Annotated in this window: 54 protein-coding genes, 1 tRNA gene, 1 other RNA gene and 2 pseudogenes (1 of these 58 cut by a window edge); 16 read left to right on the plus strand and 42 right to left on the minus strand. The window is 63.7% G+C overall.

What is annotated here, in order from left to right:
- Positions 1-844, plus strand: the 3' portion of a protein-coding gene (locus tag ACVWWD_RS05920; RefSeq protein WP_023784262.1) for a peptidoglycan -binding protein. The gene continues 188 nt to the left of window position 1, outside the view; 844 of the gene's 1,032 nt are visible here — the last part of the coding sequence; its start codon lies beyond the left edge, outside the window; its stop codon occupies positions 842-844.
- A gap of 251 nt (positions 845-1,095) precedes the next feature.
- Complete coding sequence (locus ACVWWD_RS05925) at positions 1,096-1,521, plus strand: hypothetical protein (RefSeq protein ID WP_352551073.1); 426 nt, start codon at positions 1,096-1,098, stop codon at positions 1,519-1,521.
- Between the two features lie 103 nt (positions 1,522-1,624).
- Here the strand turns inward: ACVWWD_RS05925 and ACVWWD_RS05930 are convergent, their stop codons facing one another.
- Positions 1,625-1,978: a DUF1304 domain-containing protein gene (locus ACVWWD_RS05930; RefSeq protein ID WP_023771701.1), complete on the minus strand. Its 354-nt coding sequence runs from the start codon at positions 1,976-1,978 to the stop codon at positions 1,625-1,627.
- A gap of 140 nt (positions 1,979-2,118) precedes the next feature.
- On the opposite strand from ACVWWD_RS05930, the gene ACVWWD_RS05935 reads away from it, so the two are divergent.
- A complete protein-coding gene (locus ACVWWD_RS05935; protein WP_352551071.1) occupies positions 2,119-3,603 on the plus strand; it encodes a carboxypeptidase M32 in 1,485 nt (494 codons plus the stop codon).
- Between the two features lie 49 nt (positions 3,604-3,652).
- Here the strand turns inward: ACVWWD_RS05935 and ACVWWD_RS05940 are convergent, their stop codons facing one another.
- Positions 3,653-5,452: an ABC transporter transmembrane domain-containing protein gene (locus tag ACVWWD_RS05940; protein WP_352551069.1), complete on the minus strand. Its 1,800-nt coding sequence runs from the start codon at positions 5,450-5,452 to the stop codon at positions 3,653-3,655.
- Positions 5,453-5,657: 205 nt separating this feature from the next.
- On the opposite strand from ACVWWD_RS05940, the gene rpmE reads away from it, so the two are divergent.
- Positions 5,658-5,879: a 50S ribosomal protein L31 gene (rpmE, locus tag ACVWWD_RS05945; RefSeq protein ID WP_010912060.1), complete on the plus strand. Its 222-nt coding sequence runs from the start codon at positions 5,658-5,660 to the stop codon at positions 5,877-5,879.
- 83 nt (positions 5,880-5,962) lie between these two features.
- On the opposite strand, the gene ACVWWD_RS05950 is transcribed toward rpmE, so the two are convergent.
- On the minus strand, positions 5,963-6,592 hold the full coding sequence (locus ACVWWD_RS05950; protein WP_352551066.1) for a TetR/AcrR family transcriptional regulator: 630 nt from the start codon (positions 6,590-6,592) through the stop codon (positions 5,963-5,965).
- A gap of 145 nt (positions 6,593-6,737) precedes the next feature.
- Between ACVWWD_RS05950 and ACVWWD_RS05955 the strand changes: the two genes are divergently transcribed.
- Positions 6,738-7,214: an anthrone oxygenase family protein gene (locus ACVWWD_RS05955; protein WP_352551065.1), complete on the plus strand. Its 477-nt coding sequence runs from the start codon at positions 6,738-6,740 to the stop codon at positions 7,212-7,214.
- Positions 7,215-7,244: 30 nt separating this feature from the next.
- Here ACVWWD_RS05955 and ACVWWD_RS05960 read toward each other — a convergent pair whose 3' ends face one another.
- The 8 genes and pseudogenes from ACVWWD_RS05960 to ACVWWD_RS05995 form a co-directional block, all read right to left on the minus strand.
- Positions 7,245-7,568 carry a SelT/SelW/SelH family protein gene (locus ACVWWD_RS05960; RefSeq protein WP_352551063.1) on the minus strand — a complete coding sequence of 108 codons (324 nt, stop codon included), beginning with the start codon at positions 7,566-7,568 and terminating at the stop codon, positions 7,245-7,247.
- Positions 7,569-7,584: 16 nt separating this feature from the next.
- Positions 7,585-8,334 carry a YebC/PmpR family DNA-binding transcriptional regulator gene (locus ACVWWD_RS05965; protein WP_023771706.1) on the minus strand — a complete coding sequence of 250 codons (750 nt, stop codon included), beginning with the start codon at positions 8,332-8,334 and terminating at the stop codon, positions 7,585-7,587.
- Positions 8,335-8,587: 253 nt separating this feature from the next.
- Positions 8,588-8,746: pseudogene (locus ACVWWD_RS05970) on the minus strand (transcriptional regulator); the annotation flags it as partial.
- Between the two features lie 33 nt (positions 8,747-8,779).
- Positions 8,780-9,547, minus strand: a complete 768-nt coding sequence (locus tag ACVWWD_RS05975) for a TerC family protein (RefSeq protein ID WP_352551060.1) — start codon at positions 9,545-9,547, stop codon at positions 8,780-8,782.
- Between the two features lie 68 nt (positions 9,548-9,615).
- Positions 9,616-10,440, minus strand: coding sequence for a TIGR00282 family metallophosphoesterase (locus ACVWWD_RS05980; RefSeq protein ID WP_023771709.1), 825 nt, complete (start codon positions 10,438-10,440; stop codon positions 9,616-9,618).
- Positions 10,441-10,503: 63 nt separating this feature from the next.
- The gene (locus ACVWWD_RS05985; protein ID WP_352551101.1) at positions 10,504-11,091 is read right to left on the minus strand and encodes a 5-formyltetrahydrofolate cyclo-ligase; all 588 of its coding nucleotides are present in this window, start codon (positions 11,089-11,091) and stop codon (positions 10,504-10,506) included.
- 97 nt (positions 11,092-11,188) lie between these two features.
- Positions 11,189-11,344, minus strand: a non-coding RNA gene (gene ssrS / locus ACVWWD_RS05990) — 6S RNA.
- Between the two features lie 25 nt (positions 11,345-11,369).
- Positions 11,370-11,795 (minus strand): DUF4345 domain-containing protein, encoded by a 426-nt coding sequence (locus tag ACVWWD_RS05995; protein ID WP_352551058.1) that lies wholly within the window; start codon positions 11,793-11,795, stop codon positions 11,370-11,372.
- Between the two features lie 147 nt (positions 11,796-11,942).
- Here ACVWWD_RS05995 and ACVWWD_RS06000 point away from each other — a divergent pair, with 147 nt between their 5' ends.
- The 4 genes from ACVWWD_RS06000 to msrB all read left to right on the plus strand — a co-directional run bounded on the left by ACVWWD_RS06000 (position 11,943) and on the right by msrB (position 15,019).
- Complete coding sequence (locus tag ACVWWD_RS06000) at positions 11,943-12,779, plus strand: AAA family ATPase (RefSeq protein ID WP_352551056.1); 837 nt, start codon at positions 11,943-11,945, stop codon at positions 12,777-12,779.
- Between the two features lie 88 nt (positions 12,780-12,867).
- The gene (locus ACVWWD_RS06005; RefSeq protein WP_023771713.1) at positions 12,868-13,314 is read left to right on the plus strand and encodes a GNAT family N-acetyltransferase; all 447 of its coding nucleotides are present in this window, start codon (positions 12,868-12,870) and stop codon (positions 13,312-13,314) included.
- A gap of 6 nt (positions 13,315-13,320) precedes the next feature.
- Positions 13,321-14,511, plus strand: coding sequence for a vWA domain-containing protein (locus ACVWWD_RS06010; RefSeq protein WP_023784255.1), 1,191 nt, complete (start codon positions 13,321-13,323; stop codon positions 14,509-14,511).
- Positions 14,512-14,614: 103 nt separating this feature from the next.
- Positions 14,615-15,019 carry a peptide-methionine (R)-S-oxide reductase MsrB gene (gene msrB, locus ACVWWD_RS06015; protein ID WP_023771715.1) on the plus strand — a complete coding sequence of 135 codons (405 nt, stop codon included), beginning with the start codon at positions 14,615-14,617 and terminating at the stop codon, positions 15,017-15,019.
- Between the two features lie 65 nt (positions 15,020-15,084).
- Here msrB and ACVWWD_RS06020 read toward each other — a convergent pair whose 3' ends face one another.
- The 13 genes and pseudogenes from ACVWWD_RS06020 to ACVWWD_RS06080 all read right to left on the minus strand — a co-directional run bounded on the left by ACVWWD_RS06020 (position 15,085) and on the right by ACVWWD_RS06080 (position 29,993).
- Positions 15,085-15,384 (minus strand): hypothetical protein, encoded by a 300-nt coding sequence (locus ACVWWD_RS06020; protein ID WP_352551053.1) that lies wholly within the window; start codon positions 15,382-15,384, stop codon positions 15,085-15,087.
- On the minus strand, positions 15,381-15,818 hold the full coding sequence (locus ACVWWD_RS06025) for a hypothetical protein (RefSeq protein ID WP_352551051.1): 438 nt from the start codon (positions 15,816-15,818) through the stop codon (positions 15,381-15,383). The genes ACVWWD_RS06020 and ACVWWD_RS06025 overlap by 4 nt, the downstream gene beginning before the upstream one ends.
- Before the next feature lie 50 nt (positions 15,819-15,868).
- The gene (locus ACVWWD_RS06030; protein WP_015315223.1) at positions 15,869-16,129 is read right to left on the minus strand and encodes a DUF2312 domain-containing protein; all 261 of its coding nucleotides are present in this window, start codon (positions 16,127-16,129) and stop codon (positions 15,869-15,871) included.
- Positions 16,130-16,286: 157 nt separating this feature from the next.
- The gene (gene pyc / locus ACVWWD_RS06035; RefSeq protein WP_352551049.1) at positions 16,287-19,745 is read right to left on the minus strand and encodes a pyruvate carboxylase; all 3,459 of its coding nucleotides are present in this window, start codon (positions 19,743-19,745) and stop codon (positions 16,287-16,289) included.
- A 289-nt stretch (positions 19,746-20,034) separates the two neighbouring features.
- Positions 20,035-21,153: a branched-chain amino acid ABC transporter substrate-binding protein gene (locus ACVWWD_RS06040; RefSeq protein ID WP_023771718.1), complete on the minus strand. Its 1,119-nt coding sequence runs from the start codon at positions 21,151-21,153 to the stop codon at positions 20,035-20,037.
- A 137-nt stretch (positions 21,154-21,290) separates the two neighbouring features.
- On the minus strand, positions 21,291-21,638 hold the full coding sequence (locus ACVWWD_RS06045; RefSeq protein ID WP_023771719.1) for a DUF6867 family protein: 348 nt from the start codon (positions 21,636-21,638) through the stop codon (positions 21,291-21,293).
- 16 nt (positions 21,639-21,654) lie between these two features.
- Entirely contained in the window at positions 21,655-22,383 is a 729-nt protein-coding gene (locus tag ACVWWD_RS06050) for an ABC transporter ATP-binding protein (protein WP_015315220.1), read from the minus strand.
- Positions 22,383-23,864 (minus strand): ATP-binding cassette domain-containing protein, encoded by a 1,482-nt coding sequence (locus ACVWWD_RS06055; RefSeq protein ID WP_457102955.1) that lies wholly within the window; start codon positions 23,862-23,864, stop codon positions 22,383-22,385. Before ACVWWD_RS06055 ends, ACVWWD_RS06050 begins: the two co-directional genes overlap by 1 nt.
- Positions 23,864-25,369: pseudogene (livM, locus tag ACVWWD_RS06060) on the minus strand (high-affinity branched-chain amino acid ABC transporter permease LivM); the annotation flags it as partial. The gene ACVWWD_RS06055 and the pseudogene livM, both read right to left, overlap by 1 nt.
- Positions 25,370-25,463: 94 nt before the next feature.
- Complete coding sequence (locus ACVWWD_RS06065) at positions 25,464-26,366, minus strand: branched-chain amino acid ABC transporter permease (RefSeq protein WP_023784250.1); 903 nt, start codon at positions 26,364-26,366, stop codon at positions 25,464-25,466.
- A gap of 333 nt (positions 26,367-26,699) precedes the next feature.
- Positions 26,700-27,701: a 4-hydroxyproline epimerase gene (locus ACVWWD_RS06070; RefSeq protein ID WP_352553231.1), complete on the minus strand. Its 1,002-nt coding sequence runs from the start codon at positions 27,699-27,701 to the stop codon at positions 26,700-26,702.
- 14 nt (positions 27,702-27,715) lie between these two features.
- Positions 27,716-29,053: an NAD(P)/FAD-dependent oxidoreductase gene (locus tag ACVWWD_RS06075; protein ID WP_352553229.1), complete on the minus strand. Its 1,338-nt coding sequence runs from the start codon at positions 29,051-29,053 to the stop codon at positions 27,716-27,718.
- 46 nt (positions 29,054-29,099) lie between these two features.
- Complete coding sequence (locus ACVWWD_RS06080; protein ID WP_352553227.1) at positions 29,100-29,993, minus strand: dihydrodipicolinate synthase family protein; 894 nt, start codon at positions 29,991-29,993, stop codon at positions 29,100-29,102.
- Between the two features lie 69 nt (positions 29,994-30,062).
- Between ACVWWD_RS06080 and ACVWWD_RS06085 the strand changes: the two genes are divergently transcribed.
- Positions 30,063-30,755, plus strand: a complete 693-nt coding sequence (locus ACVWWD_RS06085; RefSeq protein WP_031241358.1) for a GntR family transcriptional regulator — start codon at positions 30,063-30,065, stop codon at positions 30,753-30,755.
- Positions 30,756-30,780: 25 nt separating this feature from the next.
- Here ACVWWD_RS06085 and ACVWWD_RS06090 read toward each other — a convergent pair whose 3' ends face one another.
- Together ACVWWD_RS06090 and ACVWWD_RS06095 are read right to left on the minus strand one after the other, a co-directional pair.
- Positions 30,781-31,086: a hypothetical protein gene (locus ACVWWD_RS06090; protein WP_023771727.1), complete on the minus strand. Its 306-nt coding sequence runs from the start codon at positions 31,084-31,086 to the stop codon at positions 30,781-30,783.
- Positions 31,087-31,321: 235 nt separating this feature from the next.
- Positions 31,322-32,818, minus strand: a complete 1,497-nt coding sequence (locus ACVWWD_RS06095) for a CoA-acylating methylmalonate-semialdehyde dehydrogenase (RefSeq protein WP_023771728.1) — start codon at positions 32,816-32,818, stop codon at positions 31,322-31,324.
- A 159-nt stretch (positions 32,819-32,977) separates the two neighbouring features.
- Here ACVWWD_RS06095 and ACVWWD_RS06100 point away from each other — a divergent pair, with 159 nt between their 5' ends.
- The 3 genes from ACVWWD_RS06100 to ACVWWD_RS06110 all read left to right on the plus strand — a co-directional run bounded on the left by ACVWWD_RS06100 (position 32,978) and on the right by ACVWWD_RS06110 (position 36,629).
- Complete coding sequence (locus ACVWWD_RS06100) at positions 32,978-33,859, plus strand: LysR family transcriptional regulator (RefSeq protein ID WP_023784246.1); 882 nt, start codon at positions 32,978-32,980, stop codon at positions 33,857-33,859.
- 188 nt (positions 33,860-34,047) lie between these two features.
- The gene (locus ACVWWD_RS06105) at positions 34,048-34,491 is read left to right on the plus strand and encodes a hypothetical protein (protein ID WP_352553221.1); all 444 of its coding nucleotides are present in this window, start codon (positions 34,048-34,050) and stop codon (positions 34,489-34,491) included.
- Complete coding sequence (locus tag ACVWWD_RS06110) at positions 34,488-36,629, plus strand: phospholipase D-like domain-containing protein (protein WP_457102956.1); 2,142 nt, start codon at positions 34,488-34,490, stop codon at positions 36,627-36,629. The genes ACVWWD_RS06105 and ACVWWD_RS06110 overlap by 4 nt, the downstream gene beginning before the upstream one ends.
- A gap of 48 nt (positions 36,630-36,677) precedes the next feature.
- Here the strand turns inward: ACVWWD_RS06110 and ACVWWD_RS06115 are convergent, their stop codons facing one another.
- From ACVWWD_RS06115 to rsfS, 8 genes are all read right to left on the minus strand, one after another.
- A complete protein-coding gene (locus tag ACVWWD_RS06115) occupies positions 36,678-37,934 on the minus strand; it encodes a D-amino acid dehydrogenase (RefSeq protein ID WP_457103616.1) in 1,257 nt (418 codons plus the stop codon).
- Between the two features lie 91 nt (positions 37,935-38,025).
- Positions 38,026-39,171, minus strand: coding sequence for an alanine racemase (gene alr, locus ACVWWD_RS06120; RefSeq protein ID WP_352553217.1), 1,146 nt, complete (start codon positions 39,169-39,171; stop codon positions 38,026-38,028).
- Positions 39,172-39,243: 72 nt separating this feature from the next.
- Positions 39,244-39,765: an RNA pyrophosphohydrolase gene (locus ACVWWD_RS06125; RefSeq protein ID WP_023784242.1), complete on the minus strand. Its 522-nt coding sequence runs from the start codon at positions 39,763-39,765 to the stop codon at positions 39,244-39,246.
- Between the two features lie 37 nt (positions 39,766-39,802).
- On the minus strand, positions 39,803-40,984 hold the full coding sequence (locus ACVWWD_RS06130; protein WP_457102957.1) for a divergent polysaccharide deacetylase family protein: 1,182 nt from the start codon (positions 40,982-40,984) through the stop codon (positions 39,803-39,805).
- A gap of 182 nt (positions 40,985-41,166) precedes the next feature.
- The gene (locus ACVWWD_RS06135; protein WP_015315201.1) at positions 41,167-42,498 is read right to left on the minus strand and encodes a S41 family peptidase; all 1,332 of its coding nucleotides are present in this window, start codon (positions 42,496-42,498) and stop codon (positions 41,167-41,169) included.
- 1 nt (position 42,499) lies between these two features.
- The gene (locus tag ACVWWD_RS06140; RefSeq protein ID WP_023794834.1) at positions 42,500-43,849 is read right to left on the minus strand and encodes a murein hydrolase activator EnvC family protein; all 1,350 of its coding nucleotides are present in this window, start codon (positions 43,847-43,849) and stop codon (positions 42,500-42,502) included.
- 157 nt (positions 43,850-44,006) lie between these two features.
- Entirely contained in the window at positions 44,007-44,489 is a 483-nt protein-coding gene (gene rlmH, locus ACVWWD_RS06145) for a 23S rRNA (pseudouridine(1915)-N(3))-methyltransferase RlmH (protein ID WP_023784239.1), read from the minus strand.
- Positions 44,490-44,571: 82 nt separating this feature from the next.
- Entirely contained in the window at positions 44,572-44,949 is a 378-nt protein-coding gene (gene rsfS, locus ACVWWD_RS06150; RefSeq protein WP_015315198.1) for a ribosome silencing factor, read from the minus strand.
- Between the two features lie 242 nt (positions 44,950-45,191).
- Here rsfS and ACVWWD_RS06155 point away from each other — a divergent pair, with 242 nt between their 5' ends.
- Positions 45,192-46,043, plus strand: a complete 852-nt coding sequence (locus tag ACVWWD_RS06155) for a mechanosensitive ion channel family protein (protein WP_352548873.1) — start codon at positions 45,192-45,194, stop codon at positions 46,041-46,043.
- Here ACVWWD_RS06155 and ACVWWD_RS06160 read toward each other — a convergent pair whose 3' ends face one another.
- From ACVWWD_RS06160 to obgE, 5 genes are all read right to left on the minus strand, one after another.
- Positions 46,044-47,342: an MFS transporter gene (locus tag ACVWWD_RS06160; RefSeq protein ID WP_352548872.1), complete on the minus strand. Its 1,299-nt coding sequence runs from the start codon at positions 47,340-47,342 to the stop codon at positions 46,044-46,046.
- 71 nt (positions 47,343-47,413) lie between these two features.
- Positions 47,414-48,001 carry a nicotinate-nucleotide adenylyltransferase gene (locus ACVWWD_RS06165; RefSeq protein ID WP_031241355.1) on the minus strand — a complete coding sequence of 196 codons (588 nt, stop codon included), beginning with the start codon at positions 47,999-48,001 and terminating at the stop codon, positions 47,414-47,416.
- A gap of 72 nt (positions 48,002-48,073) precedes the next feature.
- The gene (locus tag ACVWWD_RS06170; RefSeq protein ID WP_352548870.1) at positions 48,074-49,360 is read right to left on the minus strand and encodes a glutamate-5-semialdehyde dehydrogenase; all 1,287 of its coding nucleotides are present in this window, start codon (positions 49,358-49,360) and stop codon (positions 48,074-48,076) included.
- Positions 49,361-49,363: 3 nt separating this feature from the next.
- Positions 49,364-50,500 carry a glutamate 5-kinase gene (gene proB / locus ACVWWD_RS06175; RefSeq protein WP_457102958.1) on the minus strand — a complete coding sequence of 379 codons (1,137 nt, stop codon included), beginning with the start codon at positions 50,498-50,500 and terminating at the stop codon, positions 49,364-49,366.
- Positions 50,501-50,504: 4 nt separating this feature from the next.
- On the minus strand, positions 50,505-51,536 hold the full coding sequence (gene obgE / locus ACVWWD_RS06180) for a GTPase ObgE (RefSeq protein ID WP_023771742.1): 1,032 nt from the start codon (positions 51,534-51,536) through the stop codon (positions 50,505-50,507).
- A 132-nt stretch (positions 51,537-51,668) separates the two neighbouring features.
- On the opposite strand from obgE, the gene ACVWWD_RS06185 reads away from it, so the two are divergent.
- Positions 51,669-52,538 carry an endonuclease/exonuclease/phosphatase family protein gene (locus tag ACVWWD_RS06185; protein WP_352548867.1) on the plus strand — a complete coding sequence of 290 codons (870 nt, stop codon included), beginning with the start codon at positions 51,669-51,671 and terminating at the stop codon, positions 52,536-52,538.
- Between the two features lie 99 nt (positions 52,539-52,637).
- Here the strand turns inward: ACVWWD_RS06185 and ACVWWD_RS06190 are convergent, their stop codons facing one another.
- The 3 genes from ACVWWD_RS06190 to ACVWWD_RS06200 all read right to left on the minus strand — a co-directional run bounded on the left by ACVWWD_RS06190 (position 52,638) and on the right by ACVWWD_RS06200 (position 54,386).
- Complete coding sequence (locus ACVWWD_RS06190; RefSeq protein ID WP_023771744.1) at positions 52,638-53,225, minus strand: GNAT family N-acetyltransferase; 588 nt, start codon at positions 53,223-53,225, stop codon at positions 52,638-52,640.
- A 119-nt stretch (positions 53,226-53,344) separates the two neighbouring features.
- A complete protein-coding gene (gene rpmA / locus ACVWWD_RS06195) occupies positions 53,345-53,614 on the minus strand; it encodes a 50S ribosomal protein L27 (RefSeq protein ID WP_015315190.1) in 270 nt (89 codons plus the stop codon).
- A 100-nt stretch (positions 53,615-53,714) separates the two neighbouring features.
- The gene (locus ACVWWD_RS06200) at positions 53,715-54,386 is read right to left on the minus strand and encodes a 50S ribosomal protein L21 (protein ID WP_352548865.1); all 672 of its coding nucleotides are present in this window, start codon (positions 54,384-54,386) and stop codon (positions 53,715-53,717) included.
- A 400-nt stretch (positions 54,387-54,786) separates the two neighbouring features.
- Between ACVWWD_RS06200 and ACVWWD_RS06205 the strand changes: the two genes are divergently transcribed.
- Positions 54,787-54,876, plus strand: a tRNA-Ser gene (locus ACVWWD_RS06205).
- Positions 54,877-55,236 lie beyond the last annotated feature (360 nt).

Raw genomic sequence — 55,236 nt, forward strand, 5'->3', positions numbered from 1 at the left:
CGAACTGACGCAGCTTCTGGCGCTGGAGCGCTCGACGGCACAGGACAAGGAGGATTCGCTGGCCAATCTGCAGGCGTCGCTGTCGGCGGCGGAGGCGGAGAAGAGCCGGCTCGAACAGTTGCTGGCACAAGGTGCGGGTGCCGGCGACGCCGCCAACCAGCGAGCCGCGGCGCTGGGCGGCGAACTCGACAACCAGCGCCAGATCAGCCAGCAGGCGCTGAGCCAGGTCGAGATCCTCAACCAGCAGATCGCGGCATTGCGCAAGCAGATCGGCGCGCTCGAGGATGCCCTCAACGTCTCCGAAACGCGCGATCGCGATTCCAACACCAAGATCGCCGATCTCGGCCGTCGCCTGAACGTGGCGCTGGCGCAGCGTGTGCAGGAACTGAACCGCTACCGCTCCGATTTCTTCGGACGTCTGCGCGAAATCCTGGCCGATCGCGAGAACATCCGCATCGTCGGCGACCGCTTCGTGTTCCAGTCGGAAGTTCTGTTCCCGACCGGATCCGAAGTGATCAACGATGCCGGCAAGGTCGAGATGAAGAAGCTCGCCGACGCCATTATCGAACTGCAGAAAGAGATCCCGCCGGAGATCAACTGGGTGCTGCGCGTGGACGGCCACACCGACAACAAGCCGCTGTCCGGCACCGGCCGTTATCGCGACAATTGGGAACTGTCGACGGCGCGCTCGACCTCGGTGGTCAAGTTCCTGATCGAGAATGGCGTACCGGCCAACCGGCTCGTCGCCGCCGGCTTCGGGGAATTCCAGCCGCTCGATCCCGCCGACACGGAAGAGGCGCGCAACAAGAACCGCCGCATTGAACTTAAGCTCACCGAACGTTGATCCATCATCACGCGAACTCACGCGAAATTGTTCGCCGGCTCAACTCTAGGGCGCCGACATCGGCCGGCAAGGCCTGAAAAGATTATCTTTTTTTAATTACACTTCCCGCCGAAGCGCTCCTAGCTTGCCGCGCAGGGCCGAGAACCGCCGGCGATGCCTCCCATCGCGACGCGACGGGACTGGACGACCCAAAATGGTCGGAAGGCGAGGCGGCGCGGCCGCTCTCCCTTCCCAGCAGGAGGAAGCGCACCATGCGCTCATCAGCATCTCTCAAGACTGCAACACTTGCCGCAATTCTCATTGCCGTCCCGCTCGCCGGCGCCTATGCCGCGGGCCACCACAAGGGTGCTCTCGATGCAACCGCCCCCACCGACATGGCAGGCCCCCGTGTCGAGGCGCTCGTTGAGCAGGTCCGGGGTGTTCATCAGGGCATCGTCGACGCCAGGCAAGCCAACCACATCACCCCGGCAGTCGCGGAGCGCCTGGAAATGCGCACCGCCCGAATCAGTCAGGTCGCCGAGAGGATAGCCGCGTCGGATCACGGCAGGATCCCGGCCGCGCAGTACCATGACCTGCTGCGCCGGCTCGACAATGTGGATCAGCGTCTGATGGTCGACACCGGCAGCGGTTTCCTGATGGGTGATGGTGCCGACGGCGGAAACTATCCGAACGGCTGAGGCTATTCCGGCCTGGAAACGTCCTGGAGGAAGGGACCCATTGACGCCTTCGGGACCCCAATCCCGCTGGCGTCCTTTTTCTTTCCCTACCAGCCCATCTTGCCTACCAACCGAGCCAGACCGCGAGCAGGGCGACCACCGCCGGCACGGTCTGGATGTACAGGATCTTGCGGCCGACCGTCGCCGCGCCATAGAGACCGGCAATGGCCACGCACAACAGGAAGAAGACCTTGACCTGGAAACCGGCGGCGCCGAGGTAAAGCCCCCAGATCAGGCCGGCGGCGAGAAAGCCGTTATAGAGACCCTGATTGGCGGCGAGCACTTTGGAGGCGCCGGCGAATTCTGGCGTCAGGCGGAATGTCTTGTGCCCGCGCGGCGTGTCCCAAAGCACCATCTCGAGATAGACGATGTAGACATGGATCAAGGCCACCAGCCCAACCAGGATGTTGCCGATCATTCTGCTCCCCTTCATCCGTCGCCGACAGCATTTCATGCCGAACCTCGCTTGCGCAAGCTGCATCTGCCGGATGGTATCCGAGGGTTGCCAATGCTTTTGCGTTGGTGTCTTTTCGCCCGTCCTCAACCACGGAAGCCGCCATGTCCTTTCACAAACTCGACGATCTCGGCCACAAGCTCGAAGCGCTTGAGCATGCGCTGGCCATCCTCGGCGCCGATGAGGCGACCCACATGGCCGTCGGTGGTGGCGAGAAGCGCGCCGAGGCGATGGCAGCCCTTGCCGGCATGTATCACACCAGGGCGACCGCGCCGGAAATATCGGACTGGATCGCCGCGGCCGAAGGCGAGGCATTGGACCATGAGCAGCGGGCGGCTCTCGCCGAGTTGCGGCGGCAATACACCAACCTGACCTGCCTGCCGGTCCAATTCGTCGAGCGCCAGACGACGGCGCGCATGCGCTGCGAGCAATTGTGGCGCGCCCTGCGCGCCAAGAACGATTGGGCTGGCTTCCAGCCGGCTCTCGAAGGCGTGGTGGCGCTGGTGCGCGAAGAGGCGGCCCTGCGCTCCGATGTCCTCGGCCTAGCTCCCTATGACGCGCTGATGGAGCAATTCGACCCCGGCAACCGCACCGCCGACATCACCCCCGTCTTCGCCGACCTGAAGGCCTTCCTCAAGGGATTCGTGCCCGAGGCGGTGGCGATCCAGGAGGCGCGGCTGCGCAAGCATCCGCTGAAGCCGCTTTCGGGTACCTACGCGATCGACAAGCAGCGTGAACTCGGCCTTGCCATGATGGCTGCGGTCGGTTTCGACCTGACGCATGGCTCGCTGTCGGTATCGCACCATCCCTTCTGCGGCGGCGTGCCGAGCGACGTGCGCATCACCACACGTTACAAGACATCGGATTTCCTGTCGGCGCTGATGGGCGTGCTGCACGAGACCGGTCATGCGCTCTACGAACAAAACCTGCCCAAGACGTGGTCGCACTGGCCGCTGGGCAAGGCCCGCGGCATGGCCGTGCACGAAAGCCAGAGCCTGTTCGTCGAAAAGCAGATCGGCCGCAATCCTGCCTTCTGGCGCTGGGCGCTGCCGGTGGTGGAGAAGCATCTCGGCGAAGCCTGGTCGCTCGACGATATCCTGCCGCATGTGCATCGTGTCGAACGTGGCCTGATCCGCGTCGACGCCGACGAGGTGACCTATCCCTTGCATGTCATCCTGCGCTACGAACTGGAGCAGGAGCTTGTTTCGGGCAGCCTCGAAGTGGCTGATCTGCCCGAAGCCTGGGATGCCAAGATGCGCGACTATCTTGGTATCTCGACCATCGACAACCCCGCCGACGGGCCGATGCAGGACGTCCATTGGCCGGGTGCTGCCTTCGGCTACTTCCCGTCCTATACGCTGGGCGCGATGATGGCGGCGCAGCAATGGGCCGCGCTGACGCGCGAGCATCCTTCAGCCGACGAAGACCTTGCAAAGGGGAATTTCGAGGCGATCAACGGTTGGCGCCGCGAGAAGATCTGGTCGCAGGGATCGCGCTGGTCGACGCCGGACCTGCTTGAGCGCGCCACCGGCGAGAAGCTCAACGCCGTGTATTTCGTCAATCATCTGAAGCAGCGCTACGGCGGATGAGATGCCGCCTGGATGACAATTTTCGTTTCGCCGAGACGAACTGAACCTGCTACTCCGCCGCGCCCCTGAAGGCGCTGGCGCCGGTCTCGAACTGCAGCTTGGCGAGCCTGGCATAAATGCCACCCTTGGCGACCAGGCTCTGATGCGTGCCTTCCTCGACGATGCGGCCGCCATCCATGACCAGGATCCTGTCGGCCTTCAGCACAGTCGCCAGCCGGTGGGCGATGACGATGGTGGTGCGCCCCTGCATCAGCCGCTCGAGCGCGGTCTGCACCAATGTCTCGCTTTCGGCGTCGAGGGCCGAGGTCGCCTCGTCGAGCAGCAGGATCGGCGCGTCGCGCAGGATGGCACGTGCGATCGCCACACGCTGGCGCTGGCCGCCGGACAGCGTCACGCCGCGCTCGCCGACCTGGCTGTCATAGCCGTTCTCGAGCCTGAGGATAAACTCGTCCGCCAATGCGTCCTTGGCCGCCGCCTCGATCTCTGCCTCGCTGGCGCCTGGCCGGCCGAAGCCGATATTGTCGCGTGCGCTCGCGGCGAAGATGGTGACGTCCTGCGGCACGATGGCGATGCGCTGCCGGACCGCGACGGGATCGGCCTCGCGCACGTCGACGCCGTCAATCAGGATCTTGCCTGTCTCGGGATCGTAGAAGCGCAGGATCAGCGAGAACACCGTGCTCTTGCCGGCACCCGATGGGCCGACGATGGCCACCGTCTCGCCAGGCATGACTTGAAAACTCAGGCCGTGGACGGCGGCGCGATCGGGCCGCGCCGGATAGGAGAAGGAAACATTCTCGAAGACGATCGCGCCCTTGGCAACGGCCGGCAACGGTTTCGGAGTGCCGGGCGCCTGGATCGCCGGCGTCTCCGCCAGAATCTCGGTCAGCCGTTCGGCGGCACCGGCGGCTTGCGCGAGTTCGCCCCAGACTTCCGACAGCGCGCCGAGCGCACCGGCGGCGAACACCGAATAGAGGAGGAATTGGCCAAGCGTGCCAGGCGATATCGTGCCGGCGAGCACGTCGCGCGAGCCGAACCACAACACCGCCACGACCGAGGAGAAAATGGTGAAGATGGCGAAGAAGGTGAGGAAGGAGCGCGCGAAGATCGAGGCGCGCGCTGCCTCGAAGGCGGCTTCCACCGCGCCCGAGAATCGTCCGGTGACCAGTGTCTCATTGGTGAAGGCTTGCAGCGTGCGCACCGCGCCGATCTGCTCGCTCGCATAGGCCGTCGCGTCGGCAAGCGTGTCCTGGGCCTGCCTTGACTTGCGCCGCACCGAGCGGCCGAAGGCGACCAGCGGCAGCACGATCACGGGGATTGCCGCAATGACTAGGCCGGAGAGTTTCGGGCTGGTGATGACCATCATGCCCACCGCGCCGAGACCGAGGATGACGTTGCGCAGCGCCACGGATGCGGTAGCGCCTACCGCCGACTTGACCTGCGTGGTGTCGGCGGCGAGCCGTGACACGATTTCCCCCGACTGGGCGGTGTCGAAGAAGGCCGGCGACAGCGTCGTCACATGGGCAAAGACATCGCGCCTGATGTCGGCGACAACGCGCTCGCCGAGCGTGATGACGAAATAGTAGCGGCCGGCCGACGCCGCAGCCAGCACGGCGGCCATCGCCACGAGGGCGCCGAAATATTCGGCGATGAAGGTAGTGCTGGCCGACGAGAAACCGTGGTCGATCATGCGCCGGACGGCCAGCGGCAGTGCCAATGTCGTTGCCGCCGCGATGGCCAGTGAGATAAGGGCGCCGATGACCAGCGTGCGATATCCGGCGATATACGGAAACAGGCGCCTGAGCGGCTTGAGCGAGCGTCGGCGCTCGTCTGCGCTGCTTGATTGCGCCATGTCGGTGTTTCCTCTAGCCACTTCAGCTTATGCGCTTCAATATGCGCTTGCTGCGGCCTTGTGATTCAATTCCGGCTGATGTATAGGCACGCCGACCGTTTTAGAAGCCGTGGCTCCTCAATAGCTGCGGCTTCGAGTTTTAAAAAGAGGCGCATCGACGCAGGCTTATGCCCGTCCGCCGCGCCGGCAAGCCAGGAACAGAGCCATGAAGAGCGCAATCCATCCCGACTACCACACCATCAAGGTCGTCATGACCGACGGCACCGAATACACGACCCGTTCGACCTGGGGCAAGGAAGGCGATACGATGAACCTCGATATCGACCCGACCACCCACCCGGCATGGACCGGCGGCCAGCAGACCCTGCTCGACCGCGGCGGCCGCCTGTCGAAATTCAAGAAGCGCTTCGAAGGTTTCGGCCTCTAAGGCGAAGAGTTTTTTCGCGGATCAAGAGCCCGCCCTTGTGGCGGGTTTTTTGTTGCTTGGCCGAAGGCTGGGTTTTCGGCCCCTTATTCGGCCAGCAATTCCCTGAGTGCCATGCGCTTGTAGGCCGCGACCAGCCTGTCGCCCTCCTGCCGCTCGACCGAGATCGCCAGCCGCATGGCCGCCTCGCCCATCTGCCAGACCAAGAATGCTGTCGTGTCGAGCGCCACCGGATCGGCATCGGGCCGCAGGCGCTTGAGGACCGCGATCAGAAATTCCGCGTTCGCGCGGCTGTCGGCGAGTTCTAGCTGGCGCAGCGCCTTGTCGGCCTGTGTGCCCGACCAGATATCGCGCATCACCGGCTCGGCCAGGAACAGGCCGTAATAGATATCGACTAGCTCGGAAAAGGCCCGCTTCAGGCCTTCGGCGTCGCTGATATCCTTCAGTGCCGCCGAAATGCACGCCTGGCTCTCGGCCGTGTAGCGTTCGGCCAGCGCCCAGACGATCGCCCGCTTGTCCGGAAAGAACTGGTAGAGCGAGCCTATCGACACCCCAGCCCGCTCCGCCACTTCCCCCATGCGCATGGCATCGCTGCCTTGCTCGGCAATTAGCGCCGAGGCGGCCGCAAGCATGCGCTCGACTCGCTCGCGGCTGCGCCGCTGGCTCGGCGCCCGGCGCGGCGAAGCGATCTGCTCGTTGGCCGGCGTTGCCCCCATGACTGTCTCCAACAAACGCGTCCGGTAAAATCACCGGGAATGACTTGACTTACAAAATACGAGGGTTTATCACATTCTGCAAATGTGAGACATACTCACATTTGCAGAGAGCAAACCGCCGCAACCAGCGTCTGGAGCAACTGAAATGACGAAGCTTCTTCCAACCCTCACCTTCGTCGCCGCGATCGGCTCGGGCGTCGTTGGCGGCGTGTTCTTCGCCTTTTCCACGTTCGTCATGGCAGCCCTTGTCCGGCTGCCCGTTCCAACCGGCATCGCAGCGATGAATTCGATCAACATCACGGTGATCACCCCGACCTTCATGACCGCGCTTTTCGGCACCGGCCTCATCTGCCTCGTCCTCATTGCCGCCGCTCTCTTGGGCTGGAGCCATTCGCGCACCTACTGGTTGCTTGCCGGCGCGGTGCTCTATCTGGTCGGCAACCCTATCGTGACCATGGCCTTCAACGTGCCGCTCAACGATGCGCTCGCCGCCGTCGATCCGGCCAGCAGCAACGGCGCGGCCGTGTGGGCGAACCACCTGAGCCAATGGGTGATGTGGAACCACGTCCGTACCATCACGGCCATCGTGGCGATGGCCTGCTTTATCTTCGCATTGCTCTAAAGAGGCTCTGCGAAACGCAAGAGGCCTTGCTCACGCCGGATCTTGCGTGTCGCCCTTCGACCTATGGCCTTTGCGGTCGGCGTGACCGAGATCCCGATCCGGATCGATCACGTCGCGGACCAGCTGCTTGAGTTTCGCCGCGTCCGGAAAGCCGCCGTCGCGCTTGCGATCCCAGACCAGCACTTCATTGCAGGAGATGGTGAAGATGCCGCCGGTGCCCGGCACCAGCGTCACCTCGCCGAGATCGGTGCCGAAGGTGGAGAGCAGCTCCTGCCCCATCCAGCCGGCACGCAACAGCCACTGGCATTGCGTGCAGTAGGTGATGCGGATGGCCGGCAACTGAGCTTTACTCATGTCGGACGACCTTCGCTCACGCCGCGCTGAGCTTGGCCATCGTCTCGTCGTCGACTTCGAAGTTGGCGTACACGCTTTGCACGTCGTCATCGTCCTCGAGCGTCGCAACCAGCTTCATCAGCGACTGCGCCCGCTCTTCGTCGACCGGGACATTGTTCTGCGGCTTCCAGATCGCCTTGACAGATTCGGCCTCGCCGAGCGAGGTTTCAAGCGCCTTGGACACCTCGCCGAGAGTCTCGAAGGCGCAATAGATCGTGTGGCCTTCTTCGTCCGATTCGACATCGTCGGCGCCGGCTTCGATGGCCGCATCCATGATCTTGTCGGCGCTGCCAGCCGAGGCCGGATAGTAGATTTCGCCGGCACGGTCCCACATGAACGACACCGATCCTGTTTCACCGAGCGCGCCGCCGGCCTTGGTGAAGGCGGCGCGGACATTGGACGCCGAACGGTTGCGGTTGTCGGTCAGCGCCTCGACGATCACGGCCACGCCACCCGGCCCGTACCCTTCGTAGCGCACGGCTTCGTAGTTTTCGGCGTCGCCCATCGAGGCCTTGTTGATGGCGCGCTGGATGTTGTCCTTGGGCATCGACACCGCCTTGGCGTTCTGGATCGCCAGCCGCAAACGCGGGTTCATCGATGGATCCGGCGTTCCGCTCTTGGCGGCGACGGTGATTTCGCGCGCCAGCTTGGAAAACATTTTCGACCGCACCGCGTCCTGACGACCCTTGCGGTGCATGATGTTCTTGAACTGTGAATGGCCAGCCATGGCACCCCTGTCGTGTTCGGCTAGAGCGTCTTGCCGCGAGATGCGTCATCTCGCCTTTGCAAAAGGCTCGAATTTAATTTCAGAGCGTCCCGATGCGTCCGGGTGAACGTACGGCGCTCTGTGTCGGAATGGCCGGCTTATAGATAAATCGGCTCAATTCGTCCAGCCGCGCCGCGTTGCCAGGCACTCGGCATGCGGCGGCCCGGCAAGCAGGTTTCGCCCGGCCTTTGTCCTACCCTTCGAGATCGGAGGCCTACCCTTCCAGATCGGACTTCAGCCGGTCGATGATACTGAGCGCATGGCCGTCATACTGGCTGATCCAGCGGCCGTGAATCTGCTTGATCGGCAACGCATTGAGATGTTTCCAGAGCTCGCGTCCGTCGCGGCGCGCGACGTTCAGGTCCGCCTCCTCCGGGGCATTAGGCTCGCCCGGCGCCGATCGGTCTCAGTGCCGGTCGCCGGTTTTCGCTTTCTTGCGCCGCCGCGCCAGCATGTTGAGCCCCTCGACCAGCGCCGAAAAACCCATCGCCGCGTAGATGTAGCCCTTGGGCACATGATAGCCCATGCCGTCAGCGATCAGCGTCATGCCGATCATCAGCAGGAAGCCCAGCGCCAGCATGACGATGCTCGGGTTCTTGGCGATGAAGTCCGCCAGCGGTCCGGCCGCCAGCATCATCACGGTCACGGCCGCGATGACCGCGATATACATGATGGCGATCTCGTCGGTCATGCCGACGGCGGTGATGATGGAATCGATGGAGAAGACGAGGTCGAGCAGCAGGATCTGGAAGATCGCGCCGGCAAGCGAGATCTTAAGCGTTTCGCCCAGCATCGTGTCCTGATGATAGTCGGGATCGACCGTGTGGTGGATCTCCTTGGTCGCCTTCCACACCAGGAACAGACCGCCGGCGATCAGGATCAGGTCGCGCCAGGAGAAGCCGTGGCCGAACGCCGTGAAGACCGGCGTCGTCAGTTGGACGATGATGGAAATGGTGGCGAGCAGCACCAGGCGCATGACCAGCGCCGCCGAGATGCCAAGACGCCGCGCGCGTGCCCTCTGCTCCACAGGCAGCTTGTTGGTCAGGATCGAGATGAAGATCAGATTGTCGATGCCGAGCACGATCTCGAGCACCACCAGCGTCAGCAGCGCGACCCAGGCGGTCGGGTCGGAAACGAATTGAAAATGCGGCGCCAGGAATTCGATAAGCTGCATGGAGGTCGTCCCCTACGATCTAGAGCAGTGTCGCCGGCAATTAGGTACTGCGAACCCCTATATCAATGTCACGCCCAGAAGGACGGAGCCGTTTCTTCAAGCCTTGGCCCGCGACGAAACGGCGCGATCTTCTCGGTGAGCCCCGTGCGGTCGGAAATATCGACGCCGACGCCGCACAATGTCGCCGGTCCCGTCGCTGCCTCGAAACGCCCTTTCGGCACTTTCGACAGGAACCGGTTGAGCGGTTCTTCCTTGTCCATGCCGAGCGATGAATCATAGTCACCGCACATGCCGGCATCAGACAGGTAGCCGGTACCGCCATTGAGGATCTGATGGTCGGCGGTGGGCTGGTGCGTGTGGGTGCCGACGACGAGACTGGCGCGTCCATCGACGAAATGCGCGAAGCACATTTTTTCCGAGGTTGCCTCGGCATGGAAGTCGATCACCACCGCATCCGCCTGCTCGCCGAGCGGACAGGCGGCAAGCTCGCGTTCGCCGGCCTGAAACGGGTCGTCGAGCTCCGGGTGCATGAACACCCGGCCCATAATGTTGGCGACCAGCACGCGCGCGCCGTTTTTGGCGATGTAGACACCGGAGCCGCGCCCCGGAGTGCCTCTGGGGAAATTTGAAGGCCGCAGGAACCGCTGCTCGCGCGGCGCGAAGGCCAGCGCGTCGCGCTGGTCCCAGACATGGTTGCCGGTGGTCACGACATCGCAGCCCGCCGCGATCGTCTCACGCAAGATCTCTTCGGTGATGCCGAAGCCGCCAGCCGCGTTCTCGCCGTTGACGATGACGAAATCGAGTTTGAAGTCGGAGATCAGGCCAGGCAGTTGTTCCCACACCGCGGTGCGGCCTGTCTTGCCGACCATGTCCCCGAGGAAAAGAAGTCGCATCTATGCGTGATCCCGAAAAGTTGCATGACTTTTCGGCAAAGATCATGCGTTTCAAAGAACTATCTACAATTTTGGCGCAAAGCGGCGCAACCCGCTCTCGGTGAGTATTTCCGGGATGACCACGTCATGGGGTTCGTCTGGAACTTGCGAAACTTCTTGGCAGTCGAAGGCGATGCCGATGAGCCGGGGCGCGAACCCCTTGTCGACGAGCTTGCCGATCGCCCGATCGTAATAGCCGGCGCCATAGCCGATGCGGTGACCGCGCGCGTCGAAGGCGGCGAGCGGCACCAGCATGACTGCGGGATCGAGTACCTCGGCCTCCGCGTGGGGCCCGACCGTGCCAAAGCCCATATCCACCATCGGCGCGCCGCGAACCAGTTCGCGAAAGACGATGGTGGTCTTGTCGAGAATGGCCGGCAGGCAGAGCCGTGCGCCCTTCTCTCGCAAGGCGAACATCAGCGGCCTGACGTCGACCTCTGAGCGCATCGGCCAGAAGCCGGAGATGATCTGACCGGGCCCGATCTCCAGATGGTCGCGCGCCGTCTCCGCCATTTCGAGCGCAGCCTCCACCCGCCAGAATGCATCGAGGCCGTCGCGGCGGGCGAGTGCCTCGAGACGCAGCTTTTTTTTCAGGTCTTTGGGAGAGGTCATGCGGCCAAGGTAGAAAAGGTCAAAGCTGTGCGGAGCCTCAAGTGCGACGTTTCCCACCGCATCATCCACCAAGATGCGTGGGACGCCTTGCGATAAGTGACGATCCACACAACCGGTGGAGAGAGCGATCCCGGGAACCTACAAAGTAGGTGGGCGCCGTGTGAGAAAACCCACGGGTCTTCCCAGGGACAGCTCCCTAAGGATCGTTAAGGCCCCGGGGAAAATGTTCTCCTGCCGGGAAGCACAGACCGTCCTCCCCAATATAGGCCGCTGGTGGCTCAAGCGCCAGAGAATTGGCCCGTCCCGCTGGCTTTATTCACGACGTGCCCCTGCCACCAGACCAGCGCCGGCACCGCCAGCAGTTCGATACAGAGACCGGCGACGTGCCCCAGCGATGGCGCGCCGACCAACAGCAGCGAGACAAGCCGTGCCAGGCCACCGGCAAACGTGCAGGCGGCAAGCAGCCGGAACCGTTCCGTCTTGGTCTCGATGCTGGGAATGCAACTGTACCAGGCCAAGCCAATGGCCAGGAAAAACCCGGACAGGAAGCGGAAATGACTGTCGAGATCGACAGGCCATGGTGCGGCGACATGCAGGAATTCCGGGCCGGACACGATACCTTCCACGCCCACCAGAACCGGCGTTGCCGCCAACAGGCCAACCACGACCTGGAGCGCCGTCTTGCCTGACATCTTTTCGTTCATGCTCCCCGCCCCTCGGCCTGCCGAGCGGCCGTGCGCAGCAACGGGAATTTTTCGTCTCGGGTTTCAAGCCATTCGTCGCATCCGGCGCAACCCTTGCACAGCCGCGGCGGCGTCCTTACGGTCGCGTCAACCAACCAAGGAGCAAAAATGCGTTTCGAAGGCACGGCGGCCTATGTCGCCGACAAGGATCTGATGGTGGCGGTCAACGCGGCGATCGCACTGGAGCGGCCCTTGCTGGTCAAGGGCGAGCCCGGCACCGGCAAGACGGAACTCGCCCGCCAAGTGGCGGCGGCACTCGGCCTCGACCTGATCGAGTGGCACGTCAAATCGACGACGCGAGCGCAGCAAGGCCTCTACGAATATGATGCGGTGTCGCGGCTGCGCGACAGCCAGCTCGGCGATGTCAGGTTCAACGACATCAAGAACTACATCAAGCGCGGCAAGCTTTGGGAGGCATTCGCGGCCGGCAAGAAGGTCGTGCTCCTGATCGACGAGATCGACAAGGCCGACATCGAATTCCCCAACGACCTGCTGCAGGAACTCGATCGGATGGAGTTCTTCGTCTACGAGACCGGCGAGACCATCCACGCCGCCGTTCGCCCGATCGTCATCATCACCTCAAACAACGAGAAGGAGTTGCCGGACGCTTTCCTGCGCCGCTGCTTCTTCCACTACATCCGCTTTCCCGACGTCGACACGCTGCACAGAATCGTCGACGTGCACTATCCCGGCATCAAGCAGAACCTTCTGCGCGCGGCCCTCACCCAGTTCTATGAAATCCGCGACGTGCCAGGCTTGAAGAAGAAGCCGTCGACCTCCGAGGCGCTCGACTGGATCCGCCTGCTGGTCGCCGACGACATCGCGCCGGAGGATTTGCGCGCCGACCCGAAGAACGCATTGCCCAAACTGCATGGCGCCCTGTTGAAGAACGAGCAGGACGTGCATCTATTCGAGCGGCTGGCCTTCGTGGCGAGAAGACAATAGGCAGAAGCAGCGCTTTCCCCGGCTGTGGACCGTTGCCGCGGGCCGAAGAGAAGGTCAGTTTCGGCCAGAACCCTTCGGAGGAGATAAAATGTCTGAGATCGTTGTCCGCCCCCTCGCGCAATCCGACCACGCCGACTGGCACCGCCTGTGGACCGATTATCTAACCTTTTACGAAACCAAGCTGCCGGAAGAGGTCTATGCCATCACCTGGAAACGATTGTTCACCGAAGGCGAGTTCGAGCCGAAGGGTTTTATCGCCACATCGGGCGGCAAGGCCGTCGGCCTCACCCATTATCTCTACCACCGCTCCGGCTGGTCGGAGAAAAACAACTGCTACCTGCAGGATCTGTTCGCCGATCCGGATGTGCGCGGCAAAGGCATCGGCGCTGCCCTTATCGAGGCGGTGAAACAGGAGGCCGCCAAGATCGGCGTGAAGAACGTCTACTGGATGACACACGAAACCAATGCCACCGCCCGCAAGCTCTACGACCACGTCGCGCGCAGGACGGGCTTTATCGAGTATGATTTGCTGTAACCGGCCATGTTCATCCCCTTCTTCCTCGAGCTGAAAGCTGCCCGTGTTCCCGTTTCGCTCAGGGAATATCTGTCGCTGCTGGAGGGGCTGGACGCCGGGCTGGTCGATTACGACGTCGAGGGTTTTTACTATCTTGCCCGCGCCGCACTGGTTAAGGACGAGCGCCATATCGACCGCTTCGACCAGGTCTTTGCGCATGTCTTCAAGGGCGTCGAGGCGCTGGGCGGACCGGATGCGGTCGACGTCGCCAATATTCCCGAGGAATGGCTGCGCCGGCTGGCCGAAAAGCACCTGACCGAGGAAGAGAAAAAACTGGTCGTGGCGCTGGGCGGTTTCGACAGGCTGATGGAGACGCTGAAGCAGCGGCTCGAGGAACAGAAGGGCCGCCACCAGGGCGGTTCGAAATGGATCGGCACCGGCGGCACCTCCCCCTTCGGCGCCTATGGCTACAACCCCGAAGGCGTGCGCATCGGCCAGCACGAAAGCCGCAACCGTCGCGCGGTGAAAGTCTGGGACAAGCGCGAGTTCCGGAATTTCGACGATGCCGTCGAACTCGGCACCCGCAACATCAAAGTCGCGCTGAAGCGCTTGCGCCGCTGGGTGCGTGAGGGCGCGGAGGAAGAATTCGACCTGCCCGGCACCATCCACGCCACCGCCGAGCACGGCTATCTCGACGTCAAGACCAGGCCCGAGCGCCGCAATGCGGTGAAGCTCCTGATGTTCTTCGATGTCGGCGGCTCGATGGACGACCATATCAAAAGCGTCGAGGAGCTGTTTTCGGCCGCTCGCGCCGAATTCCGCCAGCTCGAATATTTCTACTTTCACAACTGCCTCTACGAGGGCGTGTGGAAGGACAATCGTCGCCGCCATGCCGAGACGATTTCGACCTTCGACCTCATCCACAAATATGGCCCCGACTATAAGGTCATCGTCGTCGGCGATGCCTCGATGAGCCCATACGAGATCGCCCAGCCCGGCGGCTCGGTGGAACACTGGAACCCCGAGGCCGGAGCCGTCTGGCTCGGCCGGCTGCTGCGGCAATGGCCGAACGCGGTGTGGCTTAACCCCGAGAGCGAAAAGAACTGGGGCTTTACCCATTCGATCGCGATGATCCGTGACATCTTCGGCGGCCGCATGTTCCCACTGACACTGACCGGATTGGAAGGCGCCACCAGGCAATTGTCGCGCAAACATTGAGAGTCCGAAGCGCTCGGGACTGGGCAGGTCTGTAACAAACCCCTATCTTGTCGCGAATATCCGGTTGCAACCAAGAACGAGCCGCCAAGGCTGAGGAGATGAAATGGACACCCATACCTACCCCGTCACCCGCACCGACGCCGAATGGCGCGCCAGGCTGACGCCGGAGCAATACGCCGTCATGCGCAACCATGGCACCGAGCGGCCGGGAAGCTGCGCCCTGCTGTACGAGAAGCGCGCCGGTACTTTTTCCTGCGTCGGCTGCGACCAGCCTTTGTTCCAATCCACGCTGAAATTCGAGAGCGGCACCGGCTGGCCGAGCTTCAACGATCCCGTGCCGGGCTCCGTCGAGAACACCGTCGACCGCAGCTACGGCATGGTCCGCACCGAATGCCATTGTGCCCGTTGCGGCAGCCATCTCGGCCATGTCTTCGAGGACGGCCCGCCGCCGACCGGTCTGCGTTACTGCATCAATGGCGTGGCGCTGAAATTCGAGCCGGCAGTCTGAACAAGGCGTCATGAATGCTTGCCAAGGGCGGCTCCGGCCGCCCTTTTTTCGTAAGGGCGGCTTCGTCAGACGACGATCGTGGCGATCAGCCAGAGCGCTGATCCCAGCATGAAAAGCGAAGCCTTGGCGCCACCTGCCTTGTCAGCCGTGCGCCAGACCGCCAAAGCCAGGAAGATGCTGTAGGCCACCGGTGCGAAATGCACCGCAAGGACAAGGCCGAGCGGCATCTTCAGTCCAAGCAGGATCAGCGCCGCGGCAGACGACGCAATATTGATCGCGGTTCCGACAAGCATCACGTCGCGCCAGAACAGCCGGTCGATCGGCACCTCGCCAAGCCAACGCGAGCGGAAGAAATCCGCGATCACTGCCTCAGCACTTCGGTCACGGCGCACTCGACCCGCGAGCATTCCGTCACCAGCCAGTCGGTCATGGCAGGCCAGTTGTCCTCGGCAAAGCAGTTGACGCGCCACATCGAATTGATGCCAAGGCCTTCGCAGCTTTGTTCCGGCCGAAGCTTCAGCCTGTCTTCGATCGCCGGCCGGAACGGCTCCAGCCGCGACCAGCTTTGCGTGGCGCCGAACTTCTCGTTGCGGCCGAAGAAGACGCCGACATGGTTCTGCGCCGGCGCGACATACATGGAAAGCACCAGTGCGAAGTCGGGCAGCCCGCGCTGCCAGAACCAGGGCCCGCGCCGCGCTAGCCGGGCTCTTTCTTCCGGATGCCGTTCGGCAAACAGCGACCAGAAGCCGCGATGGTGGAATTCCGAGGCGCGGCGGCCGCCGAAGTCGAATTCGCTCATGGTTCGAACCGTTATCTCCGGCAACCGCGTCGGGCACCGGCCGGTTAGTCTTACACCATGCCGAGGGCGGCCATGTACAGATCGAGGATGGCGTCCTCCTCCTGGCGCTCGGCCTGGTCCTTCTTGCGCAGACGGATGATGGTGCGGATTGCCTTGGTGTCGAAGCCGGTACCCTTGGCTTCGGCGAAGACTTCCTTGATGTCGTCGGAAATCGTCTTCTTTTCTTCCTCGAGCCGCTCAATGCGCTCGATCAAGGCACGCAGCTGGCCGGCGGCAACAGTCTGGCTGGTCTCGGTGATATCGTCGGCCATGTTTTTCTCCAAATCGGTTCCGCGCCGCGACTCGGGGAACGTGCCGCGGCGAATTTCAGCGGTTCGATGCCCGACCGGGGCCGGCGGGTCAAGCCGTTATCGAACAGCTCGCCAAGGCCTGCCGCCAAGCCGACGCCTGCCCGTTCCTTGCGAGCTCTCAGTTGAACGCGATCAGGAGATCCTTCGCATCGATCTGGTCGCCGGCCTTCACCAGCACCTCGGCGACCGTCCCGTCGCGCTCGGCGTGCAACGCCGTCTCCATCTTCATCGCTTCGATGGAGAGCAGCACGTCGCCAGCCTTGACGGCCTGGCCGGCGGCGACCGAAAGTGCGGAGACCACACCCGGCATCGGCGCCCCGACATGCGCCTCGTTGCCGGGCTCCGCCTTGCGGCGCGCCTTGGCCGCCGACGCACCATGCGCGCGGTCGGGCACCTTCACGCGCCGGGGCTGGCCGTTGAGCTCGAAGAACACCGTGACCATGCCCTTGTCGTCGACATCGCCGAACGCCTGGCAGCGCACGACCAAGGTCTTGCCCCTTTCGATATCGACGAAGATCTCGTCTTCCGATCTCATGCCGTAGAAATAGGTCGGCGTCGGCAGAACGCTGACCGGGCCGTATGTTTCCTGCGCGGCGACGAAGTCGGAAAACACCTTCGGATACATCAGCCACGAGGCGAACTCGTATTCCGACAGCTTGCGCTCGAGCTTGTCCTCGATCTCCTTGCGGCTCTTCTCGAGGTCAGCCGGCTTGAGCAATGAGCCGGGGCGCGCCGTGATCGGCTTGTCGCCCTTGAGCGCCTTCTTCTGCAGCGCCTGCGGCCAGCCGCCCGGGGACTGGCCAAGATCGCCGCGCAGCATCGAAACGACGGAGTCCGGGAAGGCGATGTCGCGGCCCGGGTTCTCGACGTCGGCGACTGTCAGGTCCTGGCTCACCATCATCAGCGCCATGTCGCCCACGACCTTGGAGGACGGCGTCACCTTGACGATGTCACCGAACATCAGGTTGACGTCGTGATAGGTCTGCGCCACTTCGTGCCAGCGTGTCTCGAGCCCCAGCGAACGCGCCTGTTCCTTCAAATTGGTGAACTGCCCGCCCGGCATTTCGTGCAGGTAGACCTCGGAAGCCGGGCCTTTCAGGTCGCTCTCGAAAGCAGCGTACTGATTGCGAACGGCTTCCCAGTAGAATGAGATCTTGCGGATCCATTGCGGGTCGAGGCCCGGATCGCGCTCGGTGCCCTTCAGCGCTTCGACAATCGAGCCTAGGCAAGGCTGCGACGTATTGCCGGAGAAGGCGTCCATCGCCGCGTCGATCGCGTCGACGCCGCTCTCCACCGCCGCCAGCACGGTTGCCGCCGACAGGCCCGACGTGTCGTGGGTATGAAAATGGATCGGCAGGTCGGTCGCCTCGCGCAGCGCCTTGAACAGCACACGGGCAGCACTCGGCTTCAACAGGCCGGCCATGTCCTTGACCGCGATGACATGGGCGCCGGCGGCCTGCAATTCCCTGGCGAGGCCCACATAATATTTCAGGTCGTACTTAGCCCTCGCCGGATCGAGAATGTCACCGGTATAGCACATCGCCGCTTCGATCAGCTTGCCCTCGGCGCCGACCGCGTCCATGGCGACGCGCATGTTCTCGACCCAGTTCAGGCAGTCGAAGACGCGGAACAAGTCGACGCCGCCCGACGCCGCCTGCTTGACGAAATGCTGTACGACATTGTCGGGATAATTGGTGTAGCCGACGCCGTTGGCGCCGCGCAGCAACATCTGCAGCAACAGGTTGGGGGCAGCCTCCCGCACCAGCGACAACCGCTCCCATGGATCCTCGGTGAGGAAGCGCATGGCGACGTCGAAAGTGGCGCCGCCCCAGCATTCGAGCGACAGCAACTGCGGCAAGGCGCGCGCATAGGTGCCGGCGATGCCGGCAATGTCGTGCGTGCGCACGCGAGTGGCCAGCAGCGACTGGTGGCCGTCGCGCATCGTCGTGTCGGTGACCAGCACTTCCTTCTGCTCGCGCATCCAGGCGGCGAACTTTTCCGGCCCGAGCACGTCGAGCTTCTGCTTGCTGCCGCTTGGCACATTGCCGTTGAGATAGGGCACCACGGGCGCCGCCGCGTCGGCCTTTGGCGTCGGCCGGCCGCGCGTTTCGGGATGGCCGTTGACGCTAACATCGGCCAGGTAGTTGAGCAGCTTGGTGGCGCGGTCCTGGCGCTTGACCTGCTGGAACAGCTCCGGCGTCGTGTCGATGAACCTGGTCGTATAGGAATTGTCGGCGAAGTTCGGGTGATTGATGATCGCTTCGAGGAAGGTGAGGTTGGTGGCGACGCCGCGGATGCGGAACTCGCGCAAAGCGCGGTTCATGCGGGCGATCGTCTCGGCCGGCGTCGGCGCCCAGGCCGTGACCTTCTCCAGCAGCGGATCGTAGAAGCGGGTGATGACCGCGCCGGAATAGGCCGTGCCGCCATCGAGGCGGATGCCGAAGCCGGTGGCGCCGCGATAGGCGGTGATGCGGCCGTAGTCCGGAATGAAATTGTGTTCGGGATCTTCCGTGGTGATGCGGCACTGCAAGGCATGGCCGTTCAGCCGGATATCCCTCTGCGCCGGCACACCCGATTCCGGCGTGCCGATGGCGAAACCGTCGAGGATGTGGATCTGCGCCTTCACGATGTCGATGCCGGTCACCATTTCGGTGACGGTGTGCTCGACCTGGATGCGCGGATTAACCTCGATGAAGTAGAACTTGCCGGTATCGGCGTCCTGCAGGAATTCGACCGTGCCGGCGCCTATATAGCTGGTCTCGCGCGCGATCTTCAGCGCGTAGCCGCAAAGCTCCTGGCGCAGGTTCTCGCTGAGATAGGGCGCCGGCGCGCGCTCGACGACCTTCTGGTTGCGGCGCTGGATCGAGCAGTCGCGCTCGAACAGGTGGACTGCATTGCCGTGCGTGTCGCCAAGCACCTGCACCTCGACATGGCGGGCGCGCTCGATCAGCTTTTCGAGATAGACCTCGTCCTTGCCGAAGGCGGCCTTCGCCTCGCGCTTGCCTTCCATGACCTCGCGGGCGAGGTCGGCCTCGGAGCGGATGGCGCGCATGCCGCGGCCACCGCCACCCCACGAGGCTTTCAGCATGACCGGATAACCGACCGTCTTGGCGAGTTCCTTGACCGCCTCCATGTCGTCCGGCAACGGATCGGTCGCCGGCACCACGGGCACGCCGACCTCGATGGCGAGATTGCGCGCGGCGACCTTGTTGCCCAGCCGGCGCATCGTGTCGGGCTTCGGGCCGATGAAGGTGATGCCCGCTTGCGCGCAGGCTTCGGCGAATTCGGGACTTTCCGACAGCAGCCCGTAGCCGGGGTGGATGGCATCGGCGCCCGAAAGTCTGGCGACGCGGATCACCTCCTCGATAGACAGATAGCTCTCTATCGGCCCCATGTCCTTGCCGAGATGCGGGCCGCGCCCGACCTGATAGCTCTCATCGGCCTTGAAGCGGTGCAGCGAGTATTTGTCTTCCTCGGCCCAGATCGCCACGGTTTTGAGGCCCAACTCGTTGGCCGCGCGAAAGACGCGGATGGCGATTTCGGACCGGTTGGCGACGAGTATCTTCGTGATGGCCAAGGACTGGGCTCCAGCAGCGGAAGGAACAGGAAATCGGGGCAATGATTAGCGGGAAAATGCTGCAGTGCAAACAAAATCGACGCTCATTTAAACCGATTTAGATCGATTATCCGGCCAACACTCGCACGCATCAGTTCGTACGGACGGAACAATGGCGACAATTTCGATCCTGGATGCGATCTTCCTGGCTAAGGAAGGCTCACCCACGACGCAACCTGGCTGCCGGCGCGCATCAAAGAAAATGCCCGGCGCGAGGCGCCGGGCATCGTTGGTTTCGTATCCGAATGAATTACGACTTCGGGAACCAGGAATACTTCCCGTCGTCCTTCTTCTTCCATTCGTACATGATGTAGCCTGGCAGCTTCGGATCGCCCTTGGCGTCATAGGCGAGATCGCCCAGAACGGTCGGGAACGGTCCGCTTTCATGCATCGCCTTGGCGACTGCCTGCGGATCGTTCGTCTTGGCGGCAGCGGCCGCCTCGGCGACCACCTGCACGGCGGCATAGGCGTAGAGCGTGTAGGCTTCCGGCTCGAAACCCTGCGCGCGGAACTTCTCGACGAGTTCCTTATTGGCCGGGATCAGACGCGGGTCGGGGCCGAACGTGTTGAGGGTGCCGGCGACGGCGTCGCCCGCGATGGCGGCGAGTTCGTCCGTCACGATGCCGTCACCCGACATCATCGGGGCCTTGAGGCCCTGGTCCGCCGATTGACGGATGATCAGGCCGGCTTCGGTGTGCAGACCTCCCCAGTAGATCAACGTGACGCCGGCTTCCTTCATCTTGGCGATCAGCGCCGAGAAGTCCTTGTCGCCGACATTGACGCCTTCATACATCACTTCCTTGACGCCCGCGGCGTTCATCGCCTTCTTGGTTTCGTCCGCGAGGCCCTGGCCATAAGGGGTCTTGTCATGGATCACGGCAACCTTGGCATCCTTGAAGTTAGCCGCGATATAGGCGCCGGCGATGCTGCCCTGCTGGTCGTCGCGTCCGCAGGTACGGAACACATTCCACAGGCCGCGCTCTGTGAACTTCGGGTTGGTTGCGGCCGGGGTGATTTCGACGATATTGTTTTCCGCGTAGACCTCGGAGGCCGGGATCGACACGCCGGAGTTGAAGTGGCCGATCACGAACTTGACGCCGTCGCCGACGAACTTGTTGGCGACCGAGATGCCCTGCTTCGGATCAGAGACGTCGTCGCCGACTTCGAGCTTGATCTGCTCGCCATTGATGCCGCCCTTGGCATTGATATCGGCGACGGCCGCTTCGGCGCCCTTCTGCAGCTGTGCGCCGAAGGCAGCGTTCGGGCCGGTGATCGGGCCGGCAACGCCGAACATTACATCAGCCCACGCGTTGCCGCCGAACGCGACTAGCGCGGTCAGGGCCACGGCGGACAAGAGTGACTTTTTCATTTAAACGCTCCCATTAACGGAGTGGGCGTGGATGAAGCTTTCATGCGATGCCCACCCTTATCGCAGAAAGCATAGTTTGCCGATTTTCAGGCACTTGTCACGCCGATTCATCCCTGACGCGGCGTTAATGATGAACGTCAACCTTTCGATTTCCAGCTCAAGATTGAAGCTCTTTCGTAGAGCCAATTATACTGTGTGACCATCTGGTTGGTTCGTGTGTATTGATAGCCGACGAAGCCTAGTATCATCAGCACGACGGTGTCGACGATATAGTAATGCAGCGAGAACATCGTGCCGTCGAACAGCGCGTGATGGATGAAGCGGATGCCGATGCCGAGCCCGAGCAGATAGGCAAACAGCTGGATGAAGCTGCGCCATGTCTGGGCACTGGCCTTGCCGGTCATCCATGCCGCCCATCCGCCGAGCAGGCAAGTGACGAAGAAGAACTGCCAGATCGACGGTTCCTCGTAGAGAATGCCTTGCATGGGAAGTCTCCTGAACTCAGTGATGTCCGCCTTCGAGATAGGCGGCGCGCACTTCCGGATTGGCGAGCAGCTCCTTGCCGGTGCCGCTCATCGTCACATTGCCGTTGACCATGACATAGCCGCGCGTGGCGAGCTTGAGCGCGCCGAACGCGTTCTGCTCGACCAGGAACACGGTCAGCCCTTGGGTGCGGTTCAACTCGCGGATGGCATCGAAGATCTGCTTGACGATCAGCGGCGCCAGACCCAGCGACGGCTCGTCGAGCAGAAGCAGTTTCGGCCGCGCCATCAGTGCGCGTCCGATCGACAGCATCTGCTGTTCGCCGCCCGACAGCGTACCACCACGCTGGGCGATGCGCTCCTTCAGCCTAGGGAACAGCGTGAACACCTTCTCGACGTCCTCGCCATAATATTTGAGGTTGTCGAGGCTGGCGCCCATCTGCAGGTTTTCCATCACCGTCATGCGCGGAAAGATGCGCCGGCCCTCGGGTGACTGGGCAATGCGCATGCGCGCGATTTCGTGTGTCGGCAACTGGGTGATATCGGTCCCGTTGAAAGTGATGGTGCCCGTGCGGGCGCGTGGAGCCCCGAAGATGGTCATCATCAGCGTCGACTTGCCGGCGCCGTTGGCGCCGATCAGCGCCACGATCTCACCTTGCTTGACGCTGACATTGACGCCGTTCAGCGCACGGATGTTGCCGTAATAGGTCTCCACGCCCTTGATATCGAGCAGCGTTGTCGTGGCCATCACTTGCCCCCTCCACGCTTGCCCTGAACGGGCTTGGCTGTGCTCGCCTTGGCTTTGCCGGAAACATGACTGGTCGCCACCTTGCCTGCATCGACGCGGCGTGAGAATTCCGTATCCTTGCCTTGGCCGAGCAGCTTAGCCTGCTTGACCCACTCCTCGCGCGCTATGCGTCCGTCAAAGGCGAGATAGGCCTCGACCGCCTCGACGTCCGCCTTCTTCCAGGCGCCGATCTGGTCGAAGTGGAAGATGCCGTGTTCCTTGAGCTTCTTCTCGTTGACCGTGCCGATGCCCTTGATGCGGGTCAGATTGTCGGCCTTGCCGCCACGGGGGGCAGCGAGCCGGTTCGAAACGCCTTCGGCCTTCGCGGCGGGCGCCTTGGCGGCCGTTTTCCTTGGCGCCGCTTTCTTCGCGGCGGGCTTGGCCTGTGCCGGTGTCGGGGCGACAGGCCTGCTTGCCACGCTGGCGGCGCGGGCATCGACCTGCGCTGCCTTCGAGGCGCCTTTCGACACGGTTACGCGTTCGCCTTGGCTATGGCCGACGGTGTCGCTCACCGGCCCGGCCAGATACGAGGATGATGTCCCCGGGCCATGCGCGGAGTCGGGACCGATGTCGAGCTGTTCGATGACGTCCTCGTCGCCGACTTCGGTAAGTACGGTCTCGACTTCCTCGTCGTCGACGCCAAGATAGGCAGCGATGACACGCGGGTCGGTGCGCACCGACTGCGGATTGCCGTCGGAGATCTTGCGGCCATATTCCAGCACCACGACATGGTCGGAGATCTGCATGACCACCGACATGTCGTGCTCGATCAGGAGGATCGAGGTGCCAGTCGTGTGCTTGATCCCCATCAGCAGTTCGTTGAGAGCCGCCGATTCCTTCGGGTTGAGACCGGCCGCGGGTTCGTCGAGGCACAGAAGCTCGGGACCGGTGCACATGGCGCGCGCGATCTCGAGCCGCCGCTGTGCGCCGTAGGGCAGGTCGCCGGCCGGATCGTCGGCTCGATCGACGAGATCGGCCTTTTCCAGCCAGTGCTTGGCAAGCTCCACCGATTCGGCCGAGGCCTTGCGGTAGCCGCTGAAGCCGAACAGGCCCAGGATCGTATACCCGGATGCCTTCATCAGCTTGTTGTGCTGGGCGACGAGCAGGTTCTCCAGCAGCGTCATGCCCGAGAACAGGCGGATGTTCTGGAAGGTGCGCGCCACCTTGGCGCGCGCCGGGATCTCATGGTTGGGCAGCCGTTCCAGCAGGTAGCTGGAGCCATCGGCCCGGTTGAGCGTGATCATGCCTTCCGACGGCTTGTAGAAGCCGGTGATGCAATTGAACACGGTGGTCTTGCCGGCGCCGTTGGGGCCGATCAGCGCGGTGATTTCGCCGCGCCTGGCGGTGAAGGACAGGTCGCCGATGGCGACCAGGCCGCCGAACTTCATCGACAGATGATCGACCTGCAGGATGGAGTCGTTCATTTGTGCGTTCGCATTCATCAGCCGTGACCCTCCTTGGTGAAGGAGCTTGAGACAGCCCTGCGCTCCTTGAGGAAGGCTGTCGGTTCACGACTGCCGACAAAGCCGCGCGGCTTCCACAGCATGACGATGACCATGGCCATGCCAAACAGGAGCATGCGGTAGAGTTCGGGGGTGAAATCTTGCCCGAAGACCTGCTTGAGGAAGTCGAGCTCGCGCAGCGCCTCGGTGCCGCCGATCATCACCATGGCGGCGACGGCGATGCCGACCAGCGACCCCATGCCGCCAAGGACGACGATGGCCAGGATGATGGCCGATTCCAGGAAGACGAAGGATTCCGGGCTGACGAAACCCTGCCGCGCGGCGAAGAACGCCCCGGCAAAACCGCCGAACATGGCACCCGTGGCAAACGCCGTCAGCTTGGTCGTGGTGGTGTTGATGCCGAGCGAGCGGCAGGCGATCTCGTCCTCGCGCAGCGCTTCCCAGGCGCGCCCCACGGGCATGCGCCTCAGCCTGATGGTGACGAAGGCGGTGAGCATGCAAAGCGCCAGGATCAGGTAATAGAGGAATATCTTGTAGTAGGCGCTCGAGGTCGCGAGGTGCAGGACCTTGGCGATGTAGTTGGGGTCCGAGACGTTGAAGGTCATCAGGCCGAAAAAGGTGACCTTCGGAATGCCGGAGATACCGGCCGAACCGTTGGTCACATCGCGCCAGTTGATCAGCACCAGCCGGATGATCTCACCGAAGGCAAGGGTAACGATCGCCAGGTAATCGCCGCGCAGGCGCAGCACCGGAAAGCCGAGCAGCACGCCCCAGAAGGCGGCCATGGCGCCAGCCGCCGGAAGCAGTATCCAGAACGACAGGCCGTAGGTTGTGCCAAGCAGCGCATAGGCATAGGCGCCGACGGCGTAGAAGGCGACGTAGCCGAGATCAAGCAGGCCGGCGAGGCCTACGACGATGTTCAGCCCCCAGGCCAGCATCACGTAGATCAGGATCTGGATGCCGAAATTGTCGACCCATTTCAGCGAGCCCTGCAGTCCGGTGGCGACCGACCACGACATCAGCGACAGCACGACGACGACAAGGATCGGATAGAGCACCAGCGCGGCAATGCCGAGCTTGGTGAAGTTGGCGTGGATGAAGCCGCGGAAATAGTAGATCACACAGGCCAGCGCATAGATGATTGCGAGCGCGCGCAGGAACTGCAGGTAGCCGGCCGCCTCTGCTCCGACCCATCCGGCAAGCGAGCCGTTGAACACGAACAGCAGCACCACCGCGATGATCGCCACGACAAACGCCGGCAACAGGAAGAAGCGCGACGCCGCGCTGGCCGGCAACAGGCCGGTGGCGACATCGGCGATCTTCTGGTTGGCCATGAAGGGCTGACCATAGGCGACATAAAGGAAACGCCCGACAGCCGTGGCGATCACCACGGCGGCCAAGAGGCCCCAGCGCTTCACCAAGACCAGTTCGTTGGAGATGTTCTGGTCGGTCTTGAGGCCGATGAACAGCACGAACAGGCCAAGCGAGATGGCGCCGGCATAGAAGCCCTCGCGCAGCGCGCGCTGCATGGGGCTGGCGACAGTGTCGCGCTCTGGAGATACGGTCACGGCCATGGTCTCAGACCTTTTCGACTTCTGGCCGGCCCAATATGCCGGAAGGCAGGAAGATCAGCACGATTGCCAGGATCGAGAACGCGGCGACGTCCTTGTAGTCGATCGAGAAATAGGCCGACCACATGCTCTCGATGAAGCCGATCAGGAGGCCGCCCAGCACCGCACCTGGCAATGAACCGATGCCGCCGAGAACCGCCGCCGTGAATGCCTTGACCCCGGGGGTAAAGCCGTCCGAGAAGGCGATGACGCCGTAGTACATCAAGAACAGCGTGCCGGCGACGGCGGCAAGAGCGGCGCCCATGATGAAGGTGATCGAGATGGTGCGGTCGACGTCGATGCCCAGCAGTGCGGCCATCTTGCGGTCCTGCTCGCAGGCGCGTTGCGCCCGGCCAAGCGAGGTCTTGTTGACCAAGTACCAGAACAGCGCCAACAGCAAAGCGGTGACGATGACGATGATGATCTGCTTAAGCGACACGCTGACGCCGTTGATGTTGTAGACTTGGCTGACCATCGGCGGGATCGGCTTGTTGCGCGGGCCTTGCGTCACCTGGACGAAGTTCGACAGCGCGATCGACATGCCGATGGCGGTGATCAGCGGCGCCAGCCGGAACGAACCGCGCAGCGGCCGGTAGGCCACTTTCTCGATCGTCCAGTTGTAGAGGCTGGTGAGCAGCATCGCCACGATCATCATGACCAGCAGCGCGATGACCACGGGTACCGAATAAAACAGCGCGCCGAGGATGAGGAAGACGATCAGCGCCGAGAAAGCGCCCACCATGAAGATGTCGCCATGGGCGAAATTGATCATGCCGATAATGCCGTAGACCATCGTGTAGCCGATCGCGATCAGCCCATAGATCGATCCCAGCGTCAGCCCGTTGATAAGCTGCTGGACAAAGTACTGCATGTGTACATGGCTCCCCTGGAATGTCGCCCATGCAGACGCATTCCTTTTCGTATTTCCCCTAGTCGTAAAGTTTCGAGCCCGGATTGCAACGTGATTTTTTTGACCGCCCCGCGTGTTCGCAAGTCACGTCTTCCCGATCGCCCGTTTTCGCACCCAGCCCCTGGACTATCGCGGACCCTATCATTGGCATAACGCAATGTCTTTGACGATTGAGCCGCATCATGCGCTCGCTTTCGAAGAAATCACCGTCAAGATTAGGTGATGAGAGGAATCGTTGCGTTCCTGACACGTTTCGTTTTTCGTCACGCTCCTTTCCGCGGCGTCAGGATTCTCCTACTTGACCACGAAACCATGCGCGAACGGATCGCGGTCGTCGATGAAGATCGTGTTCAGTCCAGTCATGCGGGCCCAGCCGCCGATCGAAGGGATGATCGCCGGCTTGCCGGCGACCGTGACGTCCTTTTCAACCTTGCCCTTGAACAGCGAGCCGATGATCGATTCATGGACAAACGCATCCCCCGCCTTGAGCTTGCCCTTGGCATGGAGCTGCGCCATGCGCGCCGAGGTGCCGGTGCCGCATGGAGAGCGGTCGATCGCCTTGTCGCCGTAGAAGACGGCATTGCGGGCATCGGCTCCCTCAACCGTCGGCTTGCCGGTCCACAGCATGTGCGACAACCCGGTGATCCCGGGATTCTCCGGATGCACGAAGGAATACTTCTCGTTGAGCCGCTGCCGCACCACCGGGCTCCAGGCGATGAAGTCGCCGGCGGAATAGTCGGCCATATCTCGATAGTTCGCCTGCGGCTCCACGATGGCGTAGAAATTGCCGCCATAGGCGACATCGACGGTGATCTCGCCGAAACCTGGACATTCGACCTTCAACCCTTCGGCGTGCAGGAAGGAGGGCACGTTGGTGATGCGTACTTCCTCGACATATTCGCCGACCTGCTTGTACTCGGCGATGACCAGCCCGGCCGGCGTGTCTAGCCTGAGCACACCCGGCGTCTTCGGCTTGATCAGCCCGTGCTCGATCGCCATCGTCACCGTACCGATGGTGCCGTGGCCGCACATCGGCAGGCAGCCGGACGTCTCGATGAACAGGATGGCGATGTCGCAATCCTCGCGCGTCGGCGGGTAGAGGATCGAGCCTGACATCACGTCATGGCCGCGCGGTTCGAACATCAGGCCAGTGCGGATCCAGTCGTATTCGGCCAGGAAATGCGCCCGTCGCTCCATCATGGTCGAGCCCTGCAGCAAAGGGCCGCCGCCGGCGACCAGCCGCACCGGATTGCCGCAGGTGTGGCCGTCGATGCAGAAGAAGGATTTCTTGGCCATGTCGCTCCTTGAGATCAAAACCGTTGTGGACTGAAGGGGGCCAGATCAACGGACGAAGTCTGCCCCAGAACGAATTCCCTGATCAACCGCCCGGTTGCCGCGGCCTGCGTCAGGCCGAGGTGGCCGTGGCCGAAGGCGTAGATCACCGACCGGCTTCGCGCCGCCTTGCCGACGACGGGCACCGAATCCGGCAGCGAGGGCCGGAACCCCATCCATTCGCGCCCGCCCGAGGGATCGAGCCCCGGCAGGAATTCCCGCGCCTTCCGCAAGAGCGCTTTCGACCTGTTGAAATTGGGCGGCCGCTCGATGCCCCCGAGTTCCACGGCACCGCCGACACGCAGGCCGGTTTCGAGCGGGGTGATGACGAAGCCATGGCCGGAAAAGATCAACTGTCGCCTCACGTCGAAGGCGCTCGTCGGCAGCGTCGTGTTGTAGCCGCGTTCGGTCTCCAGCGGAATGCGATCGCCGAGCTGCCGCGCCAGCAGGTGCGACCAGGCGCCCGCGGCAATGATTATGTGTCCGGCTTGCCTGCTCGTGCCGTCGGCCAGTGTCAGTGTCGGGCCATCCTGATCCGCCGCGATGCGGTCGATGCGGGCCATCTCGAAGCGGGCCCCCTTGGACTGCGCGTACGCCCACACCGCCTTGCCGAGCAGTTTTGGATCGGCGACCGTCTTCCATCCAGGGACGAAAGTGCCTTTGACGAAGCGCGGTGACAGCCCCGGCTGCAGGTCCGCCAGGTCCTCGCCCTCGACATGGCGGAAGCCGATGCCGAAGCGCTCGCGCGCCGCCCAGCCCGACAGCGAGGCGCGGAACTCGGCCTTGCCTTCGTAAAGTTCGAGCGAACCGTCCTCGCGCAGCATCGGCCGGGTGCCTGAGCGATCGAGCAGATCCATCCATTCGGCCTCGGCAAGCTTCATCATGCCGGCCTGCGCCGTCAGGCTCGCTTCGTATTTCCCAGGCGCGCCGGCGCGCCAGAATCGGATCAGCCAGGGCAGCAGCTTCGGCAGGTAGGCGGGCGGAATGCTGAGCGGGCCGAGTGGATCGGCGAGCCATTTTGGCAGCTGCCGGATCATTCCCTTGTGCGCCAGCGGCAGCACGTCGGAGAAGGCAAAGGCGGCGGCGTTGCCGGAGCTCGTCTCCTCGCAGATGCCCGTGCGGTCGAAGACCGTGACGTCCAGTCCTGCCTCGGCAAGGAAGGCAGCAGCGCAAATGCCGATGATGCCGCCGCCGATGATGGCGATGTCTCGCCCTTCTCCTCGTTCACGGGGAGAAGGTGCCCGAAGGGCGGATGAGGAGCGCCGCCCCTCGTCTGTCGATTTGGACTTTCCTTGCACCTGGGCGCTGCCTCTCATCTGGCTGCCGCCATCTTCTCCCCGTGAACGGAGAAGAGAACCCTCTTTAGAACCGCGGCAGTGTCGGCCGCGCCGCCAGCGCATCCTTGATGATCTTCTCGACCGCTTTGCGGCGTTCGCCCGACAGCGGCATGCGCGGCATGCGCACGCGGTCATTGGTGTTGATTGCGAACACTTCGGCAAGCTTGATGTTCTGCACCAGATAGGTCGAGACATCGAGGTCGAGCAGCGGCCGGAACCAGCGGTAGATGGCGAGCGCCTCTTCGCGACGTCCCTGCTTCATCAGCTGGTAGATGGCGACGGTCTCGCGCGGGAAGGCGGTGACCAGACCGGCCACCCAGCCGATGGCACCCACGGACAGCGCCTCGAAGGCCAGATTGTCCACGCCGGTGAACAGGTCGTAGCGGCTGCCCAGGCGGTTGATGATCTCTGTCGAGCGGCGGATGTCGTCGGAGGATTCCTTGATGGCGACGAAGCGCTTGTCCGATGCCAGCTCCTCCATCTGGTCGACGCTTACATCTACGCGGTAGGCGAGCCGGTTGGAATAGATCATGACCGGCACGTCGCCGGCTTCCGCCACCGCGCGCAGCGCCGCCACCGTCTCTTCCGCGTTGGTGTGGTAGATCGGGCTCGGCACCACCATCAGGCCATTGGCGCCTTCCTTGGCGGCGCGCTTGGCGATGCTGGCCGCCTCGCGAGTGCCAGCCTCGTTGACCGTCAGCAGCACCGGCTTCTTGCCAGCGATCTTCTGCGCGGTCTTCAGCACCTCGATCTTCTCGTCAGGTGACAGCATCGGTCCCTCGCCGAGCGAGCCGCAGACAATGATGCCATCGCAGCCGGCATCCATTTGCAGGCCGAAGCAGCGCTCCATCTCGGCGTGGTCGAGCCGATCGTCGGCCGTGAATTTGGTCGTGACGGCGGGGAAAACTCCGGTCCACATGGCTATCTCTCCATCTGATATATCAGGCGTATATCTGTTAGGAAAGCTGCTGTCAATACGGAATCTGTTATGATATATTCTAGATATATCAGGAGAGCACCTTTGATATCCATGGAAGCAAGCACCGTGTCCGAACCCGCGGCGACCAGGGCCTATCGCGTCCTCGAACACATGATCGTCACGCTCGAACTGGCCCCGGCGAGTTTTGTCACCGAGGGTTCCCTGATCGAGCGGCTGGCGCTCGGCCGCACGCCGGTGCGCGAGGCGATCCAGCGGCTGGCCTGGGAGGGATTGCTCGATGTCAGGCCCCGCGCCGGCATCGCGATCGCGCCACTGCACCCCGGCGACTGGCTGCGTGTGCTCGACGCAAGGCGCGGCGTCGAGGTGGTGCTCGCCCGTTCGGCCGCACGCTTCGTCACCCGCGAGGCCGCCGACATGTTCCACGAGGCGGCGCTCGCCATGCAGAAAGCAGTGATATCAGGCAATGTGCTCGCCTTCATCCAGGCCGACAAGGCGCTCGACGAGGCGCTGGCGCTGGCCGCCGACAACCCGTTCGCCGCCCGGTTGGCCGCCCCGCTGCAGACCCACAGTCGCCGCTTCTGGTTCCGCTACAAGGCCGACACCGGGCTGGCGGAATCCGCCGAGCACCATGTTGCATTGATCCGCTCGATCCTGGACGGCGACGAGGAAGGCGCCGCCAAGGACGCCAAGAAACTGATGGCACTGCTGCGGGGCCATGCCGAGGTCGCCGCCACGCGCTAGTTGCAAGAGCGCGAAGGCAAATCGCTCAGGCGCCCGGCAAGGCCGCCTTGAGTGTCGGGCTGTCCCAGCCTTCGCCGACCGACAGGATACAACTCTGGCCTTTCGTGTCGGACGCCAAGACCGTCCAGCTGCCTTGTTCCGAAACGAAGACCTCGAGGACCACATTGGGGTTGATCAGGCCGCGCCCGGCTTCGCTTTCGTGGAAGTTCTCGCCGAGCGCTTTCACGATATCGGCGCGTGCCGCGCATTGCCCAGCTGCATTTGCCTGGGCAGCACCCAAGCACATCGCCATCGCCGCAACGAACATTGTCGCCGTAAGACGTCGTGTCATTTGACACCTCCTTGCGCCGGACGATGCAATGCCACCGGCCCGCCGTCGGCGCCCTGGTTGTCTGCCGCGCCTCCTCCACGGCAGGATTGCAGCCCTAAGTCGCGCAATCCCCACCGGTTCCATCACATTAGCGTTTGCAAAAACAAAAGGCCTAAGTCCGGGGACTTAGGCCTCAGGTTCAATCGATCTTCTCATCCGCCTTGCAGGGAGGAAGACCAGATAAAAAAGCGTCCGGTCAATTCATCGTGGGGATAACGAACTCGGCGCCGTCCTTGATGCCGGACGGCCAGCGCGACGTCACCGTCTTGGTCTTGGTGTAGAAGCGGAACGCGTCCGGGCCATGCTGGTTGAGATCGCCGAAGGAAGATGCCTTCCAGCCGCCGAAAGTGTAATAGGCGATCGGCACCGGGATCGGTACGTTGACGCCGACCATGCCGACCTGGACACGGCTGGCGAAGTCGCGCGCGGCGTCGCCATCGCGGGTGAAGATGGCGACGCCATTGCCCATCTCATGGTCGTTGGCGAGCTTGATGGCGTTCTCATAGGTCGGCGCGCGCACCACCGAGAGCACCGGCCCAAAGATCTCTTCTTTGTAGATGCGCATATCGGCCGTGACATTGTCGAACAGGCAACCGCCCATATAGTAGCCGTCCTCATAGCCCTGCATCTTGAAGCCGCGACCGTCGACGACAAGCTTGGCGCCTTCCTTGACACCGGTGTCAACGTAACCCTTGACGCGCTCCAGCGCCTGGGCGGTAACCAGCGGGCCGAAATCCGCTGCCGAATCCGTCGAGGGACCGACCTTCAGGCTTTCGACGCGCGGGATCAGCTTTTCCATCAGCCGGTTGGCGGTGTCGTTGCCGACCGGAACGGCCACCGAGATAGCCATGCACCGCTCGCCGGCCGAGCCGTAGCCGGCGCCGATCAGCGCGTCGACGGTCTGGTCCATGTCGGCGTCGGGCATGATGATCATGTGGTTCTTGGCGCCGCCGAAGCACTGCACGCGCTTGCCGGCCGCCGTGCCGCGCGAATAGATGTAATGCGCGATCGGCGTCGAGCCGACAAAGCCGATGGCCTTGATGTCGGGATCGTCGAGGATGGCGTCGACGACATCCTTGTCGCCGTTGACGACATTGAGGATGCCGGCCGGCAGACCGGCCTCGATGAACAGTTCGGCAATGCGCATCGGCACGCCCGGATCACGCTCCGAAGGCTTCAGGATGAAGGCGTTGCCGCAGGCGATCGCCGGCGCGATCTTCCACAACGGGATCATCGCCGGGAAATTGAACGGCGTGATGCCGGCGACGACGCCGAGCGGCTGGCGCATCGAATAGACATCGATGCCGGGGCCGGCGCCGTCGGTGAACTCGCCCTTCATCATGTGCGGAGCGCCGATGCAGACCTCGACCACTTCCAGGCCGCGCTGGATGTCCCCCTTGGCGTCGGCGATGGTCTTGCCATGTTCGCGCGCGAGGATCTCGGCCAGTTCGTCATAGTCGCGGGCGACCAGTTCGAGAAACTTCATCAGAACGCGCACGCGGCGCTGCGGATTGGTCGCGGCCCATTGGGGCTGTGCGGCCTTGGCGTTCTCGACCGCCGCGCGCAATTCCGCCTGCGAGGCCAGCGCCACCGTGCCGCGCACCGTGCCGTCCATCGGCTGCATGACGTCCTGCTTGCGGCCGCTGGTGCCGGCGACACGCTTGCCGCCGATGAAATGACCGTAGTCGATCATGATTTCTCTCCCTGGTTTGTGATGTCGCATTGTCCGCCTTTGGCTGGCCGATGGCAACGCGAGGGAGAACGCAACCGTTGTGCGTAAAATAGATATCGATTGACGCGTGAGCATCAATTCTCGCAAATACTCGCCTGAGATCGCCATCAGGGGAAGGCCATGAACTGGGATGACGTCCGCATCTTCCTCGCCGTGGCGCGGGCCGGCCAGATCCTTGGCGCCGCCAGGCGGCTTGAGCTGAACCACGCCACCGTCTCGCGCCGCATCGCGGCCCTCGAAGACGCGTTACGCACGAAACTCTTCCGCCGGCTGACCACCGGCAGCGAACTGACCCCGGCCGGCGAGCGCTTCCTCGACATCGCCGAGCGCATGGAAGGCGACATGATCGCCGCCCGCTCGACCATATCGGGCGAAGGCGACGATGTTTCCGGAACCGTGCGCATCGGCGCACCCGACGGCTTCGGCGTCGCCTTCCTGGCCAAGCGGCTGGGCGAACTCACCGCCCAGCACCGCGAACTCACCATCCAACTCGTCCCGGTGCCGCGCTCCTTCTCCCTGTCGCGGCGCGAGGCCGACATTGCCATAACCGTCGAGCGGCCGACCGAAGGCCGGCTGGTGGCGGGAAAACTGGTCGACTACTCGCTGGGCCTGTTTGCCTCCCGCGGCTATGTCGACGCGCATGGCCTGCCCAAAACCGCCGCCGAACTTGGCCAGCACACCCTTATCGGCTATGTGCCTGACCTGATCGTCAGCCCGTCGCTCGACTACGCCGCCGAATTCAGCGCCGATTGGCGGACCAGCTTTGCCATCTCCTCCGCACTTGGCCAGGCCGAAGCCGTGCGCTCGGGCGCCGGCATCGGCATCCTGCACACCTTCGTCGCCCGCTCGATGCCGGAGTTGGTGGCCGTCGATGTGGTCGCGCCCATCCGCCGCGCCTACTGGCTGGTCTATCACGAATCGGTGAGGCCGCTGCGCCGCGTCCAGATCGTCGCCGGCTTCATCACCAAGGCGGTGGAACGGGAGCGGGGGTTGTTTACCTGATTTCCCTCAAATGCCTGCGGGTTTCGCGCCCTTCAGGCAGGGTGCCGACATCACAATAACGCGGGCCTGGATCACGCACGCCGCCTTTTCCTTGCCACAAAACCGACCAGTGTGGCATCAGGCGTGCGGTCGCCGGCCATGGGACAGGTCGGGGTGGGGCATCTTTCAGAAAGCTGGCGCGGATAGACATGCGAGCCGTTCTTGCCATCCTGCCGCTGCTGTTCGTTTCCGCATGCGCCAACCCGTGGACAAAAGTCCCGGAAGCCGAATTGCCGAAACCGATCCGCTTCGCCATGGCGCGTCCCTCGCCTTTCGTCATCGGCAATTATTGCGGTCCCGGCACCCGCACCGGCGATCTGTCGGCCCGACCTGTCGATCGCCTCGACGCCGTTTGCCGAACTCATGACGCCTGCTACATCGCCCGCCGCAACCATTGCGACTGCGACGGCGCCCTTGTCGCCTCCGCGAGGGCGATCCGCGATGACATGACGGCGCCGCGCAAGATGCGCAGCGAGGCGCAACTGCTGATCGCCACCTTCGCCATCCCTGTCTGCAAGGTTTTCCCGCAAGGTTTCATGCCGCCCCGCGACCCGGCGCAGTTGAGCGTCATGAAGACCGAGGCGGCGGGGTGAACATCAGCACGGCCATCCTCGCCCTGTTCGGGTTGGCCGCCCTTGCCGGCTGCGGTGCGGGCCGCAATGCCTGCGAGCTCCCGGCTGGGCAGGAGGCTTGCGCGCGGCCCTCGCTGTCGGCTGGCACGCCCGGGTCGCGGATCGCGGCTGAGCAGTTCTTCGGCAATGACGGCGGCAGCGACTATGAAAGACTGTTCCTGGCACTGCTCGCCCGCAACCAGCTCGGCGCCATGGACCGTGCCAACGGCACCGGCCCCTTCGGGCGCAACCGCCTCGATGTCCAGAACCGCGATTTCCAGGCGACCTATTCGACGCTCCAGCACCTGGCCGGACCGGTCGCCAACGCTCATCTGCCGCCGGCCGGTGGAGGCAGCGGCGACGGTTATTTCGAGGGCCGCTGGCGGGTGTCGCGGCAGACGCTCTATATCGATGCGGCGGCGCGGCCCTCGGCCCCAAGGATTTTCGATTTCTCCGGCTTGCAGGCACACAGCACCGAGATCGTCGTCCGCCAGGCTGGCAATCAGCCGGCCGACATCGAAGGCAGTTGCGACGGCGCATTGGCGCTCCGCGCTGGCGCGGCCACACGCACCATCGCCGCCGGCGCGGCATTCGGCTTTCACCTCTCCGGCGAGGACGACACGGTCAGCCTGTTCCCGGGCGAGGGCCTCAACCGGTGCACGGCGAGGATCCGCTCCAGCCTTGCGCCCGCCAGTACACCGCTCACCATCCGGCGCGAAGAAACCGCGGATCCGGCGCTTGCCAGCTTGGACAGCCGCTACCAGCGCTGCCCAGTCCCAGGCGATGCCGGCCTCGATGCGCTCGAGCGCGCCTTCTATGCCAGCCGCTGGCTGTCGCAGACCTGCGCCATGCCGATCGGCGAGCCCAGGCTGCTGCGCAAGTCGCGCGACGGCTTCAACGCCAAGGTCGAGGCGTTAATGGGCGCCCCGCTGTCAGATGCGGCAATAGACAGAGGCGATCCGGAACTGCCGCTCGATTTCTCGAAGGCGCCGAGGCTGAAGCTGATCTATCTGTCCTCGCTGGAATTCAAGGCTGACTTTTCCGGCCGGGTCATCGAGCGGCTGATCCGCCATCATGCAGCGCTTGGCACCAAGGTGCGCATCATGGTCACCGACGTGCTGGAGCGCGACAAGGACGACGCCATGCTGCACCGGCTGGCCGCCGAATTCCCCAATGTGGAGCTGCAGGAATATCGCTGGCGGGCGGACCACGGCGCGCCGATCGACGAGCAGATTTCACAACTGCACAAGGTGCATCATGTCAAGATGCTGGCGACGCTGGCGCAGGACCCCGCGCGCTCGCGCGTCATCATCGGCGGCCGCAACATCCATGACGGTTTCCTGTTCCACCAGCCGATCGATCTGACGCGCTATCCGGATCTCGAGCAATACGGCAAGACCGACGGGTTTTCGCTGAACTACTATTCGAACTGGAGCGACTTCGACATCGAGTTCGCCGACCGGGCGGTCGAGACGCTCGCCGCGCAGCTGTCGACGATATGGCTGCGCGACGCAGACACCAACCTGGCGCGCCCCTTCTCCATCCCGGTCCGCGGAGATGGCCCTCGGGGCAATGCCCGGCATTTCATCTCGGTGCCCTATGAGGATGACCATGCGCTGGAGGCCTATTTCGTCGAGCTGGTCGATGCCGCCCGGCACCATATCCAGATCGTCAACCCCTACCTCAATCCGACGCCGAGCCTCGCCAAGGCTTTTGACCGGGCACTCGCCCGCGGCGTCAGGATCGACATTGTCGGCCGCATCGACCTCAAGGGCGATATCGGCGGCAAGTTCCTCACCGCGCTCAACAAGCTGTTCGTCGAGAAATATGGCGACCGTATCAATATCCGCGAGTTCAAGGCGCCTGACGTGGTCCTGCATTCCAAGATCATGATGATCGATGAAAGGCTGGTCGCCATATCCTCGGTCAACCTCAACAACCGCAGCTTCTTCCACGATTCGGAGAACGGCATGATGGTGCTCGACCCGGCCTTCTACGCCAGGATGAAGCCGGTCTATGACGACTACCTCGCCCACTCGAACCCGGTCGCCACCAATGTGACGATCCCGTGGGCGTACCGGCTGCTGTTCGACGAGGCGTGGGTCAGCCAGGCGTTCTGATATCGCCCCGGTTCCGGGGCAACGATACAAGCACGAAAGGCGCGGCTGCTATTTCAGGTAACGCTCCTGCGCCAAGGCACGCACGTCGATGTCAGGCACCCGGTTCGAGATGATGTCGGAAAGCACCTTGGCCGAGCCGCAGGCCATGGTCCAGCCGAGCGTTCCGTGGCCGGTGTTGAGATAGAGGTTGGACAGCTCCGTGCGGCCGATCAGCGGCGGTCCGTCCGGCGTCATCGGCCGCAGCCCGCACCAGAACGTTGCCTCCCGCATCGCGCCGGCGCCCGGAAAAAGGTCGCCGACCGAGTGTTCGAGCGTGCGCCGGCGCGATTCATGCAGCCTGAGGTCGAATCCCGAAATCTCGGCCGTGCCGCCGACGCGGATCCGATCGCCGAGCCGGGTGATCGCGACCTTGTAGGTTTCGTCCATCACGGTCGACACGGGTGCGGCGGGGGCGTCCTTGATCGGCACCGTGATCGAGTAGCCCTTGACCGGATAGACCGGGATCGGTCGCTTCATCCGGCGCATGAAGTCCGCCGAATAGCTGCCCAGCGCCATCACATAGGCGTCGGCGGTCAGCCAGCCCTTGCTGGTGCTCATACTGTTGACGCGGTTGCGGCTGCGGATGACGCGCCATATCGTCGTGTCGTATTCGAACTTGACGCCGCGCGCCACGCAGAGCTCGGCCAGCCTGTCGGTGAACATCTTGCAGTCGCCGGTCTCGTCATGCGGCAGCCTCAGGCCTCCGACGAATTTCTCGCGCACCCCGGCCAGCGCCGGTTCCGCCGCGATGCAGCCGTCGGGATCAAGGACCTCATAGGGCACGCCATATTTCTTCAGCACCTCGACATCGCCTGATGTGCCGTCGAGCTGCTTTTGCGTGCGAAACAGCTGCAGCGTGCCCTGCGTCCGCTCGTCATAGGCGATGCCGGTCGCCTCGCGCAGCGCCTTAAGCGTGTCACGGCTGTATTCGGCCAGCGGCACCATGCGCGATTTGTTGATCGCGTAGCGCTCGGCGGTGCAGTTGCGCAGCATCTTGACCAGCCAGGTCCACATGTGTGGGTCGAACGCCGGCCGCACCACCAGCGGGCCATGCTTCATCAAGAGCCACTTGATCGCCTTGAGCGGAATGCCCGGGCCGGCCCAGGGCGAGGCATAGCCGGGCGAAATCTCACCGGCATTGGCGAAGCTGGTTTCCAGCCCCGGCCCTTTCTGGCGGTCGATCACAGTCACCTCATGGCCGGCCTCGGTAAGATAATAGGCCGTGGTCACCCCAATGACGCCACCGCCCAGCACCATGATCTTCATCGCATCACGCTCCACGCCGCCACGGACACCGGGCATGCCATCCACTGTCTGCCGGATTTTGCCGCACCCGCCAAGGGGTTAGTCCCAAGGGTTACCCGCCGACATAGCGCCGGTGAAACCGCGTTCCGAGGCTGGCCAGGATTTCGTAGCCGATCGTGCCGGCATGGCCGGCGGCGTCGTCGACGCTTTGCGAAGGGCCGAGTAGTTCGACGAGATCCCCTTCGCGAAGCTTGCCGGGCGGCAGGGCCGAGATGTCGAGAATGATCGAATCCATCGACACGCGTCCGAGGAAGGGCAGGCGCGTGCCCTCGAACCAGGCGGCCGACGCGGACCGGCGCAGCCAGCCATCCGCGTAGCCGAACGAGATCGTCGCCAGGCTGAGCGGCCCTTCCGCATGGTAGGTGTGGCCATAGCCGATGCCGGCGCCCTTTTCGACGCCGCGCGTCTGCGCCACCTTGGCCTGCAGCAGCACCACGGGCAGCATCGGGTTGGGTTCGGCAGGCGTCGGATTGATGCCGTAGAGCGCGGCGCCAGGGCGAGCGAGATCATAATGATAGGATGGTCCCAGAAAGATGCCGGAGGAATTGGCGAGCGAGGCGGGTGCGCCGGGCAGCATGGCACGCAACCGCTCGAAGGCCCGCCGCTGCTGTTCGTTGGCGGGATGGTGCGGCTCGTCGGCGCAAGCCAGGTGGCTCATCACATATCTGACGCCGATGCCATCGAACACGGCGGTGTCGCCGGCCATCGCCTCGACGTCGGGCGGCGCCATGCCAAGTCGCGACATGCCGCTGTCGACCTGGATCGCGGCCGGAAGTCTTTGGCCAACGCGGTGTCCCGCCGCGCGCCAGGCTCTCAACTGTGCGCCACTGTTGATGACCGCGCGGAGACCAGACGCGACCGCTTCCCCCTCGGAGCCTGGCGGCAGACCGTCCAGCACATAGATCTCGGGTCCGGTCCCGATCGCCTTGCGGAGCGCAATTCCTTCGGCCAGCAGAGCGACGAAGAAGACGTCGCAGCCTTCTTTCATCAGCGCCCATGCCACTTGGCCCGCACCTAGACCATAGCCGTCGGCCTTGACCACGCCGGCACAGCGTACGCCACCCAGCCTTGCATTCAGCCGCCGGTAGTTTTCGCGGATCGCACCGAGATCGATGGTCAGGATCGCCCCGGCTGCCGCTTCGCTGATTGGCCCACCGGTGGCGGTTTTCGCAGCATCCCCGTTGACGGCGTCGTTCATGGCGAGCCTCGTTGCATCGACGACCAATACGACCACCGCACCGGCGCGGCAACCTCGGCCAGGGCCGCGCGGCTATCGCGCCAGATGTCTGAACGCCGCCACCACATCTTCATAGACCTTGCGCTTGAACGGCACGATCAGGTCGGGCAGGTCTTGCATCGGCCGCCATGACCATTTGTCGAATTCGGCCGTGTGGCCGCCCGGCGGCGGATTGATCTGGATCTCGCTGGCATCGCCATGGAAGCGGAAGGCGTACCATTTCTGCGTCTGGCCGCGATACCGCCCCTTGAAGGCGATACCGACCAGGTGGTCCGGCAGGTCATAGTTGATCCAGTCCGGCGCTTCCGCCAACAGCGAGACGCTGCGCATGCCGGTCTCCTCATAGAGCTCGCGCTCGGCGGCCTGCAACGGCTCCTCGCCCTTGTCGATGCCACCTTGCGGCATCTGCCAGAGCTGCGTTGTGCCGGCGAACTCGCTGTCGGGTTCGGCAATGCGATGCCCGACCCAGACCAGCCCCTCGCCATTGAGGATCATCAGCCCGACACAGGGTCGGTAGGGCAGCGTTTCGCGGTCGACTTTTTTCGTCTGCGGCATCACTCAGTCTCTCCAGTCGCCTTTCCGAAGGCCTTGGCTAACCCTTTTGCGGATCGACGGCCACCGCTGAAATCGGCACGATCTCAATGCCGCGCTTCTTGGCCTCGGCCACCCATGACGACACCGTGTCGACCGTCAGGTCGAAAGCCGAGCCGATGCCGACGGCCGTGCCTTTGGCACGCGCGGTCGCTTCGAGACTGTCGAGCTTCTTCAGGATGGCGCCGCGATCCTGCACCGCGTCGATCGCCGTGTCGCCGGCGACGAAAGGCACACCATCCCTCAGCGCCATGTCCGGAGCCAGGCTGCGCGCCGACGAGCCGTCGTCGATATAGGCGAGGCCCCTTTTGCCAAGTTCGGCCATGAACGGCTCCATCGCCGCGGAGTCGGCGGAAAACCGCGCGCCCATATAGTTCATGACACCGGTATAGTTCGTCGTCCGCGACAGCGCCCAGTGCAGGTTTTTCAGGTTTTCTTCCGCGCTCGCCGCCACCGTCAGCGTGTTGCGGCCGGGGTTGACCTTGGGATAGTCGAACGGCTCAAGTGGCACCTGCATGACGACCTCGTGGCCGCTCTGCCTTGCGGCCTGCATCCAACGGCCGATGCTATTGCCCTGTGGCGCGAAGGCCAGCGTCACTTCCGCCGGCAGCTTGGCGATCGCCGCCTGGGTGCCGGTCTGTGAAACCGCGAGCCCGCCGATGATGATCGCCACACGTGCGCCACGCGTGCCGGACCATGGCCGCGCATAGACGTCGAAGGGTCGCCTTCCGTCGGCGGAGCGCATCGGCAAGGGCCCGGTTTCACTGGTTTCTATCAGCGCCCTGTCGGGAATATGCGCGATCTTGAGGTTCTGGCCGACGGTCGATGGATCGCGAATGACGATTGCCGCCTTTGGCGGGCTGTCGCCTTCTTCGGTCTGCACATGAATGATCCGCAGACCGCCCGTCTTGGCCGGCATCTCCACTTTTGACGTCGCCGCCGGGGCCAATGCGGGAGGCGACGCGGCGGGCTCGGCCGCCGCGGTCACTTTCGGCGTCGAGACGGCGACTTCCTGCGGCTTTCGAAACGGCTTTTCCCTGAGCGCGATCGCGGCCGAGACGCCGACCACCGCAAGCACGATCGCGCTCGCCGCGATCACACCGACGCTGATCTTGCCGGCGGCGCGAGGCGCCCGGACGGCCTGTCCAAGCGGGCGTTCGATGTCCTTGCCTATATCAGCCAAGCCCTGTCCCCGATGCACGGTTCCGAAGGCGACCTCCTTCGGCAACACATGCACGAATTCATCAATCCTGGCGCCTGGGCGCCGTATCTGGAGGCTTGGTCCTGCCCCCCGAATCAAACTGCCGGAACCTTTCGGTCCCGGCAGCATCGCATCGCTTCGTTCAACCGGCCAGACCGGTTGCCTTACTGGTTGAGCACGGCCTTTTCCGGATTGGGCGGGAAGGCCGGATCGGTCTTCTGGCCCCGCAGCAGCTGCTCGGCATAGATGAGCTGCAGGTCGTCCTTCGGATCCGGCGGCACATAGGCTGCGGAACCCGAGCCGGTCTTGCTCTCGTCGGCGCCCTTGATATGGCCCTTGAGATCGGATTCGCCGCGCGTCAGGTCCCTGCCCTGCAGTTCGGGCGGCAGCGGCTGGTCGACCTTGATGTCGGGCGTGATGCCCTTGCCCTGGATCGATTTGCCCGACGGCGTGTAATAGAGCGCCGTCGTCAGCCTGAGCGCGCCATTCTCGCCGAGCGGGATGATGGTCTGCACCGAGCCCTTGCCGAAGGACTGCGTGCCGACCACCGTGACGCGGCGCAGGTCCTGCAGCGCGCCGGCGACGATTTCCGAAGCGCTGGCCGAGCCGCCATTGACGAGCACGATCATCGGCTTGCCGTTGATGTCGTCGGTCTGCTTCGGCTTGGCGTCGAAGCGGGTGACGTCCTTTGGATCGCGTCCGCGCGTCGAGACGATCTCGCCGCGCTTGAGGAAGGCATCCGACACGCTCACCGCCTGGTCGAGCAGGCCGCCCGGATTGAGGCGCAGGTCGAGCACATAGCCCTTCAGCTTGTCGTCCGGCACCTGCTTCTTGATGGTCTCGATGGCGTTCTCGAGGTCGTCATAGGTCTTTTCGGTAAAGGAGGTGATCTTCATGTAGCCGATATCGTTCTCGACCCGGAACTTGACCGCCTTGACCTTGATGATGTCGCGCACCACCGTCAGCTCGATCGGCTTGTCGGCGCCCTGGCGCAGGATGGTCAGCTTGATCGGCGTGTTGACCAGGCCGCGCATCTTGTCGACCGCGTCGTTGAGCGTCAGGCCGCGAACCTCCTCGCCGTCTATCTTGGCGATATAGTCGCCGGCCAGCACACCAGCCTTGGCGGCCGGCGTGTCGTCGATCGGCGTGATCACCTTGACCAGGTCATTCTCCATGGTGACCTCGATCCCGAGGCCGCCGAACTCGCCCTTGGTCTGCACGCGCATGTCCTGCGCCTGTTCGGCGTTCATGTAGGAGGAGTGCGGGTCGAGCGAGGAAAGCATGCCGTTAATGGCGTTCTCGACCAGCGACTTGTCGTCGGGCGGGGTCACATACTGCGCCCGCACCCGCTCGAAGATGTCGCCGAAGATCGCCAGTTGCTTGTAGGTCTCCGACCCCGCAGCGTTCGCCGCCGAGCCGGGTGCGCCATAGACAAGGCTCATGGCGGACGCGCCCATCAGCGCACCGGCAAACAGAAGCGACAGTTTCCGCATCATTTCACGTCCTTCCAGAAAAACGGTCCGCCCACCATGGGGCCGGATCGACGGGTTTTCCATCCTTGCGGAACTCGACATAGAGCTCCGGCGTGGCATTTCCATTCTTCGAAACCGAGGTGCTTGCCACCCGGGCTTCTCCCATCGCGCCGACCGGCTCTCCTGCAAGCACCGACTGGCCAGTCGCGACGCTGATTCTGCTCATCCCAGCCAAGACGACATGATAACCGTCGCCGGCATTGAGGATCAAGAGTTGACCGTAGGAGCGAAACGGCCCCGCATAAAGCACATTCCCATCCGCCGGCGCGGTGACGATGGCTCCCGATTGTGTCGCAACCATGTCCCCAAGCATCAAGGCGCCGTTACCGTCGTCGGCGCCAAACCTGCGTTTGATGCGACCGGTGACCGGCAGGGCGACCTGTCCTTGCAGCGCCGAGAAAGGCGCTGCGGCGGTCAACCTGTTGCCTTCGGGAACCGGCAGCGATGCCGTCTGGTCGCCGCCGGGCTCGGTGCCGCCGGCCTGGCCAGCGGCGGCTGTCTTTGCGGCGTCCGCGGCCCTGCGGTTCTTGTCCGCCTGTGCTTCGAGCGAGGCGATCAGATCCTTCAGGCTACTGGCTTTGGCCGCCAATTGCTCGGAACGCTGCTGTTCGGCCGCCATCTGCGCCTTCGTGTCGGTCTCGAGCTTCTGCTTGGCTTCGAGCAGCATGCCGAGCCGCTTCTTTTCCGCCGTCTGATCGCCGACCGCCGCCGTCAGCCGCGCCCGTTCGGCCTCGATCGAAGCCGTCACCCGGGTCTGCTCCTTGAGATCGGCCAGCAGGCTGTCGGTCTGCTGGCGCAGCTCCGGCACCACGGCGCCGAGCAGGATGGCGCTGCGCACCGACGACAGCGCATCTTCCGGCTTGACCAGGATCGCCGGCGGCGGGTTGAGCCCCATGCGCTGCAGGGCACCCAGCACTTCGGCCAGCACGTCGCGTCGCGCCGCCAGCGAAGCGCGAATCTTCTGCTGCTGGCCCTTCAGCCCTTCCAGCTTGGCGCCGATGTCCTCGATGTCCTGGCCGAGCTTCTGCTCGGTCATCGCCGACTGGATGAGTGCCGCCGTGATCGAGGCGTGGTCCTTCTTGACCGTTGCGATATCGGCGGCGAGCTTGGCCAGCCGTTCGGACGACAGCGTTATTTCCTTCGAAACCTGCTCGTATTCGGCACGGCTCTGGTCCGGATCGGGCGCCATATCGAGCGTATTTTCGGCCCGCACCGCATGCAGCGACAGAAGCGCCGCCGCGGCGGCGATACCGCAGCGCACGCGCCAGGAGCCCCCCGTCGATGAGCCCGTCGTCGATTTCCAGCCTTCAGACATTCGCGATCGATTCTATCCGCGCCTTCGTTAACGAATCATCAACCATGTTAGCGCCTGTCGCCCAAAGGGTTCGCAATAACGCAATGCAACGGAAAAACAGGCCCACGTCGAATCTTGCGCGGCATTTGGGGCCAAATTCGGTGCGATCCGGCGGCTTTCAGGATCGGTGATAGGGATGACCCGACAGGATCGTCGCTACCCTGTAGAGTTGTTCACCCAGCATCACCCGCACCAGCTGATGCGGCCAGGTGAGCGCCCCGAACGACATCACCAGCTCGGCCTGGCCGCGCAGCGACGGATCATGGCCGTCGGCGCCACCGATGGCGAGGACCAGCGCCTTGCGCCCGCCGTCGCGCAACTGTCCGAGACGGCCGGCGAAATCCTGTGAAGACAGGCTCTTGCCTCGCTCATCGAGCAGGATGAGGGCCGTGCCTGGCTGCAGCTGTGCCTGCAGCCGCGAACCTTCGTCGCGCTGGCGCTCGGTGGCGCTCTGCGCGCGGCCCTCGGCGATCTCGGTGATCCCGGCGAATTCGAGCCCCACGCCGGGGCCGCTCTTGGCGAAGCGCTCGAAATAGCGGTCGGCCAACTCCCGCTCGGGGCCGGCTTTCATTCGGCCCACGGCATGAACTGAAATCTTCATCCTCGCCTCTATAGCCGCTAATGCATGTCACCCGACAGGGGGAACCGGTTTACGGCAACGACATGCATCGAACACAATCGGCTTAGTGGAGGGTCTCTTCCTCGAGATCCGGCGCCTGCCACATCTTTTCGAGATTGTAGAATTCGCGGACTTCGGGACGGAAGACATGGACGATGATATCGCCAGAATCGATCAGGACCCAGTCGGCGCCGGACAGTCCCTCGACGCGCGCGGTGCCGAGACCGGCATCCTTGAGCGCCTTGAGGAGATGATCGGCGACAGCCGCGACATGACGGTGCGATCGGCCCGACGCAACGACCATGTAGTCGCCGAGGCTCGATTTCCCCTGAATGTCGATTGAGACAATGTTTTCGGCCTTGGAGTCTTCCAGACTGGCAAGGACTGTCTTGATGGCACGGGACACGGCGTCGTCTACGCTGATCCTGGCCGGCGAAGGCACGATGTCGGCCTTCTTCCGCAGTGCTGTTCTCAGTGTATTTCCTTTCGCAGCAAGAACAACCAAATCACCCCTTAAAGCAGGTGACACCACTTAGATAGGCAGAGTTCCGTTGCAGTTTCAAGACGGAGCCCCGATCGACGCGAACTCGCCGACTGGAATGTTGTTCCACGCGAGACGCAAAAACATCGGAACCCAGCCCTTCCGCAGCGATTACCGGCTGACCGACCAACCGGAATCCCGCCATGCCGATCGACCCGCAAAACACCTTTCTCACCGTCCAGACCGGGCTCGCGCAGCTGAGTACGCTGATCGTCTCCTATTCCTTTTCCGCCCTCGGCGCCGTCATCCTCCTGGTGGCCGGCTACAGCGTTGCCAACCTTGCCGAGCGCTCGATCTCGGCTGGCCTCGGCCATATCCATGGTTTCGACGCGACTCTGCGGCATTTCTTTTCGAAGATCGCGCGCTACGCCATTCTGATCCTCGTCGTCATCATGGTGCTAGGCCAGTTCGGCGTGCAGACGGCATCGATCATCGCCGCGATCGGCGCCATCGGCCTCGCCATCGGTCTGGCCCTGCAAGGCACGCTGCAGAACATCGCCGCCGGCATCATGCTGCTTGCTCTGCGGCCATTCCGCATTGGCGAATCCGTTGAGGTCGGTTCCATTGCCGGTTCGGTCGAGGAAATCGGCCTATTCGCCACCAAGCTCAGAACCGCCGACGGCATCTACATATTGGCGCCCAATTCGACGCTGTGGAATCAGCCGGTGCGCAATTTCACCCGCAACGGCGTGCGCCGCACTGACATCACACTCAGCATCGGCTCCTGGAACGACATGGACGGCGCCCAGAAGACATTGCTTGCCATTGCCGGTGCCGAGAAGCGCATCCGCCGCGAACCGGCGCCGATCGCCTTCGTGGCCGGGCTCGGCGATACGACCGTTTCGCTCACCTTGCGCTACTGGACCGCGGCGGCGGACCATTTCGCCACCCAGATCGACATGACGAAACGCGCCAAGCAGGCCTTCGACAGCGAGGGCATCTCGATCCCGCAGCCGCCTCCGGAGGCACCGCCACCCGAGGCCCGCAAGCAGTAATCAGTCGCCCCTGTGGCGGACCGCTTCGTCCGGCGCGAAGGCGAGTTCGACCGGCAAGGGCGCTTGCGCCGACATCGGCGCGAAACTGCCCGTGGCGGCCGCCGGAACGCGGCCAGCCGCGATCACCCGCCACAGCACGAAAAGGCAGAATACCGAGGCGATGACGATGCCGACATAGATGAAGGTTGCCGTGCCGAAGGCGGCGGAAAGCGCAGTGACGATGCCTGGCACGATGAAGCCGGCGAGCGACCAGGCAAACAGCATCGAGCTCGACAGCGCCAGCAGTTCATCCTTCCTGGCGCGGTCGGCGGCATGTGCGCTGGAGAGCGCATAGATCGATTCCGCCGCCCCGTCCCAGATCAGGTAGATCACCACCAGAGCCATCAGAGCACCGCCGTCGAAGGCGATGGCGAGCACGCTGGCAACGACCGCCAGCGCCGCGGCGCCGGCAAGCACGTAGCGCCGATCAGTACGGTCGGAGAGCCAGCCGAGCGGTATCTGCAGGATCAGCGTGCCGACCGGCATTGCCGACAGCAGCAGCGCGACATCGGCTTGGCTGTAGCCCTTGGCCGTGGCGTGGATAGGCGCGAAGCCGGAAATGATCATCGACAGGCCGCCGACCGCCAGCATGCCGGCGACGCCGACCGGCGAAATCCGCCAGGCTTGGCGCAACGCCACCGAAGCAGCCTGCGGCGCCGGCGGCTGGGCAAGGCGTGTCATGCCGACAGGCAGGATTGACAGAGCGGTAAAGGCGATGCCGATCAGCGTCGCGGCGGCCGTGTGAATGTCAATCACGGCAAGCGTCGCATAACCAACGCCAAGACCGGCAATGTAGGCGACATAGAACACAGCCATCACCCGGCCGCGGACGGCGTTCGGCAGTGCATCGTTGAGCCAGCTCTGCGCGACGATGAACAGGCCGCATATCGCAAAGCCGTAAAGCGCGCGGGCCACGATCCACAGCAGCGGGTGCGGTCCGGCGCCGATGGCGGCATTGGACAGCGCGATCAGCGCCGACAACACCATGAAGGCACGTGCGTGGCCGACCCTGCGCACCAGCGGGCCGGTCAGGATACAGCCGGCGAGGCCGCCGGCCGACAGGCCGGTGACGATCAGCCCTGCCCAGACTGGATCGAATCCCTCGATGCCGAGCCGGACGGGGATATAGGCGAACATCAGCCCGTTGCCGATGGCAATCAGCGCCATCGACACGATGACACTGGCAATCGCGATCAGCGGCGCAGGCGTGTTGCCCTGGTCGGGGTCGATCGTGGGATGGGTTTGCTTCTGAATCGCCATGGCTGGTCAGCATCGCCCATGGGTCAGGCGGACGCCGCTGTAAAAACGACATGGCCGGATGGACGAGACGCTCAACCCTTCGTCATTTTCCGAATGGCGCTCGACGACAGCGAGGAACGCGGCCCGTGAATGAAGGTCCAGGCCGGCGCCTTCATCCGCGCCAGCCTTGGCGCGTCGCCTTCGTCGATGCGGGCGTAATCGAAGGTCTTGGCGACAACCGACGACAGAAAGGACAGCGTGGCGCCCGGTCGGTCGATGACCGCGATCGGAAAGGTCATGACGATCTCGCGCCAGCGCTGCCAGCGATGGAAGTCCCGCAGGGAATCGGCGCCCATGATCCAGACGAAGTCGACGCCGGGATTGCGCGCCTTGACCAGCGCCAGCGTGTCGGCGGTGTAGCGCACATTGTGTGCCGCCTCGAAGGCTGTGACCTTGATCTTCGGGTTCTTGGCGATCTTCTCGGAAAACGCGATGCGCTCGCCCAGCGGCGCCAGCTCGCGTGTGCTCTTCAGCGGATTGCCTGGGGTCACCATCCACCAAAGCTGGTCCAGCCCCAGACGCCGCAAAGCGATTTCGGCGACCAATGCGTGGCCGGCATGAGGCGGGTTGAACGAACCGCCGAACAGGCCGACGGCAAGGCCCTTCTCGGCATGCGGCATTTTCAGATAAGCGGAGGATATTGCCGGTTCAGAAGACGCCAGCATCGCCTCAGGCTCTAGCAACGAAAGACGTCAAGGCCTCACCTGTCCCGACCCGCGCACGCGGTATTTGAACGAGGTCAATTGCTCGACGCCGACGGGCCCGCGCGCGTGCATCTTGCCGGTGGCGATGCCGATTTCGGCACCCATGCCGAACTCGCCGCCATCGGCGAACTGCGTCGAGGCATTGTGCAGCAGGATCGCCGAATCGATCTCGTTGAAGAAGCGTTCGACGGTGTTGGCATCCTCGGCGACGATCGCCTCGGTGTGATGCGAGGAGAAGGTTTCGATATGCTCGATCGCGCCACCGATGCCGTCGACCAGCTTCACCGCGATGATGGCGTCGAGATATTCGGTCACCCAGTCGGCATCGGTCGCCGGCTTGGCGTCGAAAAACATTTTCATCACTTCGGCATCGGCATGGATCTCGCAGCCGGCGGCGCGAAGCGCGTCGAGGATCGGCATCAGATGGGTGGCGGCGACCGCACGGTCGACCAGCAGCGTTTCGGCGGCACCGCAGACGCCGGTGCGCCGCATCTTGGCGTTGACGGCGACCCGCACCGCCATGTCGAGCTCGGCGGAGCGGTCGATATAGAGATGGCAGATGCCTTCGAGATGGGCGAAGACCGGCACCCGTGCCTCGCCCTGCACCCGCCCAACCAGGCTTTTGCCGCCGCGCGGGATGATCACGTCGAGCGTGCCGCCAAGGCCCTTGAGCATCTCGCCGACCGCGGCGCGATCGGTGGTCGGCACCAGCTGGATGGCATCCTCAGGCAGACCGGCCGCCTTCAGTCCTTCGACAAGGCACGCATGGATCGCCGAGGAGGAATTGAGCGAATCCGAGCCGCCGCGCAGGATCACCGGATTGCCAGCCTTGAGGCAGAGCGCGCCGGCATCCGCCGTCACGTTCGGCCGGCTTTCATAGATCACGCCGACGACACCGAGCGGCGTGCGCACGCGCTCTATGTGCAGACCGTTCGGCCGCTCCCACGCGGCGATGACATCACCGACTGGATCGGGCAGGGCAGCGATTTCGCGAATGCCGTCCGCCATCGCGCGGATGCGTGCCGGATCGAGCTTCAGCCGATCCATGAAGGAGCCGGAAAGTCCGGATTCGTGGCCATTTGAGACATCGATGGCGTTGGCGTCGAGAATGTCCCGCTCGCGGGAAATGATCGCGTCGGCCATAGCGACAAGCGCGGCGTTCTTGCCGGCGGCGGTGGCGATGGCCAGCGGTCGGGCGGCAGCGCGAGCGCGGCGGCCGATATCGGCCATCAGCGCCACGGTGTCGTCCCCGGATTTTTCATGCAGCTTCAGCATGGCTCATCCTCCGCCTGTGTCGTCGCCGGCGTGACTTACGACGAGATCGTCGCGGTGGATCATCGCCGAACGCGCCTCGTAACCGAGCACGGTCTCGATCTCGCCCGTCTTCAGGCCTGCGATCCTTACGGCATCGGCGGCATCGTAGGCAACCAGCCCGCGCGCGATCTCGCGGCCCTCGGGCGACAGGATCGCCACCGTGTCGCCGCGGGAGAAATTGCCGCTGACCAGCTTGACCCCGGCCGGCAGCAGCGACTTGCCCGAAATAAGCGCGCCGATGGCGCCGGCATCGACGGTCAGCCGCCCGGCCGGTTCGAGCTGGCCGGCGATCCAGGTTTTGTAGCCCTTCACCGGATTGGCGCTGGGCTTGAAGAATGTCGCGCGCTCGCCGCGCTCGATCGCCATCAGCGGCGACAGCCTTGTGCCGGAGGTGATGATCATCGCCGTGCCCGCCGCGGTGGCGATCTTGCCCGCATCGAGCTTGGTACGCATGCCGCCGCGCGACAGCTCGGACGCGGCGGCTCCGGCCATCGCTTCGATGTCTGATGTGATGCGCTCGACCACCGGAATGAACTTCGCACCGGGGTCCAATGCTGGCGGCGCGGTGTAGAGCCCGTCAATGTCGGAGAGCAGCACCAAAAGGTCCGCGCCCATCATGGTGGCGACACGGGCCGCCAGCCGGTCATTGTCGCCATAGCGGATTTCGGAGGTCGCCACCGTGTCGTTCTCGTTGATGACCGGCACCGCCTTCATCTTGAGCAACGTCGATATGGTGGCCCGCGCGTTGAGATAACGCCGGCGCTCCTCGGTATCGCCAAGCGTCAAAAGGATCTGGCCCGATTTCAAGGCACCCTTGCCGAGCGCGTCCGACCATGCGCCGGCGAGCGCGATCTGGCCGACGGCGGCGGCGGCCTGGCTCTCCTCGAGCTTCAGGGCGCGCTTGCCAAGGCCAAGGATGGTGCGGCCGAGCGCGATGGCGCCCGACGACACGACGAGGATTTCGGCTCCTCCCTGGGCAAGCACCGCGATGTCGTCGGCGAGCGAGGCCAGCCAGTCGCGCTTCAGGCCGCTCGCGCGGTCGACGAGCAACGCCGAGCCGATCTTGACGGTGATGCGCCGGTATTTCCTGAGCGGCTGCATGACCTTACTTTTCCCAGCGCGTCTCGACCACGGGTGTGGTCTGCGCGCGCGCCTCCGCGATGACAGCCATCAACGCCCGCTGCACCGCCTCGACGCCTTCGCCGGTGACCGCCGACAGCAGCATCGGCGCGCGGCCGGCGGCACGCTTCAGCGAGGCGACTTTCTTCTTGCGCGCGTCTGCGTCGAGCGTGTCCACCTGGCTCAGCGCCAGGATCTCGGCCTTATCGGTCAAGCCATGGCCGTAGGCGTCGAGCTCGGCCCGCACGGTCTTGTAGGCCTTGCCCGGATTCTCCTCCTGCGCCGAAACCAGGTGCAAAAGCACGCGCGTGCGCTCGACATGGCCGAGGAAGCGGTCGCCGATGCCGACGCCCTCATGCGCGCCTTCGATCAGACCTGGAATGTCGGCGATGACGAATTCGCGCGCATCGATGCGGGCGACACCGAGGCCCGGATGCAGGGTCGTGAACGGATAGTCGGCGATCTTCGGCTTGGCTGCGGTGACCGCGGCCAAGAATGTCGACTTGCCGGCATTCGGCAGCCCGACCAGCCCGGCATCGGCGATCAGCTTCAGCCTGAGCCAGATATTGAGTTCTTCGCCGGGAAGGCCGGGATTGGCGCGTCGCGGCGCCTGGTTGGTCGAGGTCTTGAAATGCTGGTTGCCGAAGCCGCCATTGCCGCCCTTGGCCAGGAGAAAGCGCTGGCCGACGACGGTGAGGTCGCAGATCAGCGTCTCATTGTCCTCTTCGAAGACCTGCGTTCCTGCCGGCACTTTCAGCGTGACATCGGCGCCCTTGGCGCCGGTCATGTTGCGGCCCATGCCGTGGACTCCGGTCTTGGCCTTGAAATGCTGCTGGTAGCGATAGTCGATCAGCGTGTTCAGCCCGTCGACCGCTTCCAGCCAGACATCGCCGCCGCGGCCGCCATCGCCGCCATCCGGCCCACCGAACTCGATGAACTTCTCGCGCCGGAACGACACCGAACCGGCGCCCCCGTCACCGGAGCGGACATAGACCTTGGCTTGATCGAGAAATTTCATGGGACTGCGGTTTCTTTTATTGGCCTTGCGGCATTGCTCTAAACCTTGGGCCTTGCTCTAAACCAAGGCGCGGCGAAGGGCGAGGCCGTTTTGTGACGATGGCCGCGCGGGGTTGGCCGGAGAGACGTCGGAATGAAGCTTGTAACCTACAACATCCAGTACGGCATCGGTCTCGATGGACGCTACGATGTCGGGCGCATCGCCGACGCGGTGCGCGGCGCCGACGTCATCGCGCTGCAGGAGGTCACCCGCAACAATCCCCGGAACGGCAGCCGCGACATGGTGGCCGAGATCGGCGAGGCGCTGCCCGATTATTTCGCCGTCTATGGCAGCAATTTCGAGGCCAATATCGGCTCGCGCATCGAGGACGGCCGCGCCATCACCACGACCTTCCAGCTCGGCAACATGGTCTTGTCGAAAACGCCCATTCATCTGTCGCGCAACCTGTTGTTGCCGCGCAGCCGCAGCTTCGAGATGATGAACTTCCAGCGCGGCGCGCTGGAAGCCCTGATCGAGACGCCGCTTGGGTTCATCCGCTTCTATTCCATCCATCTCGATCACCGCAGCCCGATCGAACGCGCCAGCCAGATCCAGTTCCTGCGCCGGCGCCTGTTGAACTACGCGCTCGAAGGCGGCGCGCTGTCCGGCGTTGCCGAGATCGGCCTGCCGGAACTGCCGCATCCGGAAGCCTTTGTCGGCATGGGCGATTTCAACATGCTGGCCGGCTCGCCCGAATATGTCGAACTTGCCGGCCGGCCAGACCATGAATTCGGCATGCCGCTGACCGCCGATTTCGCCGTCGATGCCGCCCTGCGCCTCGATGTCGCTGGCGACGATCTCGTCTCTTGGGTCGATCCCAAGGACCCCACCAACGCCAGCCGCCACAAGCGCATCGACTACGTCTTCACCAGCGCATCGCTTGCCCGGTCGCTGAAGCGCCTGTGGGTCGACAGGCAGTCAGTCGGTTCCGACCACCGGCCGGTCTGGGTCGAACTGGGCTAAGCCCAAGTCTGCTCCCCAGCTGATTTTGTCCTGTTCCGCCCCATGTGCCAAGAGTGCCGAGATTCAGGTCAGGCCGGCCTCACCTGAATATCGACGCACCTAGAAGTGGATCCAATTGCGCAGGCTCGTCCAGGTTTTCCTGTCGAGCCGATAACGCTCGACGGGCACCTGGCCGGCAACGATCGAATTCAGCATGCCCTGGCCGGCATATTGGAAACCGCATTTGTGGATGACGCGGCGCGAAGCCGGATTGATGACCCTCGTCGAGGCCTGCAGCACCTGGATCGACGTCTTCTGGAAGGCGAGGTCGACCAGTGCGTGCGCTGCCTCCGTCGCGTAGCCCTTCTTCCAGTGGGGCTCGCCGATCCAGTAGCCGAGCTCAAGGCCGCGATCGGTGGTGTTCAGCCCGGCGCAGCCGACGAAAGTGTCGGTGCCTGCCAGCGTCAGCGCATAGGCGATGCCGGCGCGCCGCGCCTTGGTCATGGCGAGGAAAGCACGTCCCTCGGCCTCCCCATAGGGGTGCGGCATGCGCGCCAGCATCTCGGCAACGTGGCGGTTGTCGGCAAGCTCGACCAGTTGCGCGATATCCCGCTCATCGGGAGCGCGCATCACCAGCCGCTCGGTGACCAGCACCGGGCAATCTATCGCGTAACTTTCGTCTTCTGAGTCTTCCGCTTCGGCAACCATTTGAAGTCCTCCAGGCACAAGAAAAAGGGGAGATGGAAACCCATCTCCCCTGATCCTTTTCCTGGTTTTGCCAGACACCGGTCCCGAGATGGGCGCCGGTGTTTCTAGTGCGGAACCGGCTACTCCGCGGCTTTGGTAATCGGGTTGACCGATACGTAGGTTCGGCCGTTGGCTTTTTTGTTGAACGTCACGGCGCCGGTTTCGAGCGCGAAAAGGGTGTGGTCCGTGCCCATGCCGACATTGACACCGGGATGCCAGGTGGTGCCGCGTTGACGAATGATGATGTTGCCCGGGATGACGGCTTCGCCGCCGAACTTTTTCACGCCCAGACGCTTGGAATGCGAGTCGCGACCGTTGCGCGACGAGCCGCCAGCTTTCTTGTGTGCCATCTAACTAACTCCGATGCGCCCATGGGCGCTTGAATGGTCTTATGAACGCGTTCGCGTTCCGTTTCAAGTCCGATCCGGCGACGTTTCGCGCCGGTTCGCCTTACTTCTTAGCCAGTTCCTTGGCCTGCTCGCGCCAGTCCTTGATCTGGTCGGTGCTGAACGGCATGTTCTCGTCGATCTTGGCAACGTCCTTCTCGGTCAGCTTGGCGAGCTGCGCGAAGGTGATGATGCCCTGCTCGGCGAGATCCTTGGCGGCGACCGGGCCGATGCCCTTGATCACGGTCAGGTCGTCCGGTTCCCCCTTCGGCGCCTTGAACAGCGGCGCGGCGACGGCCTCGGCCTTCGCGTCTTCCTTGGGGGCGGCGTCCTTCTTGGCTTTGGCTTCCTTCGGCGCCGCCTCGGGAGCGACCTCAGCCTTGGCTTCCGCCTTGACGGCCGCCTTCTTGGCGGGCTTGGCGCCACCCAGCAGGATCTCGGAGATCCGCACGGTGGTCAAAAGCTGGCGATGGCCGATCTTGCGGCGCGAATTCTGGCGGCGACGCTTCTTGAAAGCGATGACCGTGCGGTTCTTGCCCTGCTCCACGACTTCGGCGGTCACCACGGCGCCATCGACGAACGGCGCGCCGAACGTGACATTCTCGCCCTCGCCATGGGCGAGCACGTGGCCGATCTCGACGATGTCGCCGACATTGGCTTCGACTTTTTCGATCTTCAGGAGATCGTTGGCGGCAACGCGATACTGCTTACCGCCCGTTTTAATGACTGCGAACATTTTTTGCCTTTCGCTGTTCGGTCGGCCTTGATGAACCGCCTCTAGCGGTTCGGCCGTCTTTTTGTCAGTCTGCGGGTTCAAAAAACAAGCGGCGTGGAAGAACCCTCCACGCCGATTGCGCGCTGTCCCTAACCGAAGGTTGCGTGGGAGTCAAGGCAGACAGCCGCGGAACTGTTATTGGCGGCCAAGCACGGGCCGGGTCGAGAAGACCGCACGACGCTCCCGTCCCCTGCAGCGCGAGGATGCGGGACGGCGGGAAATCCGCACCGGCCCCGCCGCAAGCACCGCTGTGAATCCGCAGCTTCTCCGGGAAGCCAAATAACTCACGGATTTGGCCTTGTAACCTGCCCGTTCAGCCGTTATCTAGTGCGCCGCGCCGGCAACGGCCGACCATGACCGCGGAGAGGTGGCAGAGTGGTCGAATGCACCGCACTCGAAATGCGGCATGGGTGCAAGCCCATCGGGGGTTCGAATCCCTCCCTCTCCGCCATTCCCCCAAGTTGAAGATGCCGCCGGCATCGGCTCACGCCAATTCGCTGGCTTGTCCCCTATTGGAGACAGGCGCTGGCATGCGTGCGGCGGGACGCGACCGGCTGTCGCGGATCGGAAAATAAGAAGCGATGCCGAGGAACCAAAGCATGTCCCTCAAGTTCGATATCCGTTTCCACGGAGATCGAGTTCAGCATGCAAGGTCGAGGGCCAATCAAGGCAGCACTTCGAGCACAGGCCGATGAGGTACGCCTCCACATCGGCATTCTGCAGCAGGAGCTGACCACCAACCGCAAAAGCGTGGGAGGCACATTGCGGTTGGGGTACGAGATAAAGTCCAGGAAAGTTCTGCTCGCGCGTC

The sequence above is a fragment of the Mesorhizobium sp. URHB0026 genome (assembly GCF_054059755.1).

Bases quoted from the DNA above. Each gene is read 5' to 3' on its own strand.
- ACVWWD_RS05925 (WP_352551073.1), top strand. From the start codon at position 1,096: ATGCGCTCATCAGCATCTCTCAAGACTGCAACACTTGCCGCAATTCTC.
- ACVWWD_RS05930 (WP_023771701.1), bottom strand. From the start codon at position 1,978: ATGATCGGCAACATCCTGGTTGGGCTGGTGGCCTTGATCCATGTCTAC.
- ACVWWD_RS05935 (WP_352551071.1), top strand. From the start codon at position 2,119: ATGTCCTTTCACAAACTCGACGATCTCGGCCACAAGCTCGAAGCGCTT.
- ACVWWD_RS05940 (WP_352551069.1), bottom strand. From the start codon at position 5,452: ATGGCGCAATCAAGCAGCGCAGACGAGCGCCGACGCTCGCTCAAGCCG.
- rpmE (WP_010912060.1), top strand. From the start codon at position 5,658: ATGAAGAGCGCAATCCATCCCGACTACCACACCATCAAGGTCGTCATG.
- ACVWWD_RS05950 (WP_352551066.1), bottom strand. From the start codon at position 6,592: ATGGGGGCAACGCCGGCCAACGAGCAGATCGCTTCGCCGCGCCGGGCG.
- ACVWWD_RS05955 (WP_352551065.1), top strand. From the start codon at position 6,738: ATGACGAAGCTTCTTCCAACCCTCACCTTCGTCGCCGCGATCGGCTCG.
- ACVWWD_RS05960 (WP_352551063.1), bottom strand. From the start codon at position 7,568: ATGAGTAAAGCTCAGTTGCCGGCCATCCGCATCACCTACTGCACGCAA.
- ACVWWD_RS05965 (WP_023771706.1), bottom strand. From the start codon at position 8,334: ATGGCTGGCCATTCACAGTTCAAGAACATCATGCACCGCAAGGGTCGT.
- ACVWWD_RS05975 (WP_352551060.1), bottom strand. From the start codon at position 9,547: ATGCAGCTTATCGAATTCCTGGCGCCGCATTTTCAATTCGTTTCCGAC.
- ACVWWD_RS05980 (WP_023771709.1), bottom strand. From the start codon at position 10,440: ATGCGACTTCTTTTCCTCGGGGACATGGTCGGCAAGACAGGCCGCACC.
- ACVWWD_RS05985 (WP_352551101.1), bottom strand. From the start codon at position 11,091: ATGACCTCTCCCAAAGACCTGAAAAAAAAGCTGCGTCTCGAGGCACTC.
- ACVWWD_RS05995 (WP_352551058.1), bottom strand. From the start codon at position 11,795: ATGAACGAAAAGATGTCAGGCAAGACGGCGCTCCAGGTCGTGGTTGGC.
- ACVWWD_RS06000 (WP_352551056.1), top strand. From the start codon at position 11,943: ATGCGTTTCGAAGGCACGGCGGCCTATGTCGCCGACAAGGATCTGATG.
- ACVWWD_RS06005 (WP_023771713.1), top strand. From the start codon at position 12,868: ATGTCTGAGATCGTTGTCCGCCCCCTCGCGCAATCCGACCACGCCGAC.
- ACVWWD_RS06010 (WP_023784255.1), top strand. From the start codon at position 13,321: ATGTTCATCCCCTTCTTCCTCGAGCTGAAAGCTGCCCGTGTTCCCGTT.
- msrB (WP_023771715.1), top strand. From the start codon at position 14,615: ATGGACACCCATACCTACCCCGTCACCCGCACCGACGCCGAATGGCGC.
- ACVWWD_RS06025 (WP_352551051.1), bottom strand. From the start codon at position 15,818: ATGAGCGAATTCGACTTCGGCGGCCGCCGCGCCTCGGAATTCCACCAT.
- ACVWWD_RS06030 (WP_015315223.1), bottom strand. From the start codon at position 16,129: ATGGCCGACGATATCACCGAGACCAGCCAGACTGTTGCCGCCGGCCAG.
- ACVWWD_RS06040 (WP_023771718.1), bottom strand. From the start codon at position 21,153: ATGAAAAAGTCACTCTTGTCCGCCGTGGCCCTGACCGCGCTAGTCGCG.
- ACVWWD_RS06045 (WP_023771719.1), bottom strand. From the start codon at position 21,638: ATGCAAGGCATTCTCTACGAGGAACCGTCGATCTGGCAGTTCTTCTTC.
- ACVWWD_RS06050 (WP_015315220.1), bottom strand. From the start codon at position 22,383: ATGGCCACGACAACGCTGCTCGATATCAAGGGCGTGGAGACCTATTAC.
- ACVWWD_RS06055 (WP_457102955.1), bottom strand. From the start codon at position 23,864: ATGAATGCGAACGCACAAATGAACGACTCCATCCTGCAGGTCGATCAT.
- ACVWWD_RS06065 (WP_023784250.1), bottom strand. From the start codon at position 26,366: ATGCAGTACTTTGTCCAGCAGCTTATCAACGGGCTGACGCTGGGATCG.
- ACVWWD_RS06070 (WP_352553231.1), bottom strand. From the start codon at position 27,701: ATGGCCAAGAAATCCTTCTTCTGCATCGACGGCCACACCTGCGGCAAT.
- ACVWWD_RS06075 (WP_352553229.1), bottom strand. From the start codon at position 29,053: ATGAGAGGCAGCGCCCAGGTGCAAGGAAAGTCCAAATCGACAGACGAG.
- ACVWWD_RS06080 (WP_352553227.1), bottom strand. From the start codon at position 29,993: ATGTGGACCGGAGTTTTCCCCGCCGTCACGACCAAATTCACGGCCGAC.
- ACVWWD_RS06085 (WP_031241358.1), top strand. From the start codon at position 30,063: ATGATATATTCTAGATATATCAGGAGAGCACCTTTGATATCCATGGAA.
- ACVWWD_RS06090 (WP_023771727.1), bottom strand. From the start codon at position 31,086: ATGACACGACGTCTTACGGCGACAATGTTCGTTGCGGCGATGGCGATG.
- ACVWWD_RS06095 (WP_023771728.1), bottom strand. From the start codon at position 32,818: ATGATCGACTACGGTCATTTCATCGGCGGCAAGCGTGTCGCCGGCACC.
- ACVWWD_RS06100 (WP_023784246.1), top strand. From the start codon at position 32,978: ATGAACTGGGATGACGTCCGCATCTTCCTCGCCGTGGCGCGGGCCGGC.
- ACVWWD_RS06105 (WP_352553221.1), top strand. From the start codon at position 34,048: ATGCGAGCCGTTCTTGCCATCCTGCCGCTGCTGTTCGTTTCCGCATGC.
- ACVWWD_RS06115 (WP_457103616.1), bottom strand. From the start codon at position 37,934: ATGAAGATCATGGTGCTGGGCGGTGGCGTCATTGGGGTGACCACGGCC.
- alr (WP_352553217.1), bottom strand. From the start codon at position 39,171: ATGAACGACGCCGTCAACGGGGATGCTGCGAAAACCGCCACCGGTGGG.
- ACVWWD_RS06125 (WP_023784242.1), bottom strand. From the start codon at position 39,765: ATGCCGCAGACGAAAAAAGTCGACCGCGAAACGCTGCCCTACCGACCC.
- ACVWWD_RS06135 (WP_015315201.1), bottom strand. From the start codon at position 42,498: ATGATGCGGAAACTGTCGCTTCTGTTTGCCGGTGCGCTGATGGGCGCG.
- ACVWWD_RS06140 (WP_023794834.1), bottom strand. From the start codon at position 43,849: ATGTCTGAAGGCTGGAAATCGACGACGGGCTCATCGACGGGGGGCTCC.
- rlmH (WP_023784239.1), bottom strand. From the start codon at position 44,489: ATGAAGATTTCAGTTCATGCCGTGGGCCGAATGAAAGCCGGCCCCGAG.
- ACVWWD_RS06155 (WP_352548873.1), top strand. From the start codon at position 45,192: ATGCCGATCGACCCGCAAAACACCTTTCTCACCGTCCAGACCGGGCTC.
- ACVWWD_RS06160 (WP_352548872.1), bottom strand. From the start codon at position 47,342: ATGGCGATTCAGAAGCAAACCCATCCCACGATCGACCCCGACCAGGGC.
- ACVWWD_RS06165 (WP_031241355.1), bottom strand. From the start codon at position 48,001: ATGCCGCATGCCGAGAAGGGCCTTGCCGTCGGCCTGTTCGGCGGTTCG.
- ACVWWD_RS06170 (WP_352548870.1), bottom strand. From the start codon at position 49,360: ATGCTGAAGCTGCATGAAAAATCCGGGGACGACACCGTGGCGCTGATG.
- proB (WP_457102958.1), bottom strand. From the start codon at position 50,500: ATGCAGCCGCTCAGGAAATACCGGCGCATCACCGTCAAGATCGGCTCG.
- obgE (WP_023771742.1), bottom strand. From the start codon at position 51,536: ATGAAATTTCTCGATCAAGCCAAGGTCTATGTCCGCTCCGGTGACGGG.
- ACVWWD_RS06185 (WP_352548867.1), top strand. From the start codon at position 51,669: ATGAAGCTTGTAACCTACAACATCCAGTACGGCATCGGTCTCGATGGA.
- ACVWWD_RS06190 (WP_023771744.1), bottom strand. From the start codon at position 53,225: ATGGTTGCCGAAGCGGAAGACTCAGAAGACGAAAGTTACGCGATAGAT.
- rpmA (WP_015315190.1), bottom strand. From the start codon at position 53,614: ATGGCACACAAGAAAGCTGGCGGCTCGTCGCGCAACGGTCGCGACTCG.
- ACVWWD_RS06200 (WP_352548865.1), bottom strand. From the start codon at position 54,386: ATGTTCGCAGTCATTAAAACGGGCGGTAAGCAGTATCGCGTTGCCGCC.